General features: G+C 73.8%; 46 protein-coding genes (1 of these 46 cut by a window edge). 12 read left to right on the top strand and 34 right to left on the bottom strand.

Annotated elements, in window-relative coordinates; translation table 11 throughout:
• The 3 genes from ASD33_RS12660 to ASD33_RS12650 all read right to left on the bottom strand — a co-directional run.
• A protein-coding gene (locus ASD33_RS12660; RefSeq protein WP_056557958.1) for an FAD-dependent oxidoreductase crosses the window boundary here: on the bottom strand, window positions 1–38 show its start. It extends 1,624 nt beyond the left edge of the window; the window shows 38 of its 1,662 coding nt (coding positions 1–38); its start codon is at window positions 36–38; its stop codon lies beyond the left edge, outside the window.
• 81 nt (window positions 39–119) lie between these two features.
• Window positions 120–1,025 (bottom strand): diiron oxygenase, encoded by a 906-nt coding sequence (locus ASD33_RS12655; RefSeq protein WP_056557956.1) that lies wholly within the window; start codon window positions 1,023–1,025, stop codon window positions 120–122.
• A 212-nt stretch (window positions 1,026–1,237) separates the two neighbouring features.
• Window positions 1,238–3,004 carry a S8 family serine peptidase gene (locus ASD33_RS12650; RefSeq protein ID WP_056557954.1) on the bottom strand — a complete coding sequence of 589 codons (1,767 nt, stop codon included), beginning with the start codon at window positions 3,002–3,004 and terminating at the stop codon, window positions 1,238–1,240.
• A 208-nt stretch (window positions 3,005–3,212) separates the two neighbouring features.
• On the opposite strand from ASD33_RS12650, the gene ASD33_RS12645 reads away from it, so the two are divergent.
• Both ASD33_RS12645 and ASD33_RS12640 read left to right on the top strand, forming a co-directional pair.
• Window positions 3,213–3,575 (top strand): DUF1304 domain-containing protein, encoded by a 363-nt coding sequence (locus ASD33_RS12645; RefSeq protein ID WP_056557998.1) that lies wholly within the window; start codon window positions 3,213–3,215, stop codon window positions 3,573–3,575.
• Window positions 3,572–4,150, top strand: coding sequence for a TetR/AcrR family transcriptional regulator (locus tag ASD33_RS12640; protein WP_056557952.1), 579 nt, complete (start codon window positions 3,572–3,574; stop codon window positions 4,148–4,150). Before ASD33_RS12645 ends, ASD33_RS12640 begins: the two co-directional genes overlap by 4 nt.
• Window positions 4,151–4,167: 17 nt before the next feature.
• Here ASD33_RS12640 and ASD33_RS12635 read toward each other — a convergent pair whose 3' ends face one another.
• On the bottom strand, window positions 4,168–7,161 hold the full coding sequence (locus ASD33_RS12635; RefSeq protein WP_056557950.1) for a carbohydrate binding domain-containing protein: 2,994 nt from the start codon (window positions 7,159–7,161) through the stop codon (window positions 4,168–4,170).
• Between the two features lie 206 nt (window positions 7,162–7,367).
• Here ASD33_RS12635 and ASD33_RS12630 point away from each other — a divergent pair, with 206 nt between their 5' ends.
• Complete coding sequence (locus tag ASD33_RS12630) at window positions 7,368–7,736, top strand: YrdB family protein (RefSeq protein ID WP_056557996.1); 369 nt, start codon at window positions 7,368–7,370, stop codon at window positions 7,734–7,736.
• A gap of 106 nt (window positions 7,737–7,842) precedes the next feature.
• On the opposite strand, the gene ASD33_RS12625 is transcribed toward ASD33_RS12630, so the two are convergent.
• Window positions 7,843–8,298: a MarR family transcriptional regulator gene (locus tag ASD33_RS12625; protein ID WP_056557948.1), complete on the bottom strand. Its 456-nt coding sequence runs from the start codon at window positions 8,296–8,298 to the stop codon at window positions 7,843–7,845.
• Between the two features lie 120 nt (window positions 8,299–8,418).
• On the opposite strand from ASD33_RS12625, the gene ASD33_RS12620 reads away from it, so the two are divergent.
• Window positions 8,419–9,897: an MFS transporter gene (locus tag ASD33_RS12620; RefSeq protein ID WP_056557946.1), complete on the top strand. Its 1,479-nt coding sequence runs from the start codon at window positions 8,419–8,421 to the stop codon at window positions 9,895–9,897.
• A 78-nt stretch (window positions 9,898–9,975) separates the two neighbouring features.
• Here the strand turns inward: ASD33_RS12620 and ASD33_RS12615 are convergent, their stop codons facing one another.
• Entirely contained in the window at window positions 9,976–10,764 is a 789-nt protein-coding gene (locus tag ASD33_RS12615) for a VOC family protein (protein WP_056557994.1), read from the bottom strand.
• Between the two features lie 173 nt (window positions 10,765–10,937).
• On the opposite strand from ASD33_RS12615, the gene ASD33_RS12610 reads away from it, so the two are divergent.
• Window positions 10,938–11,570, top strand: a complete 633-nt coding sequence (locus ASD33_RS12610; protein WP_056557944.1) for a GNAT family N-acetyltransferase — start codon at window positions 10,938–10,940, stop codon at window positions 11,568–11,570.
• On the opposite strand, the gene ASD33_RS12605 is transcribed toward ASD33_RS12610, so the two are convergent.
• Together ASD33_RS12605 and ASD33_RS12600 are read right to left on the bottom strand one after the other, a co-directional pair.
• Complete coding sequence (locus ASD33_RS12605) at window positions 11,546–11,752, bottom strand: hypothetical protein (protein WP_277922088.1); 207 nt, start codon at window positions 11,750–11,752, stop codon at window positions 11,546–11,548. The two genes, ASD33_RS12610 and ASD33_RS12605, sit on opposite strands and share 25 nt — an antisense overlap.
• A gap of 36 nt (window positions 11,753–11,788) precedes the next feature.
• Window positions 11,789–12,724: a MerR family transcriptional regulator gene (locus ASD33_RS12600; protein ID WP_056557941.1), complete on the bottom strand. Its 936-nt coding sequence runs from the start codon at window positions 12,722–12,724 to the stop codon at window positions 11,789–11,791.
• A 163-nt stretch (window positions 12,725–12,887) separates the two neighbouring features.
• Between ASD33_RS12600 and ASD33_RS12595 the strand changes: the two genes are divergently transcribed.
• Window positions 12,888–14,408 carry an alpha/beta fold hydrolase gene (locus ASD33_RS12595; protein ID WP_056557939.1) on the top strand — a complete coding sequence of 507 codons (1,521 nt, stop codon included), beginning with the start codon at window positions 12,888–12,890 and terminating at the stop codon, window positions 14,406–14,408.
• A 113-nt stretch (window positions 14,409–14,521) separates the two neighbouring features.
• On the opposite strand, the gene ASD33_RS12590 is transcribed toward ASD33_RS12595, so the two are convergent.
• From ASD33_RS12590 to ASD33_RS12570, 5 genes are read right to left on the bottom strand one after another with little or no spacing between them, the layout of a single operon-like run.
• Window positions 14,522–15,325 (bottom strand): ATP-binding cassette domain-containing protein, encoded by an 804-nt coding sequence (locus ASD33_RS12590; protein WP_056557993.1) that lies wholly within the window; start codon window positions 15,323–15,325, stop codon window positions 14,522–14,524.
• Window positions 15,326–15,330: 5 nt separating this feature from the next.
• Entirely contained in the window at window positions 15,331–16,317 is a 987-nt protein-coding gene (locus ASD33_RS12585) for an ABC transporter ATP-binding protein (RefSeq protein ID WP_056557991.1), read from the bottom strand.
• A 5-nt stretch (window positions 16,318–16,322) separates the two neighbouring features.
• Window positions 16,323–17,198, bottom strand: coding sequence for an ABC transporter permease (locus tag ASD33_RS12580; protein ID WP_056557937.1), 876 nt, complete (start codon window positions 17,196–17,198; stop codon window positions 16,323–16,325).
• Window positions 17,195–18,148, bottom strand: a complete 954-nt coding sequence (locus tag ASD33_RS12575; protein WP_056557935.1) for an ABC transporter permease — start codon at window positions 18,146–18,148, stop codon at window positions 17,195–17,197. Before ASD33_RS12575 ends, ASD33_RS12580 begins: the two co-directional genes overlap by 4 nt.
• Window positions 18,148–19,791 (bottom strand): ABC transporter substrate-binding protein, encoded by a 1,644-nt coding sequence (locus ASD33_RS12570; RefSeq protein WP_056557934.1) that lies wholly within the window; start codon window positions 19,789–19,791, stop codon window positions 18,148–18,150. The genes ASD33_RS12575 and ASD33_RS12570 overlap by 1 nt, the downstream gene beginning before the upstream one ends.
• 131 nt (window positions 19,792–19,922) lie before the next feature.
• Between ASD33_RS12570 and ASD33_RS12565 the strand changes: the two genes are divergently transcribed.
• Complete coding sequence (locus ASD33_RS12565) at window positions 19,923–21,005, top strand: LacI family DNA-binding transcriptional regulator (protein ID WP_056557932.1); 1,083 nt, start codon at window positions 19,923–19,925, stop codon at window positions 21,003–21,005.
• Here the strand turns inward: ASD33_RS12565 and ASD33_RS12560 are convergent.
• Window positions 20,972–22,606 carry an amidohydrolase gene (locus ASD33_RS12560; protein ID WP_056557930.1) on the bottom strand — a complete coding sequence of 545 codons (1,635 nt, stop codon included), beginning with the start codon at window positions 22,604–22,606 and terminating at the stop codon, window positions 20,972–20,974. The two genes, ASD33_RS12565 and ASD33_RS12560, sit on opposite strands and share 34 nt — an antisense overlap.
• 95 nt (window positions 22,607–22,701) lie before the next feature.
• Here ASD33_RS12560 and ASD33_RS12555 point away from each other — a divergent pair, with 95 nt between their 5' ends.
• Window positions 22,702–23,409: a TetR/AcrR family transcriptional regulator gene (locus ASD33_RS12555; RefSeq protein ID WP_056557928.1), complete on the top strand. Its 708-nt coding sequence runs from the start codon at window positions 22,702–22,704 to the stop codon at window positions 23,407–23,409.
• A gap of 216 nt (window positions 23,410–23,625) precedes the next feature.
• On the opposite strand, the gene ASD33_RS12550 is transcribed toward ASD33_RS12555, so the two are convergent.
• The 4 genes from ASD33_RS12550 to ASD33_RS12535 are packed head-to-tail and all read right to left on the bottom strand — an operon-like array spanning window position 23,626 to window position 27,466.
• A complete protein-coding gene (locus ASD33_RS12550) occupies window positions 23,626–24,081 on the bottom strand; it encodes a MaoC family dehydratase (RefSeq protein ID WP_056557926.1) in 456 nt (151 codons plus the stop codon).
• A gap of 31 nt (window positions 24,082–24,112) precedes the next feature.
• Window positions 24,113–25,633 (bottom strand): long-chain fatty acid--CoA ligase, encoded by a 1,521-nt coding sequence (locus ASD33_RS12545; RefSeq protein ID WP_056557924.1) that lies wholly within the window; start codon window positions 25,631–25,633, stop codon window positions 24,113–24,115.
• Window positions 25,634–25,643: 10 nt separating this feature from the next.
• Entirely contained in the window at window positions 25,644–26,516 is an 873-nt protein-coding gene (locus ASD33_RS12540) for an amidohydrolase family protein (RefSeq protein ID WP_199863519.1), read from the bottom strand.
• Between the two features lie 11 nt (window positions 26,517–26,527).
• A complete protein-coding gene (locus ASD33_RS12535; RefSeq protein WP_056557922.1) occupies window positions 26,528–27,466 on the bottom strand; it encodes an SDR family oxidoreductase in 939 nt (312 codons plus the stop codon).
• Between the two features lie 157 nt (window positions 27,467–27,623).
• On the opposite strand from ASD33_RS12535, the gene ASD33_RS12530 reads away from it, so the two are divergent.
• From ASD33_RS12530 to ASD33_RS12515, 4 genes are all read left to right on the top strand, one after another.
• A complete protein-coding gene (locus ASD33_RS12530; RefSeq protein ID WP_277922087.1) occupies window positions 27,624–28,502 on the top strand; it encodes a PaaX family transcriptional regulator C-terminal domain-containing protein in 879 nt (292 codons plus the stop codon).
• 174 nt (window positions 28,503–28,676) lie between these two features.
• A complete protein-coding gene (locus ASD33_RS12525; RefSeq protein WP_056557920.1) occupies window positions 28,677–30,068 on the top strand; it encodes an FAD-dependent oxidoreductase in 1,392 nt (463 codons plus the stop codon).
• Window positions 30,069–30,153: 85 nt separating this feature from the next.
• Complete coding sequence (locus tag ASD33_RS12520) at window positions 30,154–31,416, top strand: MFS transporter (protein ID WP_056557917.1); 1,263 nt, start codon at window positions 30,154–30,156, stop codon at window positions 31,414–31,416.
• A gap of 136 nt (window positions 31,417–31,552) precedes the next feature.
• On the top strand, window positions 31,553–32,647 hold the full coding sequence (locus ASD33_RS12515; protein ID WP_157870036.1) for a 5'/3'-nucleotidase SurE: 1,095 nt from the start codon (window positions 31,553–31,555) through the stop codon (window positions 32,645–32,647).
• A gap of 82 nt (window positions 32,648–32,729) precedes the next feature.
• Here ASD33_RS12515 and ASD33_RS12510 read toward each other — a convergent pair whose 3' ends face one another.
• From ASD33_RS12510 to ASD33_RS12435, 16 genes are all read right to left on the bottom strand, one after another.
• Window positions 32,730–33,479 (bottom strand): dienelactone hydrolase family protein, encoded by a 750-nt coding sequence (locus ASD33_RS12510; protein ID WP_056557984.1) that lies wholly within the window; start codon window positions 33,477–33,479, stop codon window positions 32,730–32,732.
• Between the two features lie 160 nt (window positions 33,480–33,639).
• Window positions 33,640–34,407, bottom strand: a complete 768-nt coding sequence (locus tag ASD33_RS12505) for a 4'-phosphopantetheinyl transferase superfamily protein (RefSeq protein ID WP_079044732.1) — start codon at window positions 34,405–34,407, stop codon at window positions 33,640–33,642.
• Between the two features lie 7 nt (window positions 34,408–34,414).
• A complete protein-coding gene (locus ASD33_RS12500) occupies window positions 34,415–35,671 on the bottom strand; it encodes an MFS transporter (protein ID WP_056557913.1) in 1,257 nt (418 codons plus the stop codon).
• 144 nt (window positions 35,672–35,815) lie between these two features.
• Complete coding sequence (locus tag ASD33_RS12495; RefSeq protein ID WP_056557911.1) at window positions 35,816–36,094, bottom strand: hypothetical protein; 279 nt, start codon at window positions 36,092–36,094, stop codon at window positions 35,816–35,818.
• A 116-nt stretch (window positions 36,095–36,210) separates the two neighbouring features.
• Window positions 36,211–37,599 (bottom strand): glutamate synthase-related protein, encoded by a 1,389-nt coding sequence (locus ASD33_RS12490; RefSeq protein WP_056557909.1) that lies wholly within the window; start codon window positions 37,597–37,599, stop codon window positions 36,211–36,213.
• Window positions 37,596–38,606, bottom strand: coding sequence for an asparagine synthetase A (locus tag ASD33_RS12485; RefSeq protein ID WP_056557907.1), 1,011 nt, complete (start codon window positions 38,604–38,606; stop codon window positions 37,596–37,598). Before ASD33_RS12485 ends, ASD33_RS12490 begins: the two co-directional genes overlap by 4 nt.
• A 122-nt stretch (window positions 38,607–38,728) precedes the next feature.
• The gene (locus ASD33_RS12480; protein ID WP_079044731.1) at window positions 38,729–40,081 is read right to left on the bottom strand and encodes a methylaspartate mutase; all 1,353 of its coding nucleotides are present in this window, start codon (window positions 40,079–40,081) and stop codon (window positions 38,729–38,731) included.
• A complete protein-coding gene (locus ASD33_RS12475) occupies window positions 40,078–40,500 on the bottom strand; it encodes a cobalamin-dependent protein (protein WP_056557905.1) in 423 nt (140 codons plus the stop codon). The genes ASD33_RS12480 and ASD33_RS12475 overlap by 4 nt, the downstream gene beginning before the upstream one ends.
• Before the next feature lie 166 nt (window positions 40,501–40,666).
• A complete protein-coding gene (locus ASD33_RS12470; protein ID WP_056557903.1) occupies window positions 40,667–40,873 on the bottom strand; it encodes an MbtH family protein in 207 nt (68 codons plus the stop codon).
• A gap of 41 nt (window positions 40,874–40,914) precedes the next feature.
• A complete protein-coding gene (locus tag ASD33_RS12465; protein ID WP_056557901.1) occupies window positions 40,915–48,153 on the bottom strand; it encodes a non-ribosomal peptide synthetase in 7,239 nt (2,412 codons plus the stop codon).
• A gap of 244 nt (window positions 48,154–48,397) precedes the next feature.
• Window positions 48,398–48,757: a hypothetical protein gene (locus tag ASD33_RS12460; protein ID WP_242426969.1), complete on the bottom strand. Its 360-nt coding sequence runs from the start codon at window positions 48,755–48,757 to the stop codon at window positions 48,398–48,400.
• Window positions 48,758–48,871: 114 nt separating this feature from the next.
• Window positions 48,872–52,699: a condensation domain-containing protein gene (locus ASD33_RS12455; protein WP_242426968.1), complete on the bottom strand. Its 3,828-nt coding sequence runs from the start codon at window positions 52,697–52,699 to the stop codon at window positions 48,872–48,874.
• Between the two features lie 79 nt (window positions 52,700–52,778).
• A complete protein-coding gene (locus ASD33_RS12450; protein ID WP_056557899.1) occupies window positions 52,779–54,653 on the bottom strand; it encodes a non-ribosomal peptide synthetase in 1,875 nt (624 codons plus the stop codon).
• A 7-nt stretch (window positions 54,654–54,660) separates the two neighbouring features.
• A complete protein-coding gene (locus ASD33_RS12445) occupies window positions 54,661–55,695 on the bottom strand; it encodes a TauD/TfdA family dioxygenase (protein ID WP_056557897.1) in 1,035 nt (344 codons plus the stop codon).
• Window positions 55,696–55,830: 135 nt separating this feature from the next.
• Window positions 55,831–56,622 (bottom strand): alpha/beta fold hydrolase, encoded by a 792-nt coding sequence (locus ASD33_RS12440; RefSeq protein ID WP_056557895.1) that lies wholly within the window; start codon window positions 56,620–56,622, stop codon window positions 55,831–55,833.
• On the bottom strand, window positions 56,619–57,493 hold an 875-nt coding region (locus ASD33_RS12435), incomplete at its 5' end, for a phosphopantetheine-binding protein (RefSeq protein ID WP_157870035.1). The genes ASD33_RS12435 and ASD33_RS12440, both read right to left, overlap by 4 nt.

The raw sequence follows: 57,493 nt of genomic DNA, 5'->3' as shown, positions 1-57,493 counted from the left end.
GCGTCGTTGCAGCAGGTCTGGGTGATGGCGTAGGTCATGGCGGCGGCTCGGCTCTGCTCGTCGGGATCGGCGGGTCGGGCGCGTCGGATCCGGGTGGGAGGGTCCGCGACGCGTCCGGTTCAGAGGAGGTGGGCGCGCTTGTAGAAGAAGAGCGCGGGGCGGGTGAGCATGCCGACGTCGGAGAGGAACTCCATCAGCCCGGCGCAGCTGGCGCGGAGCTGGGACTTGTAGTGCTCGTTGGCGGCGGCCTCGCGGCGGGCGCGTTCCGGGTCGAGTCCGGCGCGCACGTACACCTCGGGGTTCACCAGGTTGGTGATGATGTAGTACGCGGCGATGGCGACCACGAGGGACTGGAACTGGCGGCGGGCGCGGCCCGCGCGGGCGAGGTGGCGGCGGGTCTCGTCGCGGGCGAACTTCATGTGCCGGGACTCCTCGACCACATGGATGTTGTTGATGGTGCGGACGAAGGGGACCACCCGCTCGTCGCGCATCCAGTCGCGCTGCATGACGTCGAGGACCTCCTCGGCGACGAGGATGCCGGCGTACGCGGCCTCGCCGAAGCCGACGGTCTTCATGAAGCGGCCGAGTTCGAGCACCGCGCGCCGGGGCCGGTAGGCGGGTGCGCCGAGCTTCTGGGAGCCGCGGGCGAACATGATGGAGTGCCGGCACTCGTCGGCGATCTCGGTGAGGGCCCACTGGAAGCGCGGGTCGGTGTGGTCCATGAGGTAGATGTCGCGGAGCACCATCTGCTGGAGGATCATCTCGAACCAGATGCCGGTGCTGGCCACCGAGGCGGACTCCTGCCGGGTCAACTCCTTGCGCTGCTCCTCGGTCATCTCGTTCCAGTACGCGGTGCCGTAGAGGCTGTTCCACTCCGGGCTCTGGCCGTGGAAGTCCTTGTCGAGGGGGGTGTCCCAGTCCACCTCGACGGCGGGGTCGTACGAGAGCTTGGCGGCCGACCGGAGCAGCCGTTCGGCGACGTCGTCCTGGTCGTGGTTCTCCGGGCGAACGGTGCTGCTTGCCATGGTGCGGCTCCTCGGGGTCGCTCGGTCGGCTCGGGCGCTTGTTAGACGCCGTGTCTAGCAAGCTTGTTAGACGGAACGTATAGCAAGAGCCGCGGGAGGCCTACCCCCCGGTACGGACTTTCTCGCGCCGGAGACGCGCCGGAGTCGCGCCGGGCACGCGAACGGGGCCGGAGCCATGGCGGCTCCGGCCCCGTTCCCCGGGTCGGGAGGTGCTAGAAGGTCAGGTTCCAGGCGTCGATCCGGCCGGTGTCCTGGCTCGCGTTGTCGTTCACACGCAGCTTCCAGATCCCGTTCGCGACCTCCGCGGAGGCGTTGACGGTGTACGTCTGGGTGATGTTGTCCGTGCCGCTGCCCGTGTGGTTGTGCAGCGTGTACACGGTGCCGTCCGGGGCCACCAGGTCGACCTTGAGGTCACCGATGTAGGTGTGCTTGATGTCCACGCCCACCTTGAGGGTGGCCGGCGCGTTGCCCGTCACGCCGCTGACCGTGATCGGGCTCTCGACCGTGGAGTTGTCCGCGATCGTGACGTCCGTGAGGTTCTCGAAGTACTTGCCGGGCGGCGGGGTGGAGCCGCCGGTCGCCTTCAGGGCGTCCACGCGGCCCTCGCCGAAGAAGCTGTTCTTCGCCGTGGTGCCGGTGCAGCGGTTGTCCGCCGGGCAGGCCAGGTCGGTGGCCTGCTCGCCGAGCTTCGCCCGGATGTCCGCCGGGGTGTACGCCGGGTTGGCGCTGGCGAGCAGCGCGGCCACGCCCGCCACGTGCGGGGAGGCCATCGAAGTGCCGCTCATCGAGGTGTACTTGCCGCCGGGGATCGTGCTGTAGACCGACTCGCCGGGCGCCGAGACCTCGATGACGTCACGGCCGTAGTTGGAGAACGAGGCCTTGGACGTGCCGCTGGTGCCGTTCGCCGCGACCGTCACCACGCCCGGCAGCTCGGCCGGGATGTCGAGGCAGTCGTTGGTGATCGTCCGGGTCACCGGCGTCGAGTCGTTGGGGCTCGACGAGTCCGTGGTCTTGTTGGCCAGGTCGACATTGGAGTTGCCGGCCGCCGCGACCTGGAGCGAACCCTTGCTCTCGGCGTACGCCTGGGCGCGGCCCACGCCCTCCAGGATGGCCGCCTGGTCGAGGTCGTTCGGGCAGTTGAACTGCCACGGGTCCGTGTAGTAGCTGTTGTTGGTGACCTTGAAGCCGTGGTCACCGGCCCACACGAGGCCGCAGATGGTGTTCTCCGCGAAGAACAGGGTGCTGCCGGGCTCGGCGATGCGCACCGAGGAGATCTTCACGCCCGGCGCGACGCCGATGGCGCCCTTGCCGTTCTTGGCGGCGGCGACCGTGCCGGCGACGTGGGTGCCGTGCTGGTCGACGTCGCGCCAGGCCCCGGCGCGGGTGTCCGTCTTCCCGTACGCGCAGGAGACCGAGTCGGCGGCGTTGAAGTTGGGTGCCAGGTCCTGGTGCTGGTCGTCCACGCCGGTGTCCAGGATGCCGACCTTCACCGAGGCGGAGCCCGGGTTGACGGCCCAGGCCTGGTCGGCCTTGATCTGGGTCATGTCCGAGCGGACGGGCTCCGTCGTGGGAGCGGCGGACTGCGCCGGATTGGCCGGGAGCGCCGGGTTGTAGGCGTCGGCGGGGACGTCGGAGGTACGGGTCGCGCCGACCTTCTGGACGCCGGAGACGCCGCGCATCGTGGCGGCGAACGTGGCGGAGGCCGAGTGCGCGACGATCACGCCGATCGCGTCGTACGAGGCGAAGACCGAGCCGCCGTTGTTCGTGACGGCGGTACGGACGGCGGTGGTGTCGCCGGGGGTCGTGACGACCAGATAGGCGCGGGTGCCCGCGGCCCAGGCCGCGGGCGCCGCGGCGACGGCGGGGGCCGCGGCCGGGCGGGCTGTGAGGGGCTCGTTGTCCAGGGGGGCGGCCTGTGCGAGGCCGGCGGTCGTGCCGAGCACCAGGGTCGTGCCGAGCGCGAGGGCCGAGAGTCTCATCCGGCCGGATATGTGGGAAAACAATGCGTCCTCCGATGACCCGGTGGCGCGGGTGGCGCCCGCCGGGCCCTGTGATGTGTGGGGTGGAGGCAAGATCCCAGACTCACCGGGCGGAAGGAAGCGTTCGGACACGGGCAGGGCAGTTCCTGGACAGGTGTCCATGTATGCTGGACACCTGTCCAGGAAATTGTGGGTGAGGGAGCAGGCGATGGAGACGGCCGCGAACGTGCTGGTGGGCCTGGTGGCCGCCCTGCACGCGTACATCCTGGTTCTGGAGATGTTCCTGTGGGAGCGCAAGCCGGGACGCGAACTGTCGGGATTCGACGCCGAGATGGCCCGCGCCACCGCGCCGCTCGCCGCGAACCAGGGCCTCTACAACGGCTTCCTCGCCGCCGGACTCGTCTGGGGGCTGATCGCCGCGGACCCCACCGGGTACCGGGTCCAGATCTTCTTCCTCGTCTGCGTCGTCATCGCCGGCCTGTACGGCGCGGCCACCGCGAACCGCCGCATCCTGGTCGCCCAGGCCCTCCCCGGGGCGCTCGCCCTCGGCGCCGTCCTCCTCAGCCGGTGAACCCGCCCGCCGAGCCGGCGCCGGGCGACCCCCGGGCGGCCAGGACCCGGGCCAGACTGCGGCAGGCCCTCCTCGACGAGTGCGCCGAGCGCCCGCTGCCGGAGGTCACCGTCGCGAGCCTGGTCCGCCGGGCCGGAGTCGGCCGCGCCACCTTCTACGTCCACTACGCCGACCTGGAGGCGCTGGCCGTCGACGCCTGCGCCGACGTCGTCCGCGAGGCGGTCGACGCCCTGCACGCCTGGCGCGGCGTCCCCGACCCGGCGTCACCGCCGCCCGCGCTCCGCGCGTTCCTCACCGGCCTCGCCCCGCACGCGGGCCTCTACCGCGCCCTGCTGCGCCCGGGAGGCGGCGGACCGCTCGGCCTCGTGCTCCACGAGGACCTGCGGGCCCGCAGCTTCCACGAGCGCAGCCTGGCGGGCGCGCCCGAGCCGGAGCTGATCGCCTCGGCCGTCGCCGCGACCTTCGCCGGGGTGCTGGCGGACTGGCTGCACGGCCTGGTGGTGGGCGATCCCGACCGGATCGCCCACCAGGTCTGGCGACTGCTCGTCACCCTGCACCGCACACCGCTGGGGTAGTGCGGCGGGCCCGTCGGCTATTTCAGGTACGGACCCGAAGTCCCGATCCTGCCGGGGCCGTTGAGGACGTACACCCGCAGATTGCCCTTGCCGGGGGCGGCGACCGTGAGGGTGCCGCCGGTCACGGTGCGGACGTCGCCGGTGACGGCGTCCGTGTACGTGCCGTTCGGGATGCCCGTGTACGTGGCGCCGCCCGTGATCGTCACCAGGGCGAAACTGTCCGTGCCGCCCGCGGTGTAGCGGCGCTTGAACGCCATGCCGCCGGAGATGCCCTCGGTGGAGTACTGGCCCATCTGGAGCGCGGGGATCGCGCGCCGGATCTGGTTGAGCCGCTGCACGTGCCGCACCAGGGGCTGCTGGAGGGTGGTCGCGACCGCTCCGGTGGCCGAGGTGACCTGGGAGAAGTCGGAGGCCGTGACGGAGCCGGCGACATGGTCGCCGAAGTAGGCCCGACCGGTGTCGGCGAGCGGGCAGGTCGGCCCGCAGTCGATCTTCTTCCCCTTCTGGAACTCGATCTCGGAGCCGTAGTACAGCGTCGGGATGCCGCGGAAGGTCCACATCAGGGACATGTTCTCGGCCCAGGCGTCCGTGCCGCCCGCGTACCGCTCGCTCGACTTGTTGGGGCCGTAGTCGTGGCTGTCGACGTAGACGACGTTGTAGGTGGCGTCGTTGTAACTGTCGTCCGAGTCCTTGCCGTTGGAGAAGGCGTTCGACGCGTCGCCGAAGTTCATGTGCATGCGCATGTCGATGACGTTCATGCCCGAGAACCGGCTGTTGTCGGGGGTGTGGTAGCTGTTCCCGGACAGGAAGGCGTTGGTGGACGTGGGCTGGTTGCCGGTGCCCTGCTGCTGTTCGTAGTCGTACATCTCCAGGGCGGCCCTGGCGTCGTCCGCGTCGTACTCCTTGCGCTCCTTCCAGGTGTAGAACTGCGCCGAGTGGTTCACCGAACCGCGGTTCCACTTGTCGTTGACGAAGGCGGCGACCTCACCGAAGACGAAGAAGTTCTTCGCCGCCTCGGCCCCGTGCCGCTGGGTCACCCGCTCCTGGATGGCCGGCAGGAAGCGGCGGTTCCAGGTGGTCCGGGGGATGTGCACGGCCGTGTCGACGCGGAAGCCGTCGACGCCCATGTCGATGTACTTGTCGTAGGCGCCTATCAGATAGTTCTGCACGGTCGGGTTCTCGGTGTTGAAGTCGGCCAGGTCCTCGTGCAGCCAGCAGGACCGCGAGTCCTCGCCCTCCCAGTTGCCGATCCAGCACTGGTGGTAGAGCGACTTCGGGAACATGCCGGACGTGGGGCTCGGCCACTGGCAGTTGTAGACGGTGTAGCCCTCGGCGCTCTTGCCGCCGGTCGGCTTGCCCCAGTTGACGCAGGTGTTGCCGGTGGGCTCGGCCGTCGACCACAGGTCGCCGTTGTAGAAGGACTTCCCGCTCTTCGGGTCGATCGTCAGGCCGTCGTACTCGAAGCCGGGCTGCTTCTCGTCGTAGTACCAGCTCCACTGGCTGTCCCGCACGCCGTACACGGTCGGGACGAACAGGCCCTTGGCGCCCCAGCGGGAGGAGTGGTTGTAGACGACGTCCTGGTAGATCTTCATGCCCTTGGCGTGGGCCGCGTCGATCAGGTCCTGGTAGGAGGCGCCGGCCGACTCCAGGCGCGGGTCGACCTTGTAGAAGTCGTAGCCGTGGTAGCCGTGGTAGTCGTAGTCCGAGCGGTTCAGGACCACCGGGGTGACCCATATCGCGGAGAACCCGAGGCCCTTGACGTAGTCCAGCTTCTGGATGAGGCCCTTGAAGTCGCCCCGGAACATGGGGTCGTCGTTGGCCGCGTTGCCCGACTTGACGTGCTGGCTGCCGCCCCGGTTGTTCGACGGGTCGCCGTCGTTGAAGCGGGCGGTGAGGACGAAGTAGATCGGGTCCTTGCGCGGGTCGGTGCCGAGGGGCTTCCCGGTCGCGGGGGTCGTGGGCGCGTCCCCGGTGGTGGCGGTCGCGGCGGGGGAGGCGGGGGAGACGTTCCCGGCGGCGTCCACGGCCCGCACCGTGTAGGTGTACGCGGTCCGCTGGGCGAGGCCCGTGTCGGAGAAGACGGTGGAGGCGACGTCCGTCACGACCGTACCGCCGCTGCCGCCGACCCGGGTGACCTGGTACTTCGTCACGCCCCTGTCGTCGGTGGCGGGGTCCCAGGTGAGCAGCACCGAGGTGCCGTCGGCGGTCGCGGTGAGCCGGGCGGGGGCGGTCGGCGCCCGGGTGTCGGGCGCCTCGGCGGCGCACGGGTCGGCGGCGTTCGCCGTCACCACGTTGTTCCTGACGCTGCTGACGCCGGTGCCGAGGGCGTAGTCGGAGCCCTTGTTGTTGTCCCAGGTGCCGTTGCCGTTGTTGAAGGCGGCCTTGAGGGAGCCGGCGGTGCCGAGGTCGATCTCGCGCTTCCACCAGCCGGCGCAGGCGGCCTGCATGCCGACACCGGGGACGGCGGTCCAGGCGCCGCCCGCGGGCTGGTAGTGGATGTTGGCGGTGGACCAGCCCAGGGCCTCGGTGGAGTAGTAGACGGTGGCCTTGGCGCCCGGGGAGGGCGTCGGGTCGGGACCGGTTCCGGCGCAGGGGTCGGAGTGGGCGACGACGCCGTCCTTGACGGTGATGCTCCCGGTGCCCAGGGCGTAGTTCTTGCCGCCGTTGTTGTCCCAGGTGCCGCTGCCGTTGTTGAAGGTGGCGGCCAGTCCGTTGGCGGTGCCGAGGGTGACCGTCTTCTTCACCCAGTCCGTGCAGGCGGGCTCCATGGCGACGCCGGGGACCGTGGTCCAGGCGCCGCCGTCGGGGGCGTAATGCAGGTTGTAGGCGGCCCAGTTCTTCGTCTTCGTCCAGTAGAAGACGGTCGCCGTGGTGTCGGCGGTGGCCGCGGCGGGGGCGGTGCGGGGCGAGGAGGGGGCGTCGGGTGGGGCGGCGAGCAGGCCGACCAGGCCGGCGGCCGCGGCCAGGACGGCCAGTGCGCGTCCGGGCGGACGGGTGGGGATGCGGCTCATCTGATGCTCCAGGCGGAGGCGCGTTCCGTGGGGGCCGGTTGGGGGATGGGGATCGGCGCCGCTGGAAACGCAGTCGGAAAGTTTCAGAAACATCTTGCGTGGGGCGGAAGTTACCGCCGCCGGGACCCGGAGGTAAAGACTTCTGACGGAAGCCGCGTCTACGCTCGGGGCGGCCCGCACGAGTGATCGTCGTCGAGAGGTTCCCGATGAAGCTGCCCACCGCCCTGCACCTCTTCAACGAAGGTCTGGCGTTCCTGCTGGAGGTCGCGGCCCTGGCCGTGCTGGCCTGGTGGGGCTGGGAGAGCGCGGAGAACACGGCGCTGCGGCTGCTGCTGGCGGTGGCGGCGCCCGCCCTGGCGGCCACCGTCTGGGGCCTGTTCGCCGCCCCGAAGGCCCGGATCAAGGTGCCGCTGGCGGGAGTCCTGGCGGTGAAGGCGCTGGTCTTCGGCGCGGCGACCCTCGCGCTGTTCGCCCTGGACCAGCCGGGGTGGGCGGTGGCGTTCGGGCTCGTGGCCCTCGCCAACACGGCCCTGGCGACGGCGGACCGTCAGGCGGCGATGCGGCAGGGTGCCTGACGCGGCAATGCGGCGCGGCGCCCGGGGAGTTGAGGTGGCGCGGCGCGCGAAGGGGTGACGGTGCGGCGCCCGAAGGCCGAGGGGGCGCCGCGTCCGACGGGGCGGGCTACGGCCGCGGCCAGGGGCGGCCCTCCAGGCGCTCGATGTCGCGGTTGAAGCGTTCGAGGTAGGCGGCGAAGTGGGCCACGTCCTCGGGGGACCAGTGCTCCATCACCCGTTCCAGGCCCTCGATGTTCGAGGTCCGGTCGGCTTCGAGGCGGCGCTCGCCCTCCTCCGTGATGCGGAACTTGCGGGCGATCCCGCCGTCCGGGTCGGGGATGCGTTCCACGACCCCGGCGCGCAGCATCGCCGCCGTCTGCCGGTTGAGGGTGGAGGCGTCGAGGCCGAAGGCCTCGCTGAGCTGCCCGATGGACATCGGCCCGTGCATCCGGATGCGGGTGAGCAGGACGTACGCGCTGCGGTCGAGGTGGCCGCCGGCCGCGCGGGAGCGCGGCCCGTAGAGGTGGGCGTGCCGTCCGATCAGCATGCTCTCGAACTCGACCAGGTGGGTGGGCTTGTCCATGCGTCCATTCTCTCCTGTCGCGGGAGTGTATGCATCCAGCACAACTTGTGCATGCTGCATTCAATGTGCATGATGCACAATACTGTTCCTGACCATCGAAGAAGTACCGAGGGAGAACCCGTGGACGGCTCCAAGCCCGACGCCCGACCCGGAGGCGTCGTCGGCGTCCTCGCGCTCGCGGGCATCGTGGCCGCACTCATGCAGACCCTGGTGGTGCCGCTCATCGGCGACCTCCCGAAGCTGCTCGACACCACCGCGTCCAACGCGTCCTGGGTCATCACCGCCACCCTGCTCGCGGGCGCCGTCGCCACCCCGGTCGCGGGACGGCTCGGCGACACCCTCGGCAAGCGGCGGGTCCTGCTCGTCTCCGTGATCCCGCTCGTCGCCGGCTCGGTGGTCTGCGCGCTCGCCTCCTCCGTCGTCCCGATGATCGTCGGACGCGGACTCCAGGGCCTCGGCATGGGCGTCGTCCCCCTCGGCATCAGCCTGCTGCGCGACATCCTGCCGCCCGAGAAGCTGGGCGGCTCCATCGCCCTGATGAGCGCCTCCATGGGCGTCGGCGGCGCCCTCGGCCTGCCCTTCTCCGCCGCCGTCGCCGAGAACGCCAGCTGGCGCGTGCTCTTCTGGGTCGCCGCCGGCCTCAGCGTCCTCGTGGGCATCCTGATCTGGCGCGTCGCCCCCGCCGGGCGCCGCACCCCCGCCACCGGCCGCTTCGACGTTCCCGGCGCGCTCGGCCTCGGCGTCGGCCTCGTCGCCCTGCTGCTCGCCGTCTCCAAGGGCGCCACCTGGGGCTGGGGCAGCGCCACCACCCTCGGCCTCTTCGCCGTCGCCGTCGTCGTCCTGCTCGGCTGGGGCCGCTGGGAGCTGCGTACCCCCGAACCCCTCGTCGACCTGCGCGTCACCGCACGCCCGGTCGTCCTGATGACCAACATGGCCTCCGTCCTCGTCGGATTCGCCATGTACGCCCAGTCCCTGGTCGTCCCCCAGCTGTTCCAGCTCCCCGAGGCCACCGGCTACGGACTCGGCCAGTCGATGATGGCCATGGGCCTGTGGATGGCCCCGGCCGGCCTGATGATGATGATCCTCGCGCCGCTCGGCGCCAAGCTCTCGGCCGCCCGCGGCCCCAAGGTCACGCTCTCCGTCGGCGCCCTCGTCATCGCCGTCGGATACGGCTCCTCGCTCGCCCTGATGGGTTCCACCTGGGGCCTGCTCGTCGTGACCCTCATCTGCAACACCGGCGTCGGACTCGCCTACGGAGCCATGCCGGCCCTCATCATGGGCGCCGTCCCGCAGGAGGAGACCGCCTCCGCGAACAGCTTCAACACCCTCATGCGCTCCATCGGCACCTCCGTGTCGGCCGCCGTGATCGGTGTCGTCCTCGCCCAGATGACCACGACCCTCGGCGGCCACGCGCTGCCCTCCGAGAACGGCTTCCGCGTCGCCATGCTCATCGGCTGCGGAGTCGGCCTGGTCGCCGCCGTCGTCGCCGCCCTGATCCCGGCACGCTTCGCTCCGGCCGGCTCCGGCGACCCCGCCGGCGCGGGCGCCGGATCCGGTGCCGGGAGCGCTCCGGTGGCCCCGTCCGAAGCCACCGCCTGAGCACCCGGGAACCACAGGGAGGGCCCCGCCCACCGCGTCTCGGCGGTGGGCGGGGCCCTTCCCCGTACCCGGACCGCCCTACGCCACGCCCGGGTCCTCCGCCTCCAGCGTGAACAGGGCCCCGTCCGGGTCGCGCACCAACGACCGGCGCCCGTCCTCGCCCGCCGGAGCGCGCACCCCGCCCCGCTCGCCGCCCGGGACCAGCTCCCCGCCGTGCTCCACCACCGAGGCCCTCGCCGCCTCCAGGTCCCGGACCCGGAACCGTACGAGCCACCGGGGCCGCGTCTGCGGCGTCGGCGAGGCGGACTCCACCGGACCGCTGTCGAGGCGCGCGACGGCCTCGCCCGCGTGCCGCAGCACCACCGCGTCGTGCTCGTACGAGACCTCGCAGTGGCCCGGACTCCCGTCCGCCCAGCGGAGCACCCCGCCGTAGAACACCGCCGCGTCGAACGCGTCGCGCGTGTGCAGCTCCAGCCAGGCCGGCGCCTGCCGCTCACCGACGTGCCAGCCCGAGACCAGCTTCCCCTCCCACACCCCGAACGCCGCGCCCTCCAGGTCCGTGGCGAGCGCCGCACGGCCCGGCGGGAACGCCACCGGCCCCACACCGACCGTGCCGCCGCGCTCCCTGATCCGGGCGACCGCCGTGTCGGCGTCGTCGACGGCGAAGAACACCGTCCAGGCCACCGGCATCGTCGGCTCGGCGGCCAGCGCCGCGATCCCGGCCACCGGTACGCCGTCCCGCTCGGCCACCGCGAACGCGTCGCCCAGGGAACCGTGCCGGAACGTCCACCCCAGCACCGCCCCGTAGAAACCCTTCGCCGCGCCGAGATCCCGTGCGGCCAGATTCAGCCAGCACGGTGCTCCCATCGCCTTCCCGGTCGTCGGCCCCGACACCGGCACCACCTCCTCGTCCTGCCTCCAGCGTGCGTCGTGCGCGCCATCCCCGCCTCGTGGCGGCGCATGCGCCCGTTCACCCAGGTGCCACCGAACCCCACCCGTCCGGGTGCGCCCGGGGCCGGGCGAGCGGATACCGTCCGGTCATGCGCCCACCGCACGTCACGCTCCGCGAATCCCCCGACGGCACGGGCGGCCGGGCGGGTGACGGCCCCCGGAACCACCCCACCGTCCCGCTGCTGCTCCGTCCGTGGACGTACGAGGACGCCGGGACGCTCGTGCGCCACCACCGCGACCCGCAGCTGCGCGCCTGGCTCGCCACACACCTGGACACCACCGAGCAGGCCCGCGCCTGGGTGGACGCGCAGGACGAGGGATGGGCGGCCGGGCGCCGGGCGGCCTTCGCGGTCACCGAGGAGACCGCGACCGGACCTTCGGCTGCCCTCGGCCACATCGCCCTCACCGGCGTCGGCGCGACGCCCGTGCGCGTCGGCTACTGGACCGCACCCGAGGCGCGGGGGCGCGGGATCGCCACCCGGGCCCTCACCCTCGTCACCCGGTGGGCGGCACAGGACGACGGCCCCTTCGCGGGGCGCGCCCTGGAGCTCGTGCACGCCGTGGGCAACGAGGGATCCTGCCGGACGGCCCTGGCCTGCGGCTACGCCCTCACCGACACCCTTCGGGCAGCCCCGCCCGCCCGGCCGAGGGCCCAGCACCTCCACACGGCGGCGGGGCCCCGGCCCGCCCGTGCGGCTCAGCGCGCCGCGCGGGAGGCGTAGGCCCGTACATCGGCGTCGGGGTCCCCGGCCGCCCCCGCGAGAGCCGTCCGGGCCGCGACGTCCGAGCGATGGGCGAGGAGCGAGAGGACGGCGGCCTTGCGGACGTCCGAGTTCGCGTCACCGAGCGCCCCGGCGAGCGCGGGGACGGCCGGCGCGGCGGCGGCCGCCGAGAGCTCCGCCACCGCGTCCACCGACACCAGCGCCCGGGCAGGGCGCCGTCAGGCCGTCCGCTCCCCGACCTGGACCCGCAGCGCCGTGGCGAGCTGGTGGTGGAGGACGCCGAGGACCGGCTCGCCCGGGGCGAAGAGGATGCCGGCGAGCTTCCAGTACCGGACGATCACAGGGCCCTCCCGGCCGGCCAGGAGACCGGTCAGCCGGAGCCGGAACGCCGGGGTGTCGCGGACCCCGAGCGCATGGGCGTAGGCGGCGACGAACCCGTCCAGGACCTCCGCGTCCGCCGGGCCCCGCCCGGTGCGTACCGCCTCCCAGGCCGCCTCGTACGCCTCCGCCAGCCCCTCGTACAGCACGTCCGGCCGGTACTCCCCGTCCGGCAGCGGACGGGCCGCCCGCACCTCCGCTTCGTCGAGGCGCCGGACCGAGACGAGGTCGTGCAGCCGCGCGAAGGCCAGCACCTGCGCGGGAGTGGGCTCCGCCGGGGCCGTCGGCACCACCGAGTCCAGGACCGCCGTCACCACCCGGCCCGGCAGCCGGGCGGGCAGGACACGACGCCAGAACCGCGCCAGCGCCGTCGTGTCGGGCGGCATCGGCACCGCGCCGACCAGCCGCAACCGGTCGGACCGCTCCCCGGCCGGGGCGTCACGGACCACCCGCAGCGAGGCCTCGCGCCAGCGCAACGCGGCCAGTTGGCCACCCAGCTCGCTCAACCGGTCCGCCACGGCCTCGTCGAGGGCCTCCTCCAGTGCCTCGTCACGGCCGAGGACCCGCTCGACCTCGGGGACGGGCAGGTCGAGGGAGCGCAGGGAACGGATCAGGACGAGCCGGTCGAGCGCCTCGGGGCCGTATCTGCGGTGCCCGCCGGAGCTGCGCACCGGCTCCGGCAGCAGTCCCCGGTCGGAGTAGTAGCGCACGGTCTTCACGGTGGTCCCCGCGCGTGCGGCGAGCTCCCCGATGCTCCACAGCCCGTCGGTCGACACGACGTGAGCCTCCCTCAGGGGCCCGTCAGGAACCCCGCGTCCGTCTCTGGTGGTCGACCTCAGTGTGCGGCACGGGGCCGCCGTCGCACCGGACTTGAATCTCCCGCAGGGGGAGTTCCTAGCGTGGCGGCACAACGACCCCTGATGTGCCGAGGAGACGACCATGACGGCGTTCGTGCTGGTGCCGGGCCCCTTCACCGGAGGCTGGGTGTGGGAGGAGGCGGCCGTCCTGCTGCGGGACGCGGGGGCCGAGGCGTACCCGGTGACCCTGCCCGGCCTCGGCGGGCGGCGGGCGGACACCGGTGCGGGAGCCGGTGTCGATCTGGAGGCGCACATCGAGGACCTCGTCCGGCTGGTCGACGGGATCGACGCGCCCGAGGTGGTTCTCGTGGGGCACGGCTACGGCCTGTTCCCGGTGTTCGGCGCCGCCGACCGGCGCGCAGGCCGCGTCGCCCGGATCGTCTCGATCGACACGGCCCTGCCCGAGAACGGTGCCGCCTGGGTGGACTCCGTACCCGACCCCGAGGTCCGCGCCCGGCTGGCCGAGGCGGCCCGCAGCGGCGAGGACGTCGCGACGGTCGCGCCGCCGCGGCCGGGCGACTGGGCGCGCTGGGGCAGTACCGAAGGGATTCCGGCCGGGGCGCTGGAACGGCTGGAGCGCCTCGCCGTGCCGCAGCCGGCCGGCACGCTCACCGGGCCGCTCCGGCTGACCGGAGCGGCGGCGGCGCTGCCGTCCACGGGTGTCCTGTGCACCGCGAACGGGGGAAGCGTCGACCTGGTGCGGATGCTGGTGGAGTCCGGGCCGCCGCAGTTCCTCGCGCTGGCCGACGAGCGGGTGCGCTTCCTGGAGGTCGACACCGGCCACTGGCCGATGCTCTCGGCCCCGGCCGTTCTCGCCGAGGCGCTGCTGCGCGCGGCGGCCGGGGAGGGGCACCGGGTGACCGCGCCGGAGGAGGTGCACGAACGGCCCGCGCACGACCTGCCGTTCCTCCTGGACGTGCCCGAGGGGCGCGGCGAACGCCGGGGCAGGTACGACCTCCACCTGCCGGACGCGGACGGGCCCCGGCCGGCCGTGGTCTTCGTGCACGGCGGGCCCGTCGCCCCCGACCAGCGGCCCACCCCGCGCGACACCCCGTTCTTCCTCGGGTACGGCCGCTACGCGGCGAGCCTGGGTGTGGTCGGCGTGACCCTGGACCACCGGCTGCACGGTCTCGCGGACTACCCGCTCGCCGCCGAGGACCTGGCCGAGGCCGTCGCGCTGGTGCGCGCCGACCCGAGGGTCGACGGGGACCGGATCGCGCTCTGGTTCTTCTCCACGGGCGGGCTGCTCGCGGCGGACTGGCTCGCCGCGCCCCCGCCCTGGCTGCGGTGCCTGGCCGCGACGTATCCCGCCCTGGCCCCGCTGCCCGGCTGGCGGACGGTCGATTCCCGCTTCCGCCCGGTGGACGCGCTCGGCACGGCCGCCGCGCCGCCGGTGGTGCTGACCCGGGCCGGACTCGAGCACCCGGCCTTCACGGCGACGGTCGAGGAGTTCCTGACCGCCGCCGTGAAGAACGGGACCGACGTCGAGATCGTCGACGTGCCGAACGGACACCACGGCTTCGAGGCGGTGGACCGCACCGAGGAGTCCCGCGCGGCCGTGGAGCGCGCGATGCGGGCCGTCCTCGACCGGCTGCGGGGCTGACCACCCCCGGCGGCCCGGCCGGCCCGCACCACCCCGACACCGGAACCGGCCGGAAGCGTCAGGCCCCGGCCGGTGTCAGTACGCCCCCAACGGGCGCGTCAGATAGCGCGTCGCTACGCTCCGTCCCCGCGCGTCCGCAGCCCTTCCGGGGACCAGCCTCGCCGCGGCACGGAGGCCAGGAGGAGCCGGGTGTACGGGTGCTCCGGGGCGTCCAGGACCCGGGAGGTCGAGCCCGCCTCCACCACCTGGCCGGACTTGAGCACCATGACCTCGTCCGCGATGTGCCGGACCACCGCCAGGTCGTGGGTGACGAAGAGGTAGCCGATGCCGGCCTCGCGGCGGATCGTGGCGAGCAGGTCCAGGATCTGGGCCTGGATCGACACGTCGAGCGCGGCGACCGCCTCGTCGAGCACGAGCACCCGGGGTTCCACGGCGAGGGCCCGCGCGATGGCGACCCGCTGCCGCTGACCGCCGGACAGGCCCCGGGGGAGGGCGCCCGCCTCGCGGGCACCGAGACCCACCTGGTCGAGGAGCTCGCCGACCCGCGCCTTGCGGGCCGCCGTGTCCAGCTCGGTGTGCAGGCGCAGCACCTCGTCCAGACAGCCGGACACGGTGATCCGGGGGTCGAGCGAGAGGTACGGGTCCTGGAACACCATCTGGATCTCGCGGGCCCTGGACAGCCGTTCGGCCCGGCCGCGGGGCCGCGTGGAGCGGTCCCGGCCGTCCAGGCGGACGCTGCCGCCGTCGGGGCGCTCCAGACCGACGAGCATCCGGACGGTCGTCGTCTTGCCGCTGCCGGACTCCCCGACGAGCGCCAGCGACCTGCCCGGCTCCAGCGTGAAGGACACGTCGTCGACCGCGGTGTGGTCGCCGTACCGCTTCCGCAGGCCCTCGACGACGAGGCCCTCCTTCGTCAACACGGTCACAGCGTGATCCCTTCGTCGGCGCGGTGGCAGGCGACGAATCCGTCGCCGTGCCGGGCGAGCGCGGGTGCCTCCTCGGTACATCGCGGCAGCGCGTGGGCGCAGCGCGCGGCGAAGGCGCAGCCGGGCGGCCGCTCGGCGAGGGACACGGGCCGGCCCGGGATGGGCCGGGGGGCCGGTGCGCCCGGCTCGATGCGCGGGGTGCAGCCGAGCAGCCCCGCGGTGTAGGGGTGCCGCGGCTGGTCGAACAGCTCGTCGGTGCCCCGGGTCTCGACGATCCGGCCGGCGTACATCACGTACACCCGGTCGCAGATCGCCGAGGCCAGCTCCAGGTCGTGGGTGACGAAGAGCAGCCCGGTGCCGCGCTCGGCGCGCATGCGGGTCAGGATCGCGATGATCTCGGCCTGCGTGGTGACGTCGAGGGCGGTGGTGGGCTCGTCGGCGACGAGCAGCGCCGGTTCGGCGGCGAGCGCGGCGGCGATGACCACCCGCTGGAGCATGCCGCCGGAGAACTCGTGCGGCCGGCGGCGCAGGGCGCCGCGCGGGTCGCGGATGCCGACGGCCTGGAGGAGCTCCTCGGCGCGGGCGGTGGCCTCGCCGGCCGGCGTCCCGGCGGCGCGCAGCCCTTCGGTGAGGAAGTCGCCGACCCGGCGCAGCGGGTTGACGGAGGCGCGCGGGTCCTGGAAGACCATCGCGACCTGCCGGGCCCGCGTCGCTGCCAGCTCCGTCCGGCTCATGCTGAGCACGTCCCGGCCGGCCACCTTGACCTGGCCGCTGGTGTGCGCGCCCGACGGCAGCAGTCCGAGGACGCTGCGGCAGGCCACCGACTTGCCGGAACCGGACTCGCCGACGAGGCCGACGGTCTCCCCGGGCCGGACGGTGAGCGAGACGCCGTCCAGGATGGGCCGGGCGGCGCGGTCGCCGTCCAGGCGGATCCCGAGGACCTCGATCTCCAGGACCGGTGCCCGGTCGTTCTGTTCTGTCATGGCGTTCACCGTTCCCGCCGAGCGATCCGGTCGGCGAGCCCCTCGCCGACGATGCCGAACGCCACCACGGCGAGCACGATGCACACCGAGGGGGCGAGGGCGGGCAGCATCGCCCCCTGCTGGACGGCCGACTGGCCTTCGTTGATCATGGCGCCCCAGTCGGCGGTCGGCGGCTGCACGCCGAAGCCGAGGAAGGAGAGCGCCGCCAGGTCCATCAGCGCGTAACCGAAGTTCATCGCGGACTGCGCGAAGACGGTGGGAGCGATGTTCGGCAGCAGGTGGCGCACGCAGACGGTCCAGCCGGACCAGCCCTGCACCCGGTACGCCTCGATGTACGGGCGGGCCTTCTCCTGCCGGGCGATCCCGCGGACCAGTCGGCCCACGTACGGGGTGTACGCCACCGCCATGGCGATCACCGGCGCGGTCATGCCGGAGCCGACGACCGAGACCAGCAGGATGGCGAGGAGCAGGCCGGGGATGGCGAAGATCATGTCCATCGAGCGGGAGAGGACAGAGTCCGCCCAGCCGCCCCGCCAGGCCGCCACGACGCCGAGCAGGGTGCCCAGCAGGGTGGACACGACGACGACGAGCAGAGGGCCGAGGAGTCCGGTCCGGGCGCCGTGCAGCAGCCGGGACAGGATGTCGCGGCCCGACTGGTCGGTGCCGAGGAGATGGGAGCCGCTGGTCCCGGTCAGGCTCGCCGACAGGTCCAGCGCCTCGGGGTCGTACGGGGCGAGGACGGGGGCGAACACGGCGACCAGGACGAGCGCGGCGAGCACCACGACCGAGAGGGTGAAGAGGGGGCCCTGCGACAGGAAGCGCAGGCCTCGCAGGCCGGGCCTGCGGTACGGCACCGGCGTGGCGGCGGTGGTGGTGGTCATGAGGAGCCTTCCCCGTGGAGTGAAAGCCGGGGGTCGATGAGAGGGGCGAGCAGGTCGACGACGAGGTTGACGAGGACGAACGCGGCCACGCTGAGCAGGGTGATCGCCTGGACGACGGCGAAGTCCTTGGCGGTGACCGACTGCACGAGCAGCGAGCCGAGGCCGGGCACGTCGAAGGCGGTCTCGACGATCGAGGTGCTGATGAGGAGTCCGGCGAGCATGGTGCCGCCGACGGTGACGACCGGGCCCAGCGCGTTCCGCAGCACGTGCCTGCGGATCACGGTCCGGCCGGCGACACCGCGGGCCCGGGACACCTCGACGTGCTCGCGGCCCAGCTCGTCGAGCATCGCCGAGCGGGTCACCCGGGCGAGCAGACCGGCGAAGGTCAGCGCCAGGGCGAAGGCGGGCAGCGTCAGGTGGTAGAGCCGCTCCGACAGGCCGGTGGGCGTGCCGCCAGGACCGGGGAACCAGCCCAGCTGGACCGAGAACAGCGAGACGAGCGCGATGGCGGTGACGAACGACGGGGTCGCCGTGGCGACGCCGGTGCCCATCAGCACCACCCGGTCCAGCGGGCCGGGCTTCAGCGCGGCGAGGATGCCGGCCGTCACACCGAGGACCGCGACGAGCACGGCCGCGTAGCCGACGAGCAGCGCGGTGCCGGTCAGACGCGAGCCGATCAGCTCGGCCACGTCCTGGTGGAACTGGGCGGAGGTGCCGAAGTCGCCGCGCAGGACGCCGCCGAGCCACTGCAGGTACTGCGAGGGCAACGAGTCGTCCAGGTGGTACTGGGACCGCAGGGCCTCCACCGCTTCGGGGGTCGCGGGGCGGCCGTGGAGCAGGAACGACACCGGGTCGCCGGGGGCCAGGTGGACGCTGCCGAAGACCACGAGAGAGGTCACGAACAGCACCGCCACCAGGCCCAGGAGCCGTCCGACGAGGTAGCGGGTCATTACTTCGCGGCCCCGATCGTCGCGGCCCACGGGTAGTAGAGCTGGGCGATGCCGGTGGGCGCGCCGGTGATCCGCTTGCCGAGGAAGACCGTGAAGGGGGCCTCGTACACGGGGATGATCGGGAGCTCGGCCATGGCTATGCGCTGGAGCTCGGCGGTCCGCTCCGCGCGGGCGGCGGGGTTCGGCTCGGAGTTGGCGCGGTCGAAGGCGACGTCGTACTCGGCGTTGGACCACTTGCCGTAGTTGCCGAAGTCCCCGGTGCGCAGGTACTGGTAGAACTCCAGCGGGTCGGGCGTGTTGTCGTACCCGTTGGTGACGACCAGGTCGAGGCCGGTGCGGGCGTTCGGGTCGACGAAGATGCTGCTGTACGCGTCCGGGGAGATGGACTTGAGCTCCACGGTCAGGCCGATCTGGCGGCCGGCGGCCTGCACGGCGTTGGCGACGACGCTGATCTCGGGGGAGAGGGTGCTGGTGGCCACGGTGAGCGTGCGGCCGGTGGCACCGGCCTCCTGGATGAGCTTCTTCGCGCCCTCGAGGTCGTAGACCGGCTCCGGCAGCGTGTCGTAGAGCGAGGCGGTCTTCTCGGGGGCCAGCGCCCAGGCGCCGCGCGCGGCGGGAGCCTTGGCGGGGACACCGACACCGCCGGCGGCGGCCTTGATGATGTTCTTCCGGTCCAGCGCCATCGAGAGGGCCTTGCGGACCCGGAGGTCACGGAGCGTGCCGTGGAAGTCGAGGACGGCGAGGTTCGACGCGGCGGTGTTGGGGCCGAAGAGGAGCGATCCCTTGTCGCTGGAGCGCAGCTGGCCGAAGGAGGAGGACGGCACCATGTAGCCGCCGTCGGCCGTGCCGGAGCGGAAGGCGTTGGCGCGGGCCGCGGCGTCCTCGATGAAGGTGAACTTCACGGCGGCCGACTTGGGAGCCAGCTTCGGGTCCCAGTAGGCGTCGTGCTTCTTGAGGGTGATGTCCGAGCCCTGCGACCACTTGTCGAGGGCGTACGGGCCGGTGCAGTTCACCCCGCCCTTGGGGGTGCCGTAGTCCTTGCCGGCCTTCGCGAGGTAGGCGGCGCTCTCGATGCTGCCGGGGGAGGCGGCCATCAGCTCGTTGAGCAGGACGTCGGCCTTGCCGAGGCGGAGCGTCACCTCCAGCGGGCCGGTCTTCTCGATCGCGTCGACGTTCTTGAAGACGGAGCCCCACGGGGAGCCGGTGGCCGGGTCCATCTGTCGCTTGAGCGAGGCGACGACGTCGTCCGCGGTCATGGTGGTGCCGTCGTGGAACTTCACCCCGGGGCGCAGCGTGTAGACGAGGGTGCGCGGGTCCGGCTGGGTGTACTTCAGGGCGAGACCGGGCTCGATCTTCATGTCGGGGGTGACACGGAAGAGCTGCTCGCACACGTTCGCCAGGACCGTGTTCGGCGGGTAGTCGTACGCGAGGGCGTAGTCGAGCGTGTACGGCTCGGCGTACAGCGACCAGGTGAACGAGTCCAGCTTGCCCTTGGCGGGGGGCGAGAGCGGGGTGACCTTGAAGTCGGCGCCGCTGCCGCCGCCGACGGTCGGCTGCTGCGTGGTGGCGCCGGAGCAGGCGGCGGTGGTGGCCGCGAGAGCGGCGGTACAGGCGAGAAGAGCGATGGCTCGGGGCATGCGCATGCAGACCCACCCCTTTACGGGTGTAGTGACGGGCGCTGGGGGATGGAGCGAGTATTGATGCGGGAACGTTCCCGCACAAGGGTTTGCGGGAACGGTTTTCCGCAGGTCGCGAGGGTGGCAACATCGTTTCCATGACTGATGTCCCACAGCCCGGAGGGCAGCCCTCGCCGCCCCTACCGCGCGTCCGCCTGATCGACGTCGCCCGCGAGGCGGGGCTGTCCAAGACGACCGTCTCGGCGGCGCTCAACGGCACCGGAAGGCTCTCTCCCGAGGTTCGGGAGAAGGCCCGCGACACCGCGCGCAGAATGGGCTACCGGCCCAACGCCACCGCGCGACACCTGCGCGCGGGACGGGCCCGGTTGATCGGATACGTGATCGGGGAGTTCGCGGACGCCCCGTGGAGCTTCCTCGAATCCCCGTACTTCGCCCGGCTGACCGCGGCGACCTCGGCGACCGCGCTGCGACGCGGCTACGCCGTGGTGCTGCTGCCCGCCGGCTCCCTGCAGAGCGAATGGGCCGACCTGTCGCTCGACGCGGTGATCGTCGCCGATCCCGTCGCCGACGACGCGGTCGTGGAGGACCTCATCGCCGCCCGCATCCCGGTCTTCAGCGACCGTTCGGTCGAAGGACGGCCGGGTGCGTACTGGATCGACGTCGACGCGGGCGCCGCCGTGCGCGGGGCCCTGGACCACCTCCGGGACCAGGGATCCCGGAGGCCGGTCCTCGTCGTGCCCGACAGCACCACCCGCTTCCACACCGAGGTCGTCGCCGCCCACCGCACCTGGTGCGCCGCGCACGGCCTGCCGGAGCGGGTCGTGCGCGTCGGCGCGGCGGGCAACGGGCACGTCGTACGGGCCGTGGAGACCGCCCTGGAAGGTGCCGGGGAGAACCGCCCCGACGCCCTCCTGGTCGTGGCCGAGGCGAGCCCGCCCCTCGTCCTGGAGGCGGCGCGCCGCCACGGGTACGAGGTTCCCGGCGACCTCCTCGTCGTCTGTGTGAGCGAGGACGTCACCGCCGAGCACACCGTGCCGGCCGTGACCACCCTGAGCCTGCGGCCCGAGGCGATCGCGGAGGCGGGCGTCGAGCACCTCGTGGCGGTCTTGGAACACGGCCACCGCGAGGTGCCCGGGGTGATCGTCCCGACCCGCCTCGACGTACGGGAGTCGTCGGTCCGGACCGGTCAGACGGAGTGCACGAGCCGTCCGCCGACGTAGGTCTGCTCGACCTTGGCCTCCGCGATCTCCTCCGGCGGCGCCGTGAGGATGTCGCGGTCCAGGACGACCAGGTCGGCGAGGTTGCCGGCCTGGAGGCTGCCCGTGTTGTCGAGACCGTTCACATGGGCGGTGCCCGCGGTGTAGGCGGCGAGCGCGGTGGCCAGGTCGAGGCGCTGCTCGGGGTAGAACACCCGCGGGTCGGTGGACTGGGGCTCGCGGCGGTTCACGGCCACGTGGATGCCCGCGATCGGGTCCGGGCTGCTGACCGGCCAGTCGCTGCCCGCGGCGAGCGTCGCGCCGGCCCGCAGCAGGTCGCCGAACGGGTACTGCCAGGCGGCGCGCTCCGGGCCGAGGAACGGAATGGTCAGCTCGTCCATCTGCGGCTCGTGCGCCGCCCACAGCGGCTGGATGTTCGCGATGGCGCCCAGCTGGGCGAAGCGCGCCAGGTCGTCGGGGTGGACCACCTGGAGGTGGGCCAGGTGGTGGCGGTTGCCGCGGCGCCCGTTGGCCGTCACGGCGGCCTCGATCGCGTTCAGGGCCTCCCGTACGGCCCGGTCGCCCAGGGCATGGAAGTGGACCTGGAAGTCGAGGGCGTCGAGCTCGGTCACATAGCCGCGCAGCGCCTCGGGGTCGACGAAGCTCAGACCGGAGTTGTCGGTGGCGCAGCCGCAGCCGTCCAGGTAGGGCGCGGTCATCGCGGCGGTGAAGTTCTCCGCCACGCCGTCCTGCATGATCTTGACCGTGCCCGCGCGGAACCGGCCGGTGTTGAGCTTCTCGCGGCGGGCGACCAGCTCGGGTATCTGCTCGGCGCCGCGCGCCCGGTCCCACCACAGCGCGCCGGTCACCCGGGCCGTGAGCGAACCGTCCAGAGCGGCCGCCACATAGGCGTCCGAGGGGTCCGGCTGGCCGTTGAGCGAGCCCAGCATGGCGTCCTGCCAGGCGGTGATGCCCAGCGAGTGCAGCAGCCGCTGCGCCCGCAGCAGCCCGGCGAGGCGGTCCTTCGGGGTGCTGGCCGGAACCAGCTTGGAGACCAGCGCCGTGGCGCCCTCCTGGAGCGTGCCGCTGGGGGTGCCGTCCGCCTCGCGCTCGATGCGGCCGTCGGCCGGGTCGGGGGTCTCGGCCGTGATGCCCGCCAGCTCCAGGGCCCGGGTGTTCGCCCAGGCGCCGTGGTGGTCGCGGTTCGACAGCAGCACCGGACGGTCGGGGACGACGGAGTCGAGCAGCTGCCGGGTCGGCAGCCCGCCCTCGAAGCTCTCCATCGACCAGCCGCCGCCGGTGATCCAGGTGCGGTCCGGGTGCGCGTCGGCGTAAGCGCGGATCAGGTTCAGGTAGTCGTCGACACCGACCGTCTCGGTCAGATCGCACTCGGCCAGTTCCACGCCGGCGAACACCGCGTGGACGTGGGCGTCCTGGAAGCCGGGGACCAGCAGCTTCCCCGTCAGGTCCACGACCTCGGTGCTCGGACCGATGAGCTCGCGCACCTCGTCGTGGCCCACGGCCACGATCCTGTCGCCGACGACGGCGAGGGAGGACGCCCGGGTACGGGCGGGGTCCGAGGTGAAGACGGGACCCCGGGTGAAGACCAGATCGGCCTTGGCCATGCGCATGCTCCAGAACGTGAGGCGGCGGTTGGTGTGGCGCCATGGAAGCGGGAAGACCGTTTACACGTCAATGGTGTTGACGTAAGGTCCCGGCCATGTCCGAACGTGTGGTTCCCGAAGGCAGCCGGCAGCGACGCCGGCCCACCAAGCAGGGTGCCGTCCTGTCCGAGCAGCTGATCGTCGACACGGCGCTGCGGCTGGTCGCCCAGCACGGCGCCGAGGCGCTGTCGGTACGGAGGCTGGGCGCGGCGCTCGGCGCCGACCCGAGCGCGCTGTACCGCTACTTCCGCAACACCGACGCCCTGCTGCTCGCCCTCGCGGACGAACTGATCGGCAGGGCGCAGGAGGGGTACGCGGAGACGGGGGACTGGAGGGAGGACCTGCGGTCGATGGGACTGCGGATCCACGCCCGCTATCTCTCGCACCCCCAGGCGGCGGTCCTGGCGGCGTATCGCACCACGGGACGCCGCCACGAGACCCAGGCCGTCGAGCGGATCCTCGGCATACTGCGCAAGGCGGGATTCCCGGACCCCGTCGCCGTACGGATCTACCACGCCTTCATCGATCAGGCCCTCGCCTTCGCGGCACAGGACGCCGCCGCGCTCGCCCTGCCGAAGGCGGCGAGGGAGGCGGACGAGACGGTCTGGCACGAGGTGTACGGCAGGCTGTCGCCGGACACCCATCCGCACATCGCCGCGACCTTCCCGCTGCTCGCCGCCGACATGGTCGGCAGCGGATACCCCTTCGCCCTGGAACTGATGCTGGGCGCGGTGGCGGCGCTGCTGCCGCCGGGGCGGGTGTGAGGAGGGGAATCCCCCTGAGGGCGCGACGGACCCTCGTGGCGCGACGGAACCCGAGGGCAGGACGGAACCCCGACGGCAGGACGGAACCCCGAAGGGCGCGACGGAACCCCGAAGGGCGCGACGGACCCCGAGGGCGCGACGGAACCCCGAAGGCACGAAGGAACCCCGAAGGGCGCGGCCGCGTCGCGCGGCCGCGCCTTCCGGGTTCCCGGTGGATCAGGCGAAGAAGCGGTACACCGCCTGCGCCACGCACGCCGGCTTGGCGACGCCGTCGATCTCCACGGTCAGGTCCACGACGACCTCCACCCCGCCCTTGACGTCCTCGACGGACACCACGCGGCCGTGCGTACGGATCTTCGAGCCGACGCGCACGGGGGAGGGGAAGCGGACCTTGTTCAGGCCGTAGTTGACGGCCATGGACACGCCCTCGACCTGGAGCAGCTCGCTCCACATCGGGATGAGCAGCGCGAGCGTCAGGTAGCCGTGGGCGATGGTGCCGCCGAACGGACCGGCCGCCGCACGCTCCGCGTCGACGTGGATCCACTGGTGGTCGTCGGTGGCGTCGGCGAAGGTGTCGACCCGCGGCTGGGCGATCTCGACCCAGGAGCTGTGGCCGAGGTCGGCGCCCGCCTGGGCCTTGATCTCGTCGATGCCGTGGACGGTGAGAGCCATGGTGGTACTCCTCAGAAGGATGGAGGGGATGTCAGGAGTCGCTGCCGTAGCGCGCCCGGATGGGGGCCTTGAGCAGCTTTCCGGTGGCGTTGCGGGGGAGGTCCGGTGCGAGGACCACGCTCTTGGGGATCTTGTAGCGGGCGAGCCGGGTCTCCAGATGGGCGATCAGCTCCTCGGCGGTGACGGTCGCTCCCGCCCGGGTGACGACGACGGCGCGCCCCACCTCGCCCCACCGGGCGTCCGGCACGCCGATGACGGCGGCCTCGGCGACGTCCGGGTGCCCGAGGAGGGCGTCCTCGACCTCGGCCGGGTAGATGTTCTCCCCACCCGAGATGATCATGTCCTTGAGGCGGTCGACGAGCCGTACGTACCCGTCCTCGTCGACCGTGGCGACATCGCCCGACCGGAAGCGCCCCCCGTCGCGGAAGGCCGCGGCGGTCGCCTCCGGAAGGTTCCAGTAGCCCGGGGTCACGTTCGGCCCCGCGACGACGACCTCGCCCTTCTCGCCGGGCCCCGCCTCCTCACCGGAGGGCAGCAGCACCTCGACGTCGGTGAAGAAGTGCGGAACGCCCGCCGAACCGGCGTGGCTCAGCGAGTCCGCCCGGTCCAGGATCAGGGCGCCCGGCGCGGTCTCCGTCATGCCGTACCCCTGGACGAAGGCGAGGCCCCGGTCCAGATAGGCGTGGGCGGTGCGGGTCGGCACCGGGGCGCCGCCGCAGAGCAGGGTGCGCAGACTGGTCAGGTCCGCGTCCGCCCACCCGGCGGTCGCCGCCATCGCGTCGAACATCGTCGGCACGCCGAACATGAAGGTCACCCGGTGCTGTGCCACGAGCCGCAGGGTGCGCTCCGCCTCGAAGGACTGCTCCAGAAGAACCGTGCCGCCCTTCAGGAGCACCGGCAGACAGCTCATGTTGAGGGCGCCGGTGTGGAAGAGCGGCGCGGCGACCAGGGCCACCTCGTCGCCGGCGAGATCCGTGTCCACGAGGACGTTGAGGCTGTTCCAGAGGATGTTGCCGTGGGTGAGCACGGCACCCTTGGAACGGCCGGTGGTACCCGAGGTGTACATGATGAGGCAGACGTCGTCGTGCCCCACCTCCTCGTCGATCGGCTCGTTGGACGACGCGGCGAGCAGCTCCTCGTACGAGGCCCCCGGCCCGCCGTCCACGGCGAGGACCGTGCCGACGCCGGCGCCCTCCACCAGTTCCCCCACCCGCTCGGGCGACTGCCCGGCGTGCACGAGGACGCTGCTGCCCGAGTCGGTCAGCTGGTGGAGCAGCTCCGGTACGGCGAGCCGGGTGTTGAGCGGGACGAACACCGCCCCCAGCAGGCCCGCCGCGAAGAGCGTCTCCAGGTAGGAGGGATGGTTGGGGCCGAGGAACGCCACGCGGTCGCCGTGTCCGATCCCGGCTCCCCGCAGGGTGTGGGCCAGCCGGGTGGAGCGGTCGTGGAGTGCGGCGTAGTCGATCGCGCGGCCCTCGTGCAGGAGAGCGGTGCGCCGGGGCGACCTGCGGTCGCGGCGTGCGGGCCACGAGCCGATGCCCTGGTTGCGCATGGAGTACCCCTCAGTTTCCGGTGATTCCGAGCAGCCTGGCCGCGTTCTCCTTGAGGATCTTCGGACGGACCTCGTCCTTGATCGGGAGCTCCGCGAAGTCGGCCAGCCAGCGGTCGGGTGCGAGCAGCGGGAAGTCGGAACCGAACAGCACCTTGTCCTTCAGGAGGCTGTTGGCGTATCGGACCAACTGCGGCGGGAAGTACTTCGGCGACCAGCCCGACAGGTCGATGTACACCTGCGGCTTGTGCGTGGCCACCGCGAGCGCCTCGTCCTGCCAGGGGAACGACGGGTGGGCGAGGACGATCCGCATCCCGGGGAAGTCCGCGGCGACGTCGTCCACGTCCATCGGGTTGGAGTACTTCAGCCGGATGCCACCGCCGCCGGGGGCGCCCGCGCCGATGCCCGTCTGCCCGGTGTGGAAGACCGCGATCGCGCCGGCCTCCTCGATCGCCTCGTACAGCGGGTACGCCATGCGGTCGTTCGGGTGGAAGGCCTGGATGTTCGGGTGGAACTTGAAGCCCTTGACCCCGAACTCCTCGACGAGCCGCCGGATCTGACGGACCGCCGCCTTCCCCTTGTACGGGTCGACCCCGGCGAACGGGATGATCACGTCGGGGTTGGCGAGGGCCGCCTCGGCGATCTCCTCGTTCGGCACCGGCGGGGTGCCGGTGGCCGACTCCGCGTCCACCGTGAAGACCACGCACGCCATCCGGCGCTCGCGGTAGTACGCGGCGATCTCCGGCAGTGTCGGGTGGCGGTGCTCCGCCTTGAAGTACGCGCCCGCCGCGGCGTCGAGCTCGGCGGAGAGCGAGGCCCCGCCCTTCTCGGACACCTCGGCGTGGGTGTGCATGTCGATGGCGACGAGCTCGTCGAGGTTCAGCATGCCGGGTCCCTTCACAGCTTGGGGGCGGGGATGCCGAAGGTCTCGGGCGTGCGCCCGACGGTCGTCGGCCAGGCGGCGGCGATGGCGTCGGCGCTCCAGCCCCCGTCGGCGTAGGCCACCGACACCTCCTGCGGGTGCGACCACAGGGCGAGCTTGTCGCCACCGATGCCGACGCACTGGCCGGTGATGCCGGCCGAGGCCTCCGAGGCGAGGAAGGTCACCAGGCCGGCGACGTCCTCGGGCGTGCCGAAGCCCTCGCCCTTGCGCAGGCTGTCGGGGAAGGCGATGCCCTCCTGCTCCAGGGCCTCGACGTGCGGGGCGAAGACGGGGATCGTCTTGGTCATCGCGGTCGCGGCGACCGGGATGACGGCGTTCGCCGTGATGCCGGCCTTCGCCAGCTCCATCGCCCAGGTGCGCACCATGGCGGCGATGCCGGCCTTGGCTGCGGCGTAGTTGGTCTGGCCGAAGTTGCCGCGCTGGCCGGCCGGGGAACCGGCGACCACGATCCGGCCGCCCTCGCCCTGGGCGCGCATGCGCTCGACGGCGGCGCGGACGCAGGTGAAGGTGCCGCGCAGGTGCACCTCGACGACGGTGTCGAAGTCGTCGTCGGTCATCTTCCAGAGCACGCGGTCCCGCAGGACGCCGGCGTTGGTGACCATGGCGTCGATGCGGCCGTAGCTGTCGACCGCGCGGGCGACGAGGGCCTCGGCGGCCTCGGTGGAGCCGACCGGCACGACCTCGGCGACGGCGCGGCCGCCGTCGGCGGTGATCAGGCGCACGGCGTCGGCGGCGGCCTCGGCGTCCACGTCGTTGACGACCACGGCGGCGCCGGCGGCGGCCAGCGAGCGGGCGTAGGCGAGACCGAGCCCGCGGCCGCTGCCGGTGACGACGGCGACCTTGCCGGTGAGGTCCACGCGGGCGGGGCGGGCCGAGAGATCCAGATCAGTCATGAGCGGGGGTCCTTCCGTAGGCCGGGTGCGGGGCGCGCGAGGAGCCGCGGCCAGGAACACGCACCGACGGCGCCAAAGCTAGGCACTTTCTCGTCTGCGGTCAATCAAGTGCCGAATATCGATGTTCGAGGGCGGTCTCCGCGCCTACGCTGTCCCCGTGATCCCTCCCCGCCCCGAACAGGGACCCGAATCCGGCCCGGAGACGGCCGGACGCGGAGTCCCGCCCCGCCCCCAGTCCCTGATGCTGAGCTTCTTCGGCATCCACGTCCTCGGCACCGGCACCGCCCTGTCCTCGGCGAGCGTCATCGACGCCTTCGCCCGGGTCGAGGTGGGTGAGGACGCCGTCCGCTCGACCCTCACGCGCATGGTCGCCCGGGGTCTGCTCGCCCGCCACCGACGCGGCCGCAGGATGTACTTCTCGCTCACCGCCCGCGCCGCCCAGGTCCTCGCCGACGGCGAGGAGAGGGTCCGGCGCACGGGCGCCGTGAACGACGACTGGGACGGCACCTGGACCCTGGTCGGCTTCTCGCTGCCCGAATCCTGGCGCCGGGAACGCCACGACCTGCGCTCACGGCTCGTCTGGGCCGGCTTCGGCCCGTTGCAGAGCGGCCTCTGGGTCGCACCCGGCCGCGTCGAGGTCGCCCCCATCGCCGCGGAACTCGGGCTCGGCGACCGTATCAAGGCCTTCCACGGCGAGGCCGCCGCGCCCACCGAGGCCGGACCCCTGCTGCGCACCGCCTTCGACATCGACGCCATCGCCGGGGAGTACCAGGCCTTCCTGGCGCGCTGGGGCGACGGCGCCGCCCCCGCCGAGGCCCGGGACGACCTGGGCCGCCTGCTCCTGCTGCACACCGACTGGCTCGACCTGGTCCGGCGCGACCCGCACCTGCCGGCCGGACACCTGCCCGCCGACTGGCCGGCCGTCGGCGCGGAGGCGCTCTTCCGCGAGCTCTCCGGACGCTTCGAGCCCGGGGCGCGCCGGATCGCGGACGAGATCCTCGACCGCTGGGAACCGCCGGAGGAGCCGGGGGCGTAACCCCTCCGGGGCTTCGCCCGCCCAGGGGTGAAGCCCCAGGTCGGGGCCCCGGAAGGAGCCCGTCCGGGGCCCTTATGTCAACACCATTGACCTTGTTGTGTGCGCCGGAGTCTCATATCGGGAATTCGGAGGATTCCCTCGCCCGGGACACCTCCGCGAACCGAAGGAACTCCCATGGACCCCCTCGCCTCGCTCCGGGACGCCGACCCCACCCCGTTCTGGCTCGACGACCCCCGCCGTCCACAGCCCGCCCCCGCCCTCGTCGGCGGCACCACCTGCGACCTCCTGGTGGTCGGCGGCGGCTACACCGGTCTGTGGACCGCGCTCCGCGCGAAGGAGCGCGACCCCAACGCCGACGTGGTCCTCGTCGAGGCGGACGAGGTCGGCGGCGCCGCCTCCGGCCGCAACGGCGGATTCTGTGAGGCGAGTCTCACCCACGGCCTCGAGAACGGCCTCCAGCGCTGGCCCGACGAGATCGGCCTCCTGGAGCGGCTCGGCCGCGAGAACCTCCAGGCCATGGAGGACACCCTGGAGCGGTACGGCATCGACTGCGACTGGGAGCGCACCGGCTCCCTCGCCGTGGCCACCGAGCCCCACCAGGTCGAATGGCTCGCGGAGGGCGCCGAGGCCGCTGCCCGATACGGCGGCACGGCGACGCTCCTGGACGCCGACGCCGTCCGCGCCGAGATCGACTCCCCGACCTTCCTCGCCGGTCTGTGGAGCAAGGACGTGGCCATGGTCAACCCGGCCCGGCTCGCCTGGGGCCTCAAGCAGGCCTGTCTCGACCTCGGCGTCCGCATCCACGAGCGCACCCCCGCGACCTCGCTCGACGAACAGGGCGCCGTGGTCACCGTCGGCACCCCCTACGGCCGGATCACCGCCGGCCGCGTCGCGCTCGCCACCAACGCCTTCCCCTCCCTGCTCCGGCGCCACCGCCTGTACACCGTGCCCGTGTACGACTACGCGCTGATGACCGAGCCGCTCTCGGACGAGCAGCTGGTCAGTATCGGCTGGAAGAACCGCCAGGGCTTCTCGGACAGCGCCAACCACTTCCACTACGTGCGGCTCTCCGCCGACAACCGCATCCTGTGGGGCGGCTACGACGCGATCTACCACTACAACGGCCGGGTCCGCGCCGAGCACGACCGGCGGCCCGAGACGTTCGCCACCCTCGCGCGGCACTTCTTCACCACCTTCCCGCAGCTCGAAGGCCTCCGATTCACCCATTCCTGGGGCGGAGCCATTGACACGAGTACACGTTTCTGCGTTTTCTTTGACACGAGTCACCACGGCAAGGTCGCCTACGCGGCGGGGTTCACCGGCCTCGGCGTCGGCGCCACGCGCTTCGGCGCGGACGTGATGCTCGACCTGCTGTCCGGCGAGAGCACCGAGCGGACCGGACTGGAACTCGTACGCCGCAAGCCCCTGCCGTTCCCGCCCGAGCCGATCCGCTCGGTCGGGATCAACATCACCACCTGGGCCATGACCCGCGCCGACCACAACCAGGGCCGACGCAACCTCTGGCTGCGCACCCTCGACCGCTTCGGTCTCGGCTTCGACAGCTGAGCGGACAGCCGCACCGCCCGCTGTTCCTTCCCTTCGCATCACCCGCGCCGCCCCCTCCGGGGCGCGGCGCGGCAGGAGATCCCACATGAACGCACCCGATGCCCGGCCGACCGCACCGGCGACTCCGGAACCGGCCCGTGCCGCCGCGTCCGACCGCCGGAGCCTCTTCCGGCTGATGCCCATGCTCACCGTGGCGAACGCCGCGATGTACATGGTCTACATGGGCATCGGGGCCGTTCTCCTCCCGATCCAGGTCGAGCTCGTCGACCCGGCCGACAAGGTCGCCAACTTCGGCCTGGTCTCCGGTGTCTCGGCGATCTTCGCGACCCTCTTCAACCCGCTCGCGGGTCTGCTCTCCGACCGTTCCGGGCGGCGCAACCCGTGGATCCTGGGCGGCGGCCTCGCCGCCCTGGGCGCCCTCGCCCTCCTCGGCGCCGCCCGCACCGTCCTCCTGGTCACCATCGGCTGGTGTCTCGTCCAGGCGATGATGAACATCTACCAGGCGGCCCTGACCGCCGTGGTCCCCGACCGGGTCCCGGTCGAACGCCGCGGCCTGGCCTCGGCGATGGTCGGCATCGGCACCCCGATCGGCTCCGCCGTCGGCATCTCGGTGGCCGCCCTGTTCGTGCCCCACGACGTACCCATGGGATACCTCGTGATGGGCGCGGTGATCGCCGGCGCCGCCGTCCTCTTCACCGCGATCGTGCGCGAGGAGCGCCGCCCCGTCGCCCCGCCGGAGCCGCTGCGCGGCCAGCTCGCCGCCTTCGCCAGGACGCTCAGGTCGCACGACTTCCGCTGGGTCTTCATCGGCCGCTTCCTGATGATGCTCGGCTTCTTCTCGGTCTCGCTGTTCCAGCTGTACATCCTCCAGGACCACATCAAGCTTCCCCCGGGCACCAGCCCCACCGAGGCCGTCGCGTTCATCGCGCCCATCGACGCGGTCTGCACCCTGCTCGCCACGATCCTCGGCGGACTCCTCTCCGACCGCATCGGCCGCCGCAAGCCGATGGTCCTGCTCTCCTCCGCCCTCGCCGGCGTCGCGATGCTGGTGCCCGTCGTGAAGCCCGACTGGACCGGCATGCTGATCTTCACGGTCATCAGCGGTCTGGCCTTCGGCTGCTACATGGCGGTGGACACCGCGCTCGTCACCCTGGTCCTGCCCAGCGCCGACGACGCCGCCCGCGACATGGGCGTCCTCAACATCGCGAACGCCGGACCGCAGATCCTCGCCCCGTTCATGGCGTCCCTGCTCGTCGGCTCGGTCGGCTACGACGGCCTCTACATCACCGCCGCCGCGATCACCATGCTCGGCGCCGCCTCGGTCATCCCCATCAAGAAGGTGCGCTGACCCCACGAAGGGTGTGCCGGGCCGCCGAGGCCCCTCCCTTCCCCCTCACTCGCGGCCCCACCGGAGCCGCGACGCCGGGCGGCGCGACCTGACCGAGCACCGCCCGGCACCCCTCCTGATCGAAGGGACCTCGCGAATGTCCAGGACGATGCGCAGACTCGTCACCGCGGCAGCGGGAGCCGCGGTGCTCGCCGCCGTCGGTGTCACCGCGTACGCCACCACGCCCGTGGCCACCGCCCCCGCCCGGCCCGAGGCCGGCGCCACCGCCTCCCGCCCGCTCGCGGGCATGCGGATCCTGATCTCCAACGACGACTCGATGCAGGCCGCGAAGGCGAGCAACTCCGACGGTCTCGGTCTGTACGAGCTCCGCCGCGCGATGTGCGCCGCCGGGGCCGACGTCGTCGTCATGGCCCCCTGGCAGGTCCAGTCCGGCAAGGGCACCGCCGTCACCAACGGCGGCGTGCTCACCGCCCAGCGCCGCACCGCCCTGCCCGCCGGCTACGAGAACGACTGCGCCGGAGCCCCCGCCCGGGGCGCCGTCTACGGCGTGTGCGTCGCCGACGGGTCCTGCGCCAAGGACTCCCCGAGCGCCACCCCCGCCGACACGGTCAAGCTCGCCCTGCGCGCCGGACTCCGCGCGAAGGCCGGCTGGACCGAGGCCCCCGACCTCGTCCTCACCGGCATCAACTCCGGCCCCAACATCTCCGCGAACGTGAACGACTCCGGCACCGTCGGTGCCGCCGTCGGCGCCATCGACCAGGGCGTCCCCGCGGTCGCCTTCTCCTCGGCGGGCGACGAGAGCAACACCTTCTTCCCCCGCGTCAACTACCGCGCCAACGCCGAGTTCGGCGCCGCGTTCGTCGCGGGCCTCCGGCAGCGCGGACTGCTCACCGCCGACTTCGCCCTCAAGGTCGACTACCCCGACGTGAGCACGGGCCGGCCGGCGGGCGCGCCGCGCTGGACGAGCGTCGGCCACGGCCAGGCCGTCTGGCACGCGTACGAGCAGGTCGGCGAGGACTCCTTCGCCATCGACCTCGGCATCTGCGAGGAGGTGCCCGGCGAGGCGTGCACCGAGACCCGCGCGGACGCCGACTCCACCGCCCTCTTCCGGGACGGCCGGATCTCCGTCACCCCGGTGACCGCCGACCGCACCTACGGTGCCAAGGCGGCGAACCCCGCCACGCTGCGGAAGGTCCGCACCTACGTCGAGCACGGTGCTCCCCGCCGCTGAACCGGCCACCCGCCGCCGCCCCGCCGGACCCGCCCGCTGATCCCGGTCGGCCGCCGTGCGGGGCCGGCGCGACGGCGGAACCTCAGCCGGTCGCCAGGGCGCGGCCGAGCAGGGGGAGCAGCCGCTCCCAGTGGCGTCGCGTCCCTGAGGCGCTGAACGCGTCGGTGTCGGCCATGGTGAAACCGTGGACGGTGTCGGGGTAGACCTCCAGGGCGTGCCGGACGCCGGCGGATTCCAGCGCCCGGCCCAGCGTCCCGAGGTCCTCGGGCGACAGGTCGTTCACCGCGAGCCCGAAGTGGACCTCGGCGGTCACCTTCGGGACGAGCAGATGCGGGCTGTCCGGTCCGTCGGTGACCAGGGTGCCGGGGTGGAAACCGGCGACGGCGGCCACCCGGTCGGGGTGCGCCGCCGCCGTGCGCAGCGCGAGGACGGCCCCCATGCAGTAGCCCGTCACGGCGACCGGGCCGGCGTCGACCTCGGGCCGGGAGGCCAGGAAACCGAGGTAGGCGTCGGCGTCGCGCAGGACGCGCTCGGTGGTGTGCGCCTCGACGAGCGGCATCAGCCGCGCGAACAGTCCGGGCCTCGCCTCCGTCGAGAGGAACTCGGGAAGCTCGACCACCGGCGCCGTGCCGTGCCGGTAGTAGAGGTTGGGGGCGAGCACGTAGTACCCGTGCCCGGCCAGTTCGCGGGCGAGGTCCTCGATCGCCGGCCGCAGACCGATCGCGTCCGGGTACAGCAGCACCCCGGGCCTGCGCCCGCCCTCCTCGGGGAAGGCGACGAAGGCGTCGGCCTCGCCGTCAGGCATCGGTATCCGCAGCGTCTCCGTGTGCAAGAGGGGTACGTCCTTCCAGGGGTTCACGCCAGTAGATCACCGGGCGCGAGCCGCGAACAGCGGGTTCCGGACCGGTGAGGGCGAGAACAAGCCGTCGGGGAAGGGCCCGTCGCCCGCGGTGGCCGGCCGGGTTCACGGCCGGCCACCGGGGCCCCGCCCCTCACGGCAGGCTCAGGGCCACCGCCGCGCAGTGTCCCGAAGGGACGAGGACGTCGGTGAGGGACCAGCCGGGCGGCGCCGCGGGCACCGGCCCCGAACCCACGTAGTCCGCGGCCGGATCCTCGGACAGACCCACCCCCAGACCCTTCAGGTACGCCTCCTTGCGCGTCCACACCCGGGTGAAGGCGAGGGCGCGTTCGGCCTCGGGCAGCGCGGCCAGTTCCGCCGCCTCCCGGGGGTGCAGCACGTCGGCCGTCTCGGCGATCGTCTCCGGCGGCGGCACCGCCTCCACGTCCACGCCCACCGGCCTGGTCGCGAAGGCCAGCAGGCTCAGCCCCTCGCAGTGGGAGAGCGAGAAGTGCAGCGCGTCCCCCGGCAGCACCGGCCGGCCGTGCGGTTCCCCGCACCCCGGGCACGGGGCGCGCGAGACGGTCACCTCACGGGGTGCGAGGCCGAGGTACGCGCCCAGGAGCCGGCGCAGACCCACATGGGCGCAGAGGTACGCGTCCCGGTCCGCCTCCCGCAGGAACTCCGCGGCCCGGGCCAGCTCCTGACGGTCCAGCAGGGACGGGGCGTACCTGGCCGCGGTGACCCGGTGGGAGGCCGTGTCGACCAGCCACACCTGCGGCGCGCCGGGCCCCGGCGTGGAGGCGGGCGGCGGAGCCACGTACACGGCGGCCAGCGAGGCGGGCACCAGCGCGGGTGCGGGGGCGGCCGCGAGCGGGGACGGCGGGGGCTTCGGAGGTGACGTGGTGATCAGTTCGGTCATGGCGTCCTCACACCGTGGCGGGAGAGTCGTCGGGAACGGGAACGGCGGCGGCCGGTACGTCGGCCGAGGCCGGGGCGCGCAGCGCGAACAGCGCGAAGACCGGGGAGAGCACGGCCACCGCGCCGCAGAGCAGCCAGGTCTGCTGGACCCCGAGGCCCAGCGAGACCGTGCTGAAGAGGGCGATGGACACCGGCGCCGTACCGATGCCGGCCAGGGCGAGGGTGGACATCGCCGCCCCCATGTGGCCCTCGGGAGAAGCCTGCTGATAGACCGTCACGATTGCCGGACCGTTGAGACCGGACAGCAGGCCCACCCCCGCGGCCACCGCCGCCAGCGTGGCCACGGACGGCATCAGGGCCATCACCACGATGCCCGCGGCCAGCCCCGCGCCGCTCACCACCAGGCGGGCGAAGAGCGGGATGCGGTGCGCGAAGGCCGCGCCGAGTGCGCTCGAAGCGAGGGCTCCCGCACCGAAACAGGCGAGCACGCCACCGACCGCGCCGACCCCCCAGCCGTGATCGGTGACGAGCAGCGGCAGCGCGACCTCGGCCGGCCAGCTGAAGGCCAGGTCCATGGTGAAGGAGGCCAGGAACATCCAGCGCAGCCGGGGATGCGCCGCCAGCAGCCGGAAGCCGTCACCGGACCGCTTGACCAGCGACACCCCGGGCTCCCGGCGCGGCCGGGTGAAGCCCCGGGTGACGTACTGGGCGCACAGCAGCCACACGGCGCAGCTTCCCGCCGCCACCGCGAGCGCCACCCACAGGTGCCCCACGGTGATGAGCCAGGCCCCTGCGGGCGCGCCGGCGATCGGTGCGACCCGGAGGACCATCCCGTACAGCGAATTGGCGCGGGCCAGGTGCTCGCGGGCGGCGAAGTGCGGCAGGAGCACCCCGGACGCGGGACCGGTCAGACCGAGCAGCGATCCCTCGATGACGGCGACGAGCGCGAGCGGCCAGAGCCGGTCGGTCTCGGCCACCACCAGGGCGCCCGCCGCCAGGACGGCCACGCGCGCCGACGTGGCCCGCAGGATGACGATCCGGGGGCCGAGGACGTCCGCGACGGCGCCCCCGAAGATCAGCATCAGGGCCCGGGGGACGGTTGCCGCCAGCATCAGGAGGGTGACGGCCCGGGTGCCCCCGAGCTGGACGGCCGTCCAGTTCATGGCGATGAGCAGGGCGAAACTGCCGCCCTGTACCGCGGCCTGGCCGCCCACGAGGGCGCCCACCTTGCCCCAGTGCACGGTCGCCGGGGATGTCGTGGCCATGGGTGCTCTTTCTCTCGGTGTCACGCGGTCTTCGGGAAGGGGGGGATTGTCGTGCGGGGTGCGGGGTGCGGGGTGCGGGGTGCGGGGTGCGGGGTGCGGTCAGTGGCGGTCGTGCGGAACGGGGGTACGTGCGCGCCCGTGCGTTCAGCCGCGCGGGCGGACCCTCAGCCGCGCCGTGCCCGGGCCGCCGCGCAGTGCCGAGGCCACGGCGAGCGCCGCCGCCCGCTCCTCCGCGGCGACCAGGGCGGCCGCCTGACGGGCCGTGCGCGGGGCGGGCCCCCGGGTGCGGAGCTCCAGCCGGCCCCCCAGATAGCCCCGGCCCGCCGCGCGGAGGGCCCGCCCGGCCGCGGCGCAAGCCGGTCCGGCGCGCTCGGGGCACACGATGACCACCGGCAGTTCGGAGAGCGCGAACCGCGCGCGCACGGTGCCGAGACCCGCGTCGCCGCCCCTCCCCGTACCACCGGAGCCGGGGTGCCCGCCGGGCCTTCGGCCTCCCGGCCCGCGGCCGTCCCCGCCGGGACACGGTGCCGTCGGGGCGGTCACGACGGCCCTCCGGAGCCGCCCGCGTCCAGGGACGCCGGGACCGGCACGTCCGCCCCGGGGGCGGCGAAGGGGGCGCCCGGCCACCAGAGGTCCTCCGGCCCGAGGGCGTCAGCCGCGTACTTGCCGAGGGCACTCACCAGCAGCCGCGTCTCCAGGGCCAGCGCCTCGGCCAGCCGTACGAGGCCGTTCCCGGGGTCCTCGTCCACCGCGATCAGGGCCGCCCGGCCGAGGCCCACCGCACGGGCGCCGAGGGCGAGGGCCCGTACCGCCCTGCCGCCCTCCCACATGCGGCCGGTGGCGAGCAGGCACCCGTGGGTGCCCTCGGGACGCCCGCCCGAGGCGGCGATCAGCCGCAGGCAGTCCGCCAGGCTCAGGCCGACCTGGTCCAGGAAGACCCGGGGCGCCCAGCCCGTCCCGCCCTCGGCGCCGTCGACGGTGACGGCGTCCGCGCCGGCCCGCCAGGCGGTCGCCGCCGCTCGGGCCACGTCCCGGCCCGGGTGGAACTTCACCCAGGTGCGGGCCTTGGGGAAGTTGTTCCGCATGAACCGCAGCTGCTGGCGGACGATCTCCTCGGTGAAGGTGCCGGGAGTGGCACAGCGCAACCGGTGACCGCCGTCCTCCCCGTCCCCGTCACCGTCGCCGAGGACGTCGCGGACCGTGAACCGGCCCGCGAGACGCTCGGCGTCGGCCCGGCCGACGACCGTCATCCCGCCCAGGCCCGGCTTGGCCCCCTGGCCGGTCTTCAGCTCGAAGGCGAGCCGCCCCGAATCGAGCAGCGGCCGGGTCCCCGGGTCGCTGTAGACCAGGTTCCACACCTCCGAGTCGGCGTCCTCGGTGGACTGCTGGACCACCACCCCGCCGACCCCGTCGGCCACGCACTCCGTGTACGCGGCGATCCGGGCGAGCAGCGCCGAGCGCACGCCGTCCCCCGCACCGCGCCGGTAGCCGTGCACCGGCACCATGTTCTCGCCGATCACCATGGGGATGCCGAGCCGCGCCGCCTGCCGGCTCGCGGCCACGCCCAGGTCACCGCTGCCCGCCCGGGTGGAGCCGAACGCCGAGAGGAACAGCGGGAGTTCACTGGCGAACCCGCCCACGTCGGTACGCAGCTCCACGTCGTCGTGGCCCGGTTCACGGCCCAGCTCGATCAGCTTCTCCAGCCGCCGGGGCATGAACACCGGCGGAGCGATCCGCGCCCGGTCCAGGGCGTCCGGCCGCGGAGCCGGGAGCCCCGCGTCCGCCTGTCCGCCCGTTGGCGCGCCGCCGGTCTGGCCGTACAGCTCCGCGCCGTAGCCGTCGGCCGGAGGGAACACCTCCGCCGTGCCGTGCCGGGCCCGCGCGCGCACCGCGCCCTCGGGGAAGCCCGCCGCCCGCAGCCCGCTCACGGAGCCACCACCCCGGGGAGCTTCGGGTAGGCGCTGACCTGCCAGAGCGAGTCGAGCCCGGTGAGGAAGCGGACGAGCCGCTGGAGGCCCATGCCGAAGCCGGCGCTGGCCGGGATGCCCTCGCGCGCCAGGTCGAGGTACCAGGCGTACTTGGCCGGGTTCTCGCCGCTCTCGCGCATCCGGGTGACGATCGTGGCGTAGTCGGCCTCGCGCTCGCTGCCGCTCACCAGCTCGCCGTAGCCGCCGTGCGCGAGCAGGTCGAAGTTCCGCAGCACGCCCGGGTTCTCGGGGTCCTCGCGGTCGTAGAAGCCGCGCGAGCCCTTGGGGTAGTCGTTGACGAAGAAGGGCCGGTCGGCCTCCAGGGAGAGGATGCGCTCGCCCGTCCAGTCGATCTCGGCGTCCGGGCTCTGCGGATGCCCGCCGTTGACCAGGCGGCTGACCGCCTCCTCGTGGCTGCAGGCGTCGAACTTGCCCGTACGGAGTTCGGCGAAGTCCAGCTCGTCCCGGCCGAGTTCGGCCAGCACCTCGGGAACGGCCGTCCACACGTGCTCGACGATGTGGGTGAGCATCCCGGCGGCCACGTCCTGCGCGTCCTCCCGGCTCGCCCCGGCGATCTCCACGTCGATCTGGTGGAACTCGACGAGATGCCGGCCCGTCGACGCGGTCTCCTCCGGCTCCACACGCACGTTGGGGGCGATGTAGAAAAGCTTGGGGAAGCCGTGCAGCGAGGCCTGCTTGTAGAGGATCGCGCTGGTCATCAGCTTGTACGGGTGCCCGTAGTAGTCCACGTCCAGGGCCTTCGCGCCGCGCCCGCCCGGGTCCGTGACCGGCCCGACCAGCGGCGGCAGCAGCTCGGTGAACCCCTCGCCGCGCAGGAACTCCCGCGCCGCGTACAGGGCTTCCTGCTGGACCAGCATCGCGGCGCGCAACCGGGAGGAACGCAGGTGCTCGCCGAGGGGCGGCGGGGACTGGGGGGCGGGGGCGGGGTGGGGAGTGGGCTGTTCCATGGGACGACTCCGTTCGGAGGGTCGGGCGGTGGGATGAGGTGCGCGCGGTTCGCTCGGGACGGGCGGTGGAGTGAGGTGCGCTTCGGTGCGCTCGGGGTGGGCCGGGTCGGCGCGCGGCGGGTTCAGCGGCAGTCGGCCGTGTCGTCGCGCGCCGTGTCGAAGCGGGCGGCCACCCCGTGCAGGGCGGTGAGCAGCCCGTCCGAGGTGAGCGCCGACCGGGCGCCGGCGACCAGGGACGGCGCCACCGGCATCGCCCCCGCGTCCGCCCAGCGCAGCCGGCCGCGGTCGTCGACGAAGCTGCGCGCCCGGCCCGCGTTGTCGGGGTGCAGGCAGTACGGGACGTCGAGGTGGCCGCGGGCGAACGCGGTCCGCAGCGCCCGGCCGAGGTCGGCGTCGAGGTCGAGGACCGCTTCGACGAGCGCGCGGGCCTCCGCGTACACCTCGCTGTCGGCGCCGTCCGGCCCGGCGTCGCCACCGGCCGGGTGCTCCGTCAGGACGGCCGTGGACGCGGCCGTCTCCAGCGCGCGGACGTTCTCGTCGACGGTCGGGATGCGGTGGGCCTCGGCCGCCGTCTTCACGATCAGCCGGTGCGCCCCGGACCGGACCGCGAGCCGGGCGGAGGCCTCCAGGAGCCGGGTCGCGCCGTGCGCGGTCCGGGGGAAGACCCCCATGTACGTGTAGAGCACCACGTGCCGGTCCACCTCGGCCGGGAGGAACTCCGCGGCGAGCCGGCGCAGCGCCCGTACCGCCTCCTCGTCCTGGACCGGGTCGGTCTGCTGGGCGTAGCTCAGCGAGACGCTGCGGATGCCGTGCCGGGCGAAGAACAGTCCCTCCAGGAGGCTGAGCGCCACGAGCAGCCCCGGCGGACAGAGCTGGCCGAGCATGCAGCCGCCGAAGGTCTCCAGGTGCGGCACCCGGGGTTCGGGGACCAGGGACGCGAGCAGCTCGCAGCCGCGCGCCCAGTTGTCGACCGACTCGGCGAGCGGGGTGCGGCCGTAGGGCAGGCAGTACGAGACCGGGCCGCCCTCGGTGGCGTCCAGGCCCGCCGCGGCCAGCGCGCGGATGATCGCCTCGGGCCGCGAGGAGCCGTGCCGGACCTGGACGGGGAAGGTCGCGTCGAGCAGACCGTCGAGGAGGTCGCGGGTAAGGGCCGTGGGGTGGCTGGCGATCGGGTAGCCGTTGAGCGGCACCCCCTCCGCCAGGGAGGCGCGGGCGCCCGCCGCGTCGCCCACCCGGGTGTAGCTGTCGATGGTGAGGGTGCCGACGGTGGTGGCCGCGGCGGCCTTGGTGCGCTCCAGGCCCGCCCGCATCAGGTGCGGGTCGCCGAAGCCCATCCGGGGCTGGACGACGAGCCGGCCGTCGGCGGCCGCCGCCGCCACGAACGCCCCGAAGGAGCGGGCGGCGGGCACCCCCGGGGAGTCGGCCGGACCGGCCGTCCCCCGCCGGGCGGACGGGGCCAGGATGCCGCTGGTCATGCCGTGACCCGCAGGGCGCGGGAGCGGTCGAGAGCGGCGACGAGGGTACGGAGCCCGTCGACGTCCCCGTCGTCGAACACCGCGTCGCAGCCGGCTTCGAGGAGACGGGCCGCCCGCTCGGGGTCCCGGGTCCCGGCGACCCCGAGCTTGCCGCCGATGACGACGGGCGTCGTGCCGAGGCCGGGCTCCGTGCGGAGCCGGCGCACGGCCGACAGGCCGTCGCGGTAGCCGTGCCCGTTGACGCTGCTGATGACCACCAGGCCGGGCGTGTGCGTGTGGCACGCGGCGGCCAGGCGGTCGTCCGTCACACACGGGCCGAGGTTGACGACCCGGTGCCCGAGCTCCTCCATGAGGAGCTCCAGATAGACCAGATTCCATGTGTGGGAATCGGATGCGGTGCCGGTCAGCAGAATCTTCATGGCTTCACCCTAGAATTCGACAAGCGGCGCGGGGGGAAGTTGGAGCGGCAGTTCGACGGCAGTGATCGGAAGTCGGGAATCGGAAAAGGGCCGGGCCCCGCGGGAATCCGCGGGGCCCGGCCCTTCCTTCTTCGCGGTCGGCGGAGAAGTGTCGTGCGCGAACGTGTCACGCGTACTGCGCGACGAGGCTCTTCGGCCGGATGTCCGTCCAGTTCCGCTCGACGTAGGCGAGCGCGTCCGCGCGGCCGGCCGCCTCAAGGACGACCTCCCAGCCTGCGGGAACGTCCGCGAACGTCGGCCACAGGGCGTGCTGGCCCTCGTCGTTCACCACGACGTGGAAGATACCGTCGGCGTCGTCGAAGGGGTTCGTCATCTCGGTCTCCTTGAATTCTTCGGGTTTCTTCGGACGGGATTTCAGTGCGTGTGCGAAATGCTGAAGGAATCGAGCTTCCGGGCGAGCGTGCGGCCGATGGTCCGCAGCGCTTCGGGTTCCGTCATGGCGAGGTGGGTGGAATCGACGGAATGGTTCTCCAGGGGGCCTTCGAGGAACGGGCGCCAGGAATCCGCGAGTTCTCCCGGGGCCTCGCCGGCCCGGTGCGCGGTGAAGAACACCGTGTCCGTGGCGGCCCGCCGGGGCACGTACCGGCTCATCAGCTCCCCGTGGGTGCGGGAGGCGCCCGCCACCGCCCGCAGCTCCGCGTCGGTGAACCCGGCGAGCACCGGGTCCTCCCGGCGCAGCGCATCGATCGCGGCGGCGACCGCCACCGGGTCCGACGGATCGGGCCCGCCGGCCGCGTCCGCCAGGGCCCGGGCGTGACCGGGGGTGCCGGGGCCGGTCCGGTGGACGTCCATCAGGGCGAGCAGCTCCACCCGCTCGCCGAGCTCCGCGAGCCGTACGGCCATGGCGTGCGCCACCGTGCCGCCGAAGGACCAGCCGAGCAGCCGGTACGGCCCCCAGGGCTGCACGAGCCGCACGCGCTCCACGTACTCCTCGGCCATCTCCTCCACGCTCCCCGGCGCGTACCCCGGTTCGCCCAGGGCGCGGGCCTGGAGCGCGTACAGCGGCTGGTCGTCGCCGAGGTGCCGGGCGAGGCCCGCGTACGACCAGCCCACCCCCGTCCCCGGGTGCACGCAGAACAGCGGACGCCGGCGGCCCCGCGTGCTCAGCGGCAGCAGCACCCCCATGGCGCCGCCGTCGGAGCCCTCCTCCTCGTGCGCCCGGAGCAGCCCGGCGACCGTCGGGGTGCGGAAGAGGTCGCGGATCCCGCGCTCCACGCCGAGGACCGTCCGCATCCGGCTCACCAGCCGCACCCCCAGGAGCGAATGACCGCCCAGGGTGAAGAAGTTGTCGTCGATGCCGACCTCCGGCACACCGAGGATCTCCGCGAACAGGCCGCACAGGACCTCCTCGCGGGCGCTCCGGGGGCGGCGTCCCGCCGTCGTGGCGGCGCGCCGCTCGGGGGCCGGCAGGGCCCGGCGGTCCGGCTTGCCGTTGACGGTCAGCGGTACGGCGTCGAGGACGACGACGGCGGCGGGCACCAGGTGCGCGGGCAGTTCGGCGGCCGCCACGGCCAGGACCTCGGCCCCGGTGACCGTTCCCCCGGCGCGGGGGACCACGTAGCCGACGAGTTCCTTCTCGCCCGGCCGGTCCTCGCGGACGACGACCACGGCCTGTCCGACGGCGGGGTGGCGGGCGAGCGCCTCCTCGGTCTCCCCGGGCTCGATGCGGAAGCCGCGCAGCTTCACCTGGCCGTCGGCGCGGCCGAGGAACCGCAGCTCGCCCCCCGGCGTCCAGCACACCAGGTCGCCGGTGCGGTACATCCGCTCACCCGCGCCGTACGCGTCCGGCACGAAACGCTCCGCCGTGAGCGCCGGCCGCCCCACGTACCCCCGGGCCACATGGGAACCCGCGAGGTACAGCTCTCCCGGCACCCCCGGCGGCACGGGACGCAGCCGCTCGTCCAGGACGTAGCCGCGGGTGTTGTCCATCGGGCGCCCCAGGTACACCCCGGGCAGCTCCCGGTCCGCCGTGCCGAACCGCTGGTTGTGCGAGGCGAAGGTGGTCTCCGTCGGGCCGTAGGAGTGGACGAGGACGGTGTCCGGGCAGTGCGCGAGGACCCGGCGCAGCGCGCTCGGGGAGGCCGTGTCCCCGCCCGTCCAGACCTCCTTGAGCAGGCGCAGGGTGTCCAGGCCCTCGTCGGCCATCACATGGAACAGGCCCATCGTGAAGTAGGCGGCGGTGACCCCGTGGGCCCGGACGGTGCGGTCGAGCTCGGCCAGGTCGGCGCCGTCGCCGGGGGCGATCACCAGCTCGCCGCCGTGCAGCAGCGGCACCCACAGCTCGTACGTGGAGGCGTCGAAGCCGATCGCCGAGTGCACCAGCATCCGGGCGTGACGGGCGACGTTCCACTCGCGGTCGGCGGCGAGCGCGGTCACGTTGGCGTGGGTGACCCCGACGCCCTTGGGCCGGCCGGTGGAACCCGAGGTGAACATGATGTACATGAGGTCGTCGGCGGCGACCGGAACACCGGGAGCACCCGGCGCGGAAGCCCTTTCGCCGGGAGCGTCGGCCACGACGACCGGCAGCCCCGCCGCACCCGCCGCCACCACCGGGGCCGCGTCCCCGAGCGAGGAGTCCGTGACCAGCGCACACGCCCCCGAGTCGGCGAGCATCATCGCGATCCGGGCCTCCGGCAGCGCCGGGTCCAAGGGGACGTACGCCGCACCGGACTTGAGGACGGCGAGCGCGGCCACGACCAGCAGTGGACCGCGCTCCAGGAGTACGCCCACGGCCGGGCGCGGACCGGGCGCGGAGGCGATCAGCCGGTGCGCCAGGGCATCGGCCCGCGCGTCCAGCTCGGCGTACGTCAGGGTCCGCGCGCCGAAGGTCACGGCGGGGGCGTCGGGCGTACGGCGGGCCCGCTCGGCGAGCAGGGCGTGGACCGGACCCGGGCCGAACGGCCCCTCGGCGGCGGTGTCGTGCGCGGTGTCGTTGTGCTCCTCGACGAGCAGCCGCCGTTCCTCGGGCGACAGTCGCCCCAACTCGCCCACCCGCAGGGCGGGATCGGCCGCCACCGCCTCCAGGGTCGCCCCGATCCGGCGGGCGAGCAGTCCGGCCGTGGACTCGTCGTACAGGTCGGTGGCGTACTCCAGGCCACCGGAGAGGCCGGCGGGGGCCCCGTCCGCGCCGTGGGTCTCCCACAGGGCGAGCGTCATGTCGAACTTGGTGGAACCGTTCTCCACCGGAACCGGGGTGCCGGCGAGCGCGGCGTCCCCCAGCCCCGCCGTGTAGTCCTGGTGCAGCTGCACGATCACCTGGACCAGCGGGTGATGGGCGGTGGACCGGCGCGGGTTGAGGTGCTCGACCAGCCGGTCGAACGGCAGCTCCTGATGGGCGTACGCGGCGAGGTCGGTCTCCCTGACCCGGCCGAGCAGCTCCCGGAACGACGGATCGCCGGAGGTGTCGGTGCGCAGCACCAGGGTGTTGACGAAGAAGCCGACGAGACCGCCGAGCGCCTCGTCCTCCCGTCCCGCGGCCATCGTGCCGAGCGGCAGGTCGGTGCCCGCGCCGTGCCGGGTGAGGGTGGCGGCGAGCGCCGCCTGCACCACCATGAACAGGGTGGTGCCGGTCTCCCGCGCCAGCCGCGTCAGCGCCGCGTGGACCTCCGGGGCCACGTCCAGCGGGACACGGGCGCCCCGGTGGGTCGCCTCGGCCGGTCGGGTGCGGGCGACCGGCAGTTCGAGGACCGGCGGCATCCCCGCCAACTGCCGCTCCCAGAAGGCGAGATCCCGCTCGCTCCGGCCGTCGCGCGCCGCGTCGAGCTGCCAGAGCGTGTAGTCGGCGTACTGCACCGGCAGCCGCTCCCAGCCGGGAGCGCGGCCGTCCAGGCGGGCGGAGTAGGCCAGGGACAGATCGGCGAGCAGGGGACCGGTGGACCAGCCGTCACCGGCGATGTGGTGCAGGAGCAGCGCGAGCACCTGGCCGCCGCCGTCGTCGGGCGAGATCAGCCACGCCCGCAGGGGAACGTCCCGCGCCAGGTCGAACACGTGCCGGGCGGCCGAGGCGAGCGCCTCGTCGAGCCCGGCCGCGGGCACCTCCGCGACCTCCAGGACGGGCCGGACGCCCTCCAGGACGTGCTGGTACGGCTCGCCCTCGACCGCCGGGTAGACCGTCCGCAGCACCTCGTGCCGGGCGGCGACGTCCGCGAGCGCCGCGGCGAGAGCGGAGGGCTCAAGAGGCCGGGCCGGCCGGAGCACGATCGGGATGTTGTACGAGGGGCCCGCCCCCTCCAGCTCGTTCACGAACCACAGACGGCGCTGCGCGTACGACAGCGGCAGGCGCTCGGGTCGCCGGGCGGCCCGGACGAGCGGGCCGCGAACGAGCCCGGCGCGGACGGTGGCCGCTCCCTCGGAAGAGGTCCCGTGCGCGCCCTCGGGGCCGGAGCCGTCCGGGCCCGGGGCCCCCGCGCCGGAGGAGGCGTCCGGGCCCGCCGTACCGTCCGTGCCTTCCCCGCCCTCCTCGATCCGGCGCGCCAGCCGGGCCGGGCTCGGTGCGAGGAACAGATCCCGGATGCGGACCTCGACGCCGAGGAGCGCGCGGATGCGGTTGCAGAGACGCACCCCCGACATGGAGTGACCACCGATGGAGAAGAAGTCCTCGTCGGCGCCCACCCGTTCGACGCCGAGCACCTCCGCGAACAGCTCCCGAAGAGCCTCCTGGTGCGCGGCGGCGGCCGGTCCCGAGCCGTCCCCGGCGCTCCGCGCCTCCGCCGCCTCGCGGGCGGCGCCCAGCTCGGCGACGGCCGTGCGGCGCGCTTCGAGCCCGGCCGCGTCATCCGCCGACAGCAGGGGCAGCTCGGCGGGACGGGCGCCCGGCTCGGCGGCGCAGGCGCGCAGCACCCGCTCGAACACGTCGAGCAGCAGCCGGGCGGTCGGCTCGTCGAAGAGGTCGGTCGCGTACTGGAGCCAGATCTCCAGCCCGTCCGCGTTCCCCGCCCCGTCCCGGCCGTCGAAGCACGAGGCCATCAGATCGAACTTGGCGACCCGCAGACCACTGTCCGCGAAGCGCCCGCCGAGGCCGCCGAGGGCACACGCGCGCTCCCCGCCCGGCGCGCCGCCCTGCACGGTCAGCATCACCTGGAACAGCGGGTGCCGGCCGAGGGACCGCTCGGGGTTGAGCTGCTCCACCAGGACGTCGAAGGGGAGTTCCTGATGGGCGTACGCGGCGAGGTCGGCGTCCCGGACCCGGTCGATCAGCTCCCCGAAGGTCGGCTCGCCCGAGGTGTCGGTCCGCAGGACCAGTGTGTTGACGAAGAAGCCCACGAGATCGCCCAGGGCCTCGTCGGAGCGGCCTGCCACCGGGGTGCCGAGCGGTACGTCGGTGCCGGAGCCGGTGGCGGCCAGCGTCACGGCGAGCGCCGCCTGGAGCACCATCAGCATGCTGGCGCCGTGCCCGGCCGCGAGCGCGGCGAGCCGGTCCTGGGTGTCCGGATCGAGCCGGGCGGTGACCGTGGCACCCTCGTGGGAGGGCTCGGCGGGGCGCGGCCGGTCGAAGGGCAGGCGCGTGTCGGCCGGGATTCCGGCCAAGGCGCGCTGCCAGTGGGCGAGCTGACGGGACGCCAGGCTCTCGGGATCGCGGGCGTCGCCGAGGAGTTCGTGCTGCCAGAGCGTGTAGTCGGCGTACTGGACGGGCAGCGGCTCCCGGTCGGGGGCCCGGCCCGCGATCCGCGCCGTGTAGGCCTCCGCCAGGTCGCGGAGGAGCGGCTCGACCGACCAGCCGTCACCGGCCACGTGGTGCAGCAGCAGCACGAGCGTGGACCGGCCGTCCCCGCTGTCGATGAGGCGGGCCCGGAAGGGCCGCTCGCGGGTGAGGTCGAAGGGCTCGGCGGTCCGCGCGGCCACCCGCCCGGCCAGTTCCTCCGGAGTGCACCGCTCGACCGTGAAGACCGGCGCGGCGACGTCCAGGACGTGCTGGTACGGCTCGCCCTCGGCGGCCGGGAACACCGTCCGCAGCACCTCGTGGCGCTCGACGAGGTCCGTGAGCGCTGTGGATAGGGCGGCGGTGTCCGGCAGCCCGTCCAGCTCCACCACGACGGGCATGTTGTACGTCGCCGAGGGGCCCTCCATGCGGCCGAGGAGCCACAGCCGGCGCTGCGCGGCCGACAGCGGAACCCGGTCGGCCTCGTCGAGGAGGACCAGCGGCGGGCAGGGGTCGGTGGTCCGCAGCACCTTCCGGGCGATCTTCCCCGAACTCGTCCGGGGCAGCTCGGGCACCAGCGCGACCGTGCTCGGCACGGCGGCGGCCGGCATCGACTCCCGTACCAGATCCCGGAGTTCCTCGGCGCCGACCCCCGGCTCGACCACGGCGAAGGCGACGAGCCGCTTCACGCCCGCCTCCGCCTCCTGGGCGACGACGGCCACCTCCCGGACCTCCGGGTGGCCGGAGAGCACCGACTCCACCGAGGCCGGGTCGATCCGCTGGCCGCCGATCTTCACCTCGTCGTCGACACGGCCGTGGTAGTCGATCTGGCCGTCGGCGCGGAAGCTCGCCACGTCCCCGGTCCGGTAGGCGCGCTCGCCGCCCAGCGTGGTGAACCGGCGCGCGTTCAGCTCCGGCCTTCCCAGGTATCCCAGCGTCAGACCCCCGCCGAGCAGCCAGAGCTCGCCGTCGACGAGGGCGCCCCGGACGCCGGGCAGCGGCCGGCCGATCGGCACCGGACCCCCGTCGTACCCGGACAGATCGGCGACCGTGGCGACGACCGTGGTCTCCGTCGGACCGTACACATTGAGCAGGCGGACCCGTCCGCGCACCGTCCGGCACCACTGCGCCACCCGCTCGGGCAGCGCCGCCTCGCCGTAGATCAGGACCGTGCGCAGGCAGTCCGGAAGGGTGACGAGCCCCGCGTCGAGGGCGTAGACCAGCTCGTGCCAGTAGGCGGCGGGCAGGTCGAGGACGCTCACCGCGTGGGCGGCGCAGCCCGCGAGCAGGTCCCGTACGTCGAGCATGTCGTCGGTGCGGAGCACCAGGACCCCGCCGGCGCCGAGCGTGCAGAAGATCTCCTGCACGCTGGCGTCGAAGTGCAGCGGGCTGAACTGCAGCACCCGAGCCTCGCCGTCGATCCCGTACGCGGGAGTCGCCCCGGCCACGAAGTGGGCGAGCGAACCGTGGCCGACGACCACGCCGTTGGGCGTCCCCGTCGAGCCCGAGGTGTAGATGACGTACGCCGCGTCCTCGGGGGCGCCCGGCCCGCCGAGCACCAGCTCGCCCCGCGCGGCGACCTCCGCCGGCTCCGGCGCGTCGGTCCCGCAGGCGTCGGCGAGGATCGCGGCGTTGCGGGCGTCCGGGGCCTGGATGTCCAGGGGCAGATACGCCGCGCCGGTCCTCAGCACCGCGAGCAGACCGACGATCGCCCGTACGCCGCGCGGCCGGTGCACCGCGACCAGACGGCCGGCGGCCGCCCCCTGCGCGGCCAGCTCGGAGGCCCGTTCGGCCACCGCCACGGCCAGCTCGCCGTACGTCAGCCGCTCGTCGCCGTGCACGAGCGCGAGCCGCCCGGGGTCCGCGGCGACCCGCGCGTCGAGCAGGTCGAGCACGCGCGGCGCGGGCCGCACCGCGGGGCCGCCGTCGAGGAACATCGGCTCGGGTGCGGGCATCGTGAATCCTCCAGGCGGGAACGGGATGGGGGCGGGGCCGGGGGCGTCGTCCGTGCCACTCGCCTCCGTGCCTCCACGCTAGGCGCGGGGCGCCGGGGGAGCGGGCAGTCCCCGCGGCAGAATCGCGGGGGGATACTGCCGCCGGGAACTACCTCAGGAGGGGCGGTGACGCCGACCGAAGAGCCACCGGAACTCGTCTCTCTGCCCGTGAGAAGCCCGCGACGCCCGGCCGCCCCCATCGGGGTCAGCCGCCGCCCAACACCTTGTCCAGACCCACCGCCGGGCAGCCGAGCGCGTCCGTCAGCGCCCGGCGTTGACGCTCCGTCAGCGACGGCAGGAACACCACCGCGTCGGCGCCGGACCGCGCACAGGCCTCGGCCACCTCGCGGACCTTCCCCTGACGCAGCAGCGTCCGCGAGGAGAACGGCAGCGCCATCCTCGCGACCCCGCCGTCCGAGACCCCGCGCCGCTGCGTGAACCGGCCCAGGACCCGCGCCCCGCGCCCGCTCAACGCCTCTGCGGCGGCGTCCATCAGCGCCCCGAAGTGCTTCTCCTTCGCGGAGAAGTACCCGACCAGCACGACCCGGGCGCCCGCGACCACCACCGGCGCCGACGGAAACGGGACCGGCGCCCGACCCGCTCGGCGGGCCGGACGCCGATCCCGCCGACGACCGTGCTGCATGAATTCAGGCTAGAGCCACTCGAACGAGCCCCCCCGTCAGGCGGTGGGCACCCGCGCCCCGCCCCGCGTTCGGCGCCGCAGCGCCGGCGCCTTCGGCGGGGTCTGCGCGGCCGGCTCGGCGAGGCGCGCTGCCAGCGCCGCCACCGTGGGATGACGGAACACCTCGCGCAGGGTGATCTCGCGGCCGAGATCCGCCCGCACCCGGTTCACCAGCTGCACCGCGAGCAGCGAATGCCCGCCCACCCGGAAGAAGTTGTCGTCCGGGCCCACCGCGCGCCCGTCGAGCAGCTCCGAGAACAGCGCGCCGACCCGCTCCTCCCACGGCGCCGCGCCCGAGGAGGCCTTCGCGGCCGGCTCCTGCCCGGGTTCCGGGAGGGCGTCGACATCGGGACGACCGTCCGGAGTCAGGGGCAGCGCGGGCAGCACCACCACCGAGGCCGGGACCAGATACTCCGGCAGCCGCTCGGCCACCCAGGACCGCAGCGCGGGCCCGTCGGCCGTCGCGGCGCCGGGCCGACCGACCGCATAGGCGAGCAGCCGGTCCCCGCGGACGGCGGTGACGGCCTCCGACACGGCGGGGTGCGCGGTGAGCGCCGCCTCCACCCGTCCGGGCTCCACGACGTAGCCGCCCACCGTGGTGTCCCCGAGGACGCGCAGGACACCGTCGGTGCCGCGTACGCCCCGCCGCCCCGTGGGGACCGGCGCCGCACCGCGCTCGTACAGCTCGCCCGGCACCCCGACCGGCACCGGCCGCAGCCGCCGGTCGAGGAGGAGGTCGCCGGCCGCGTCGGCACCGAGGGCGCCGCCCGCCGGATCGCCGTACACCAGGTCCTCCACCCGCTGCCCGGGGTCGGCCGCGACCGCCCCGAGGGTCGCGACCAGCCGCTCCGTGAGCAGCGCGGCGGTGTCCGGACCGAAGAGGTCCGTCGCGTACTCCAGGACCCCGGTCAGCTCCCCGGGCTCCCCGGACCGGTCGCGGCCCGCCGTCAGCGCGAAGGTCAGGTCCGTCTTCGCGGTGTGCGCCCCGAACGGGACCGGCGTGCCCGACAGCGCCGTGTCCGGCGCCGCGCCCCCGGCCGTGTGCACCTGGAGCATCACCTGAACCAGCGGGTGGTGGGCGGAGGACCGGTGCGGGTTCAGGTGCTCCACCAGCCGGTCGAAGGGCACGTCCTGGTGGCCGAAGGCCGTCAGGTCGGCCTCCCTGACCCGGTCGAGCAGTTCGGTGAAGCGCGGATCGCCCTCCGTGGAGGTACGGAGGACCAGCGTGTTCACGAAGAAGCCGGCGAGCCGGTGCAGGGCGTCGTCACCACGCCCGGCCACCGTGGTGCCCACGGCGACATCGGGACCGGCGCCGTGGCGGCTCAGCAGCGCCACGAGCGCGGCCTGCACCACCATGAACAGGGTCGTTCCGGTGGCGAGCGCCCTGCGCGCCAGGGCCCGATGGGTCTCCGCGTCCAGACGGAAGGGGGCCAGGGCGCCCCGATGGGTGGGTTCGGCGGGGCGCGGCCGGTCGGTGGGCAGCGCGATCAGCGGCGGAAGGCCGTCCAAGGCCTCCTTCCAGTGAGCCAGTTGGGTCCCGAGGAGACCTTCCGCTCCGTCGCCGAGGAGGTCGCGCTGCCAGAGCGTGTAGTCGGCGTACTGGACCGGCAGCGGCTCCCAGCCCGGGTCACGGCCCGCGAGCCGCGCCTCGTACGCCTCGGACAGGTCGGCGAGCAGCCGGTCGGTGGACCAGCCGTCCCCCGCGATGTGATGCACGAGCAGCACCAGGACCTGGCCGCCGTCCTCCGCGCAGTCGATCAGGGTGGCCCGGAAGGGGATCTCCGTCGTCAGGTCGAAGACGTGCCCGGCCGCCCCGTCCACCGCGGCCGCCAGCTCCGCCGCGTCCCCGGCCCGGACGAGGCCGAGGTCGGGCCGTACGCCCGGGCGGATCTCCTGGTACGGCTCTCCCGCGACCGTCGGATAGACCGTCCGCAGCACCTCGTGCCGTTCCGCCACGTCCGCCAGCGCCGCCGCGAACGCGTCCGGCACGAGCGGCCGGTCCAGCCTGCGGACCAGCGGGATGTTGTACGTGGAGCTGCGGCCCTCCAGCTGACCCACGAACCACAGGCTCCGCTGGGCGTACGAGAGCGGCATCCGTGCGGGCCGCTCGGCCGCCGGGACCGGACGCAGCGCCGGACGCGCCCCGCCGCCGCCCTGTTCCTCCATGCGGCGGGCCAGACCGGCGGGCGTCGGCGCCAGGAACAGGTCCCGGATGCCGGCCTCCCGGCCGAGCGTCGCGCGGACCCGGTTCATCAGCCTGCCGGCGAGCAGCGAATGCCCGCCCGACCGGAAGAAGTTGTCGTCGGCGCCGACCCGTTCGAGGCCGAGGACCTCCGCGAACAGACCGCACAGGATCTCCGCGAGCGGGCTGAGGGACACCTCGGCATCCGAGGCGACGGCCGCCCCCGATTCCGCGGCGAGCCGTTCCGCCTCGGCGGCGGCCAGCCGCTCGTGCCGGGCCGTGAGCGCCGCCCGCTCCTCCTCGTCGGCCAGGGCGAGTTCCCCCAGCCGGGCGCCGGGACGGCCCGCGAAGGCGGTGAGCGCGCGGACGTACAGGTCGAGGAGGAGACGCGCGGTCCCTTCGTCGAAGAGGTCCGTCGCGTACTGGACGCCGACCTCCAGACCATCGGGGCCGCCCGCCGGTCCCTGTCGCTCGGCGCACACCACCGTCAGGTCGAACTTGGCCGCGGCCAGGTCCGAGGTCTCCACCGTCCCCTCGACCGGGCCGAGCGCCACGGACGCCGGGGCGTCGGCGCTCTGCATGCTCAACATCACCTGGAAGAAGGGGTGGTGGGAGAGCGACCGGTCGGGGTTGAGATGCTCCACGAGGAGGTCGAACGGCAGCTCCTCGTTCGCGTACGCCGCGAGGTCGGTGCCCCGCACCCGCCCCACCAGGTCCGCGACCGTGGGATCACCGGACAGGTCCGTGCGCAGGGCCAGCGAGTTCACGAAGAACCCGACCAGGTCGTACAGATCCTCCTCGGGCCGTCCCGCGACCGGCGTCCCGATCGCGATGTCCTCGCCCGCGCCCGCCGCCGAAAGGGCCGCGGCGAGGGCCGCCCTGACCACCATGAACAGGCTCGCCCCCGTCTCCCGGGCCAGGCCCAGCAGCCCCCGGTGCGCATCGGCGCCGACCTCGGCGGTGACGGTCCCGCCCCGGTGGCTGGGCTCCGTCGGCCGGGGCCGGTCGGCGGGGAGCGGCGTCACCGGCGGCAGTCCCTCCAGGGCCGCCGCCCAGTGGTCGAGCTGCTCGCGGGCCAGACTGTCGGGGTCGGCCGGGTCCCCGAGGACCTCGTGCTGCCACAGCGAGTAGTCGGTGTACCGGACCGGCAGCTCCTCCTGCGCGGGCGCCGCCCCGGCGAGCCGGGCCGCGTACGCCTCCGCCAGGTCCCGGAGCAGCGGCCGCAGCGACCACCCGTCCGTGGCCACATGGTGGAGCAGCAGGACCAGAACCGAACCCGGTCCGCCCTCGGGCAGGAACAGGGCCGCACGGAAAGGCAGTTGGGAGCCGATGTCGAAGGTCTCCCGGCCGAAGCCGGCCACCGTCTCCTCCAGCGAGGCCGCCGGGCACTCCCGTACCGCCAGGGTGATGTCCGGCTCGGCCACGACGTCCTGGTACGGCTCCCCGTCCGGGCCGGCCGGGAACACCGTGCGCAGCACCTCGTGCCGCCGGGCGAGATCCCCGAGCGCCGCCCGGAGCGCCGGCAGCTCCGGGACCCCGTCGAGCCGCAGCACGACCGGCGCGTTGTACGTGGAGGACGGGCCGTCGAGCCGGTTCAGGAACCACAGACGGCGCTGGGCGAAGGACAGGGGGATCACGGTCATCCTCGGGGGTGAAGGAGCGAGAACGGGAGAGGGGAGGGGAGGGGCTGGGTCGTGCCCGGAGGGCGGGCCCGGCGAGGGCTCAGGCGTCCTCGGTGGTGGCGAGCAGTTCCTCGATGTACCCGGCCAGGTCGCGCAGGCGCGGGTTGGCGTAGACGGCCTTGACGGGAAGCGCCACCTTCAGCTCGGCCCGGACCCGCGACACGAGCTTGATCGCGAGCAGCGAATGCCCGCCCAGCTTGAAGAAGTTGTCCTGGGGGCCGATCCGCGGGGCGCCGAGCACCGTCGCCCACACCCCGCCGATCAACCGCTCGACCGTGCCCGACAGTTCGTCCATGGCGGCGGAGTCGGCCGCCACGGCCGTCCCGGCCGCCGGGGCGGGCAGCGCGGCCCGGTCCAGCTTGCCGTTCGGCGTCGTCGGGAAGCGGTCCATCGCCATGAACGCCGACGGCACCATGTACGCGGGCAGTTCGGCCGCGAGCAGCTCGCGCAGCCCCTCCGCCGTCACCCCGGCGTCGCCCGCGAGCCGGTAGTACGCGGCCAGGCCTGGAGTTCCGGCCGGGTCCTCCCGTACGACCACGGCGGCCTCGGCCACCCCGGCGCAGCGCGTCAACGCGGCCTCGATCTCGGGAAGTTCGATCCGGTGACCTCGCAGCTTCACCTGGCCGTCGGCACGGCCCAGGTACACGAGGCTCCCGTCCGGGAGCATCCGGCACAGGTCACCGGTCCGGTACATCCGTCCGCCGCCCGTCGGGTCCTGGACGTCCGGGACGAACCGGTCCGCCGTCAGAGCCGGGCGCCGACGGTAGCCCCGGGCCACCCGGGGCCCGGCGAGGTACAGCTCCCCGGTCGCGCCCTCGGCCACCGGCCGGAGCCGCTCGTCGAGGAGCCGCATCCGCAGGCCCGGCAGCACGGTCCCGATGTGCGGCTGCCGGCCCGGCCCCTCGATCCATCCGGCGGTGGAGTCGACCGTGCACTCGGTGGGCCCGTACAGGTTCACCGCCCGTATCGTTCCGGCGGCACCGAGCCCGGCGATGCGGTCCCACAGCGCGGGGGAGACCGCCTCGCCGCCCACGAGGAGGGTGAGCGGGCGCGGTCCGCCGTCGGCGGTGAGCAGGTCGAGCAGGGGGTCGGCGTGCGAGGGCGTGAGGTCCAGGTCCGTGAGCGCCTGCGCGTCCACGAACGCGGCGAGCAGCGCCGGGTCCCGCCGGGTCTCCTCGTCGATCATCACCAGGGCGTCCCCGCGGCACAGCCGGACCCACTGCTGCACGGAGGCGTCGAAGGACGGGGACGCGTTCCAGCCCACCCGGCCGCCGTCGGTGACGGCGACGCCCGCCTCCTCCAGCTCCGTGAGCAGCGCGGCCGCGGCGGCCCTGTCGACCTCCACGCCCTTGGGGCGCCCGGTCGAGCCGGAGGTGTAGATGACGTAGGCGAGCGCGTCGGCGGGCACCGGGACCGGCCGGAACGTCTCGGACCCGGCCGTGGGCGCGCTCAGCTCGGCGACCGTCGGATGCGGCACGCCCTCGGTGAGCGGCTCGGCCCCGGGGCCGGCCGTCACGACGAGGTCGGCGCGGGCGTCCTCGACCAGGTACCGGCGCCGGTCGGCCGGCAGGTTCGGGTCGACGGGCAGATAGGCGGCCCCGGCGGTGAGGGTGCCGATGAGCGCGGCGACGAGGTCCGCCCCGCGCGGCAGGCAGAGCGCGACCACGCTCTCCGGGCCGACCCCGAGGCCGGCGAGCCGGCCGGCGATCCGGGCGGCCTCGGCACGCAGCGCGGCGAAGTCCAGCTCGCGGTCGGCGGCGACCACGGCGGTACGGCCACCGGGAACGCCGGCGAGGCGGGTGAGCAGATCGTCCGGTCGGGCGGCGGCGGCCGGGGAAGGGGAGGAGACGGCGACGGCGGAAGCGGTAGCGGGGCCGGTCATGGTGGCGGCCGGTGCGGGCAGAACGGTGGTCATCTCGGGCTCACTCCCCGTACAGGGCGGTCGAAGGGGCGGTCTCCGGGCGGCAGTCGGCCAGTGCGACCGGTTCGCCCATGGCGACGAGGATCTTCCGGTCGCCCGCGTAGGCCTCGCGGCCGTGGGCGCACAGGATGTTGTCGACGAGCATCAGGTCGCCGCGCTGCCAGGTCTCGCGCACGGTGACCCGGTCGTACACGTCGTTGATCGTGTCGACCTCGGCGTCGGTCAGCGAGGTGCCGTCACCCAGAGAGGTGGAGAAGGGCAGACCGTCCTCGCCGTACGTGTCGAGCAGGACCTCGCGGACGTCCTCGTCGAGGGTGCGGGCGTTCCAGAACGCGAAGTGGTTGAACCAGACCTTCTCGCCGGTCGCCGGGTGGGTGACGATGGCCGAGCGGCGCTGGGTCGTGCGCATCGAGTCGTCGTCCAGCCACTCGTAGCCGACGGTGTTCTCCCGGCAGTAGGCCTCGGCCACCGACCTGTCCTCGGTCGCGAAGGTCTTGTACCAGGGGAGACCGGCCAGCTCGGAGTAGTTGCGCACGAGGAGCCAGCCGGCCCGCGCGAAGCGCTCGGCCAGTTCCGGCGGGAGCAGCCGCAGGGCCTCGCGCATGTCGCCGACCGTGGTGGCCCCGCCCTCGGCGGGTGCGGTGACGCAGCCGAAGAGGAGCACGCCGGGGAAGTCCAGGGTGTAGCTGTTCTCGTTGTGCAGCCGGATCGGCTGGACGGCCGGCAGGTCCGTGGAGGAGAACACGCCCTCGCCGAAGTCGGTGCGCGGGGTGGCCTTCTCCTTGTACCCGGCGCGCTCACGGATCAGGGCGTCCCGGGCACGGGCGAAGTCGGCCGCGTCGGTGACGGGCAGCCCCCGGAGCAGGACGGCACCGGAACGGTGCAGTTCGGCCCGCACGTCCTCCCGCCGGCTGTCGAGCCAGGCGGCGGCCTCGGCCATGGAACCGAAGGCGGGGGTGTGGACGACGACGGGCTTGCCGGGTTCGCGGACGACGTCGAGCGCGGGCGCCGTGGTCGATTCGGCGTAGGTGGTCATGGGAGTCCTCGGATCGGTGGGTGCGGAAGGGAAGCGGGGGAGGTCGTGCGGTGTTCGGGCGCGGGGAGGCGGGGGTACGGCATACGGGCGCGAGGGGCGGGGATGTGGCGTACGAGCGAGCGGGCGGACGTGTGCTCAGACGGCGCTCGGAGCCGGGGCCGGGGCGACGGCGGCGTCGAGCACCGGGTTCACCAGGGCGAAGAAGGCGTCCAGCTGCTGCTGGAAGTAGAAGTGACCGCCGGGCAGCACCTCCGTCGTGAAGGCGTGCTCGGTGACCTCGCCCCAGTGGCGCAGGTTCTCCGCCGGCGCCACCGGATCGGCGTCGCCGCCGATGACGGTGACCGGGCAGTCCACCCGGGCCGCCGGATCGGCGCAGCGGTAGACGTCGTCGATCGCGAAGTCCGCGCGGATCGACGGCAGCACGATCTCCCGCAGCTCCGGTTCGTCGAGGATCGAGTCGTCGGTGCCGCCGCGCTCCTTGATGGCCGCCACCAGGGCGTCGTCGTCGAGGAGTTCGGGATGCACGGCGCACGGGTTCGCCAGGAACGGGGCCCGGCAGGCCGAGGCGATCAGGGCGCGAGGGGTGCGGCCGGCCGCCTGGAGGGCGCGGACGACCTCGAACGCGACCAGTGAGCCCATGCTGTGGCCGAGCACCACCAGCTCGCCCGCGTCGGCCGGCAGCGCCTCCACCACCGGCCCGGACAGGTCGTCCACCGACTCCGGAAGGTCCTCGGAGAAGCGTGCGCCGCGCCCCGGGTACTGGCCGATGAGCAGGCGTACGTCCGCCGGGAGGTGCGCCCGCCACTCGGCGTACGCGTGGGCGTTGCCGCCCGCGTGGGGGAGGACCAGGAGCGAGAGCCGGTGCGGCCCGCTGCCGGGCAGGTCCCAGACGACGTCCTCGGGCGCGGGGCGCGGGTCGTGGGTCATGAACTTCTCCGATCGGTGTGGGTGTCGCCGGGGGTACGGCGGCGCAGCGCGGGCCTGGCCCGCTTGGCCGGAGCGGCGCTCCGGGCCGTCACGTGCGCGGCGAGGGCCGCGGGGGTGGGGTTGAGGAAGACGTCACGGGTGGTGAGCCGGGTGGTGAGGACGGAGTCGAGCGCGGTCGCGACGCGGCCGGTGAGGCGGGCGGCGAGGAGGGAGTGCCCGCCGAGGTCGAAGAAGTTGTCGTCCACGGAGACGGGACCCGCGTCGAGCACGTCCGCGAACAGGGCGCACAGGGTCCGCTCGACCGGCGTGCGCGGGGCGCGTCCTTCACCGGCGGCGCGGGACGGGGCGTCGACCCGGGGCAGGGCCCGCTTGTCGATCTTGCCGTTGGCGGTCAGCGGCAGTCGGTCGAGGACGGCGATCCTGGCGGGCACGAGGTGCTCGGGAAGGAGACCGCGCAGCCGCTCCCGCAGGGCGAGCGCGTCGACGGCGGGGCCGGCCGGGTCGGCGACGACGTACGCGACGAGGATCTTCTCGCCCCCTCGGGAGCCCGCCCCGGAGCGCTCCCCGGAGTCCTCCCCGGCGCTCCCGCCGGTGTTCCTTCCCGCGCTTCCTCCGTCGGTGCGGACCAGGACCGTCGCCTGGGCCACGGAGTCGTCACCGAGGAGGGCCGCCTCGACCTCCGCCGGCTCGACGCGGAAGCCGCGTATCTTCACCTGCTCGTCGGCGCGCCCGAGGTATTCGAGGGCGCCGTCCGCCCTGCGCCGGACCAGGTCTCCGGTGCGGTAGAGGCGGGTGCCGGGGGGTCCGTAGGGGTTGGGGGTGAAGTGGGTGGCGGTGGTGGTGGGTTGGTGGTGGTAGCCGTGGGCGAGTC

Origin of the sequence: Streptomyces sp. Root1304 (assembly GCF_001426405.1) — a bacterium.
GTDB lineage: Bacteria > Actinomycetota > Actinomycetes > Streptomycetales > Streptomycetaceae > Streptomyces.
The sequence above is the reverse complement of the archived record's forward strand: the minus strand, read 5'-3'. Positions and strand labels throughout refer to the sequence as shown.

Coding starts and splice junctions, on each gene's coding strand:
- ASD33_RS12465 (WP_056557901.1), bottom strand. CDS start 48,153: ATGCCCGCACCCGAGCCGATGTTCCTCGACGGCGGCCCCGCGGTGCGG.
- ASD33_RS12520 (WP_056557917.1), top strand. CDS start 30,154: ATGAACGCACCCGATGCCCGGCCGACCGCACCGGCGACTCCGGAACCG.
- ASD33_RS12535 (WP_056557922.1), bottom strand. CDS start 27,466: ATGACTGATCTGGATCTCTCGGCCCGCCCCGCCCGCGTGGACCTCACC.
- ASD33_RS12595 (WP_056557939.1), top strand. CDS start 12,888: ATGACGGCGTTCGTGCTGGTGCCGGGCCCCTTCACCGGAGGCTGGGTG.
- ASD33_RS12440 (WP_056557895.1), bottom strand. CDS start 56,622: ATGACCCACGACCCGCGCCCCGCGCCCGAGGACGTCGTCTGGGACCTG.
- ASD33_RS12525 (WP_056557920.1), top strand. CDS start 28,677: ATGGACCCCCTCGCCTCGCTCCGGGACGCCGACCCCACCCCGTTCTGG.
- ASD33_RS12540 (WP_199863519.1), bottom strand. CDS start 26,516: ATGCTGAACCTCGACGAGCTCGTCGCCATCGACATGCACACCCACGCC.
- ASD33_RS12560 (WP_056557930.1), bottom strand. CDS start 22,606: ATGGCCAAGGCCGATCTGGTCTTCACCCGGGGTCCCGTCTTCACCTCG.
- ASD33_RS12650 (WP_056557954.1), bottom strand. CDS start 3,004: ATGAGACTCTCGGCCCTCGCGCTCGGCACGACCCTGGTGCTCGGCACG.
- ASD33_RS12515 (WP_157870036.1), top strand. CDS start 31,553: ATGTCCAGGACGATGCGCAGACTCGTCACCGCGGCAGCGGGAGCCGCG.
- ASD33_RS12615 (WP_056557994.1), bottom strand. CDS start 10,764: ATGGGAGCACCGTGCTGGCTGAATCTGGCCGCACGGGATCTCGGCGCG.
- ASD33_RS12550 (WP_056557926.1), bottom strand. CDS start 24,081: ATGGCTCTCACCGTCCACGGCATCGACGAGATCAAGGCCCAGGCGGGC.
- ASD33_RS12565 (WP_056557932.1), top strand. CDS start 19,923: ATGACTGATGTCCCACAGCCCGGAGGGCAGCCCTCGCCGCCCCTACCG.
- ASD33_RS12580 (WP_056557937.1), bottom strand. CDS start 17,198: ATGACCACCACCACCGCCGCCACGCCGGTGCCGTACCGCAGGCCCGGC.
- ASD33_RS12480 (WP_079044731.1), bottom strand. CDS start 40,081: ATGACCAGCGGCATCCTGGCCCCGTCCGCCCGGCGGGGGACGGCCGGT.
- ASD33_RS12485 (WP_056557907.1), bottom strand. CDS start 38,606: ATGGAACAGCCCACTCCCCACCCCGCCCCCGCCCCCCAGTCCCCGCCG.
- ASD33_RS12475 (WP_056557905.1), bottom strand. CDS start 40,500: ATGAAGATTCTGCTGACCGGCACCGCATCCGATTCCCACACATGGAAT.
- ASD33_RS12645 (WP_056557998.1), top strand. CDS start 3,213: ATGGAGACGGCCGCGAACGTGCTGGTGGGCCTGGTGGCCGCCCTGCAC.
- ASD33_RS12445 (WP_056557897.1), bottom strand. CDS start 55,695: ATGACCACCTACGCCGAATCGACCACGGCGCCCGCGCTCGACGTCGTC.
- ASD33_RS12625 (WP_056557948.1), bottom strand. CDS start 8,298: ATGGACAAGCCCACCCACCTGGTCGAGTTCGAGAGCATGCTGATCGGA.
- ASD33_RS12570 (WP_056557934.1), bottom strand. CDS start 19,791: ATGCGCATGCCCCGAGCCATCGCTCTTCTCGCCTGTACCGCCGCTCTC.
- ASD33_RS12630 (WP_056557996.1), top strand. CDS start 7,368: ATGAAGCTGCCCACCGCCCTGCACCTCTTCAACGAAGGTCTGGCGTTC.
- ASD33_RS12585 (WP_056557991.1), bottom strand. CDS start 16,317: ATGACAGAACAGAACGACCGGGCACCGGTCCTGGAGATCGAGGTCCTC.
- ASD33_RS12575 (WP_056557935.1), bottom strand. CDS start 18,148: ATGACCCGCTACCTCGTCGGACGGCTCCTGGGCCTGGTGGCGGTGCTG.
- ASD33_RS12655 (WP_056557956.1), bottom strand. CDS start 1,025: ATGGCAAGCAGCACCGTTCGCCCGGAGAACCACGACCAGGACGACGTC.
- ASD33_RS12610 (WP_056557944.1), top strand. CDS start 10,938: ATGCGCCCACCGCACGTCACGCTCCGCGAATCCCCCGACGGCACGGGC.
- ASD33_RS12455 (WP_242426968.1), bottom strand. CDS start 52,699: ATGACCGTGATCCCCCTGTCCTTCGCCCAGCGCCGTCTGTGGTTCCTG.
- ASD33_RS12470 (WP_056557903.1), bottom strand. CDS start 40,873: ATGACGAACCCCTTCGACGACGCCGACGGTATCTTCCACGTCGTGGTG.
- ASD33_RS12555 (WP_056557928.1), top strand. CDS start 22,702: ATGTCCGAACGTGTGGTTCCCGAAGGCAGCCGGCAGCGACGCCGGCCC.
- ASD33_RS12635 (WP_056557950.1), bottom strand. CDS start 7,161: ATGAGCCGCATCCCCACCCGTCCGCCCGGACGCGCACTGGCCGTCCTG.
- ASD33_RS12450 (WP_056557899.1), bottom strand. CDS start 54,653: ATGACCACCGTTCTGCCCGCACCGGCCGCCACCATGACCGGCCCCGCT.
- ASD33_RS12500 (WP_056557913.1), bottom strand. CDS start 35,671: ATGGCCACGACATCCCCGGCGACCGTGCACTGGGGCAAGGTGGGCGCC.
- ASD33_RS12545 (WP_056557924.1), bottom strand. CDS start 25,633: ATGCGCAACCAGGGCATCGGCTCGTGGCCCGCACGCCGCGACCGCAGG.
- ASD33_RS12505 (WP_079044732.1), bottom strand. CDS start 34,407: ATGACCGAACTGATCACCACGTCACCTCCGAAGCCCCCGCCGTCCCCG.